This window comes from Rhizobium sp. 11_C7_N12_5 (assembly GCF_051811145.1).
In the GTDB taxonomy this organism is placed as follows: Bacteria; Pseudomonadota; Alphaproteobacteria; order Rhizobiales; family Rhizobiaceae; genus Rhizobium; species Rhizobium lusitanum.
On the sequence record NZ_JBPWPY010000003.1, the window covers coordinates 56185 to 113855 of the forward strand.

53 protein-coding genes and 4 pseudogenes (2 of these 57 only partly in view) are annotated in these 57671 nt (G+C 58.4%); 27 read left to right on the forward strand and 30 right to left on the reverse strand.

Annotation, left to right across the window (positions count from 1 at the left end; all coding sequences use genetic code 11):
* From AB8B29_RS29580 to AB8B29_RS29605, 6 genes are all read right to left on the reverse strand, one after another.
* Positions 1-501: the 5' portion of a glucose 1-dehydrogenase gene (locus tag AB8B29_RS29580; protein WP_047560495.1), read on the reverse strand. It extends 282 nt beyond the left edge of the window; 501 of the gene's 783 nt are visible here — the first part of the coding sequence; the start codon lies at positions 499-501; its stop codon lies beyond the left edge, outside the window.
* A gap of 76 nt (positions 502-577) precedes the next feature.
* Entirely contained in the window at positions 578-1315 is a 738-nt protein-coding gene (tpiA, locus tag AB8B29_RS29585; RefSeq protein WP_047640828.1) for a triose-phosphate isomerase, read from the reverse strand.
* Between the two features lie 4 nt (positions 1316-1319).
* The gene (locus AB8B29_RS29590) at positions 1320-2108 is read right to left on the reverse strand and encodes an SDR family oxidoreductase (RefSeq protein WP_047640829.1); all 789 of its coding nucleotides are present in this window, start codon (positions 2106-2108) and stop codon (positions 1320-1322) included.
* 22 nt (positions 2109-2130) lie between these two features.
* Positions 2131-3609 (reverse strand): sugar ABC transporter ATP-binding protein, encoded by a 1479-nt coding sequence (locus tag AB8B29_RS29595; protein WP_037199482.1) that lies wholly within the window; start codon positions 3607-3609, stop codon positions 2131-2133.
* Between the two features lie 28 nt (positions 3610-3637).
* Positions 3638-4567 (reverse strand): sugar ABC transporter substrate-binding protein, encoded by a 930-nt coding sequence (locus tag AB8B29_RS29600; protein ID WP_037199481.1) that lies wholly within the window; start codon positions 4565-4567, stop codon positions 3638-3640.
* Positions 4568-4686: 119 nt separating this feature from the next.
* Entirely contained in the window at positions 4687-5670 is a 984-nt protein-coding gene (locus tag AB8B29_RS29605; RefSeq protein WP_037199480.1) for an ABC transporter permease, read from the reverse strand.
* Positions 5671-5880: 210 nt separating this feature from the next.
* On the opposite strand from AB8B29_RS29605, the gene AB8B29_RS29610 reads away from it, so the two are divergent.
* The 4 genes from AB8B29_RS29610 to AB8B29_RS29625 all read left to right on the forward strand — a co-directional run bounded on the left by AB8B29_RS29610 (position 5881) and on the right by AB8B29_RS29625 (position 10161).
* On the forward strand, positions 5881-6690 hold the full coding sequence (locus tag AB8B29_RS29610; RefSeq protein ID WP_037199479.1) for a transketolase: 810 nt from the start codon (positions 5881-5883) through the stop codon (positions 6688-6690).
* Positions 6690-7646: a transketolase family protein gene (locus AB8B29_RS29615; protein ID WP_439006959.1), complete on the forward strand. Its 957-nt coding sequence runs from the start codon at positions 6690-6692 to the stop codon at positions 7644-7646. Before AB8B29_RS29610 ends, AB8B29_RS29615 begins: the two co-directional genes overlap by 1 nt.
* 65 nt (positions 7647-7711) lie before the next feature.
* On the forward strand, positions 7712-9178 hold the full coding sequence (locus tag AB8B29_RS29620; RefSeq protein ID WP_037199475.1) for an FGGY family carbohydrate kinase: 1467 nt from the start codon (positions 7712-7714) through the stop codon (positions 9176-9178).
* Between the two features lie 20 nt (positions 9179-9198).
* Positions 9199-10161 carry a sugar-binding transcriptional regulator gene (locus AB8B29_RS29625; RefSeq protein WP_037199474.1) on the forward strand — a complete coding sequence of 321 codons (963 nt, stop codon included), beginning with the start codon at positions 9199-9201 and terminating at the stop codon, positions 10159-10161.
* An 86-nt stretch (positions 10162-10247) separates the two neighbouring features.
* Here AB8B29_RS29625 and AB8B29_RS29630 read toward each other — a convergent pair whose 3' ends face one another.
* The 12 genes from AB8B29_RS29630 to AB8B29_RS29685 form a co-directional block, all read right to left on the reverse strand.
* Positions 10248-11429: an amino acid aminotransferase gene (locus AB8B29_RS29630; RefSeq protein ID WP_047640831.1), complete on the reverse strand. Its 1182-nt coding sequence runs from the start codon at positions 11427-11429 to the stop codon at positions 10248-10250.
* A gap of 61 nt (positions 11430-11490) precedes the next feature.
* The gene (locus AB8B29_RS29635) at positions 11491-12273 is read right to left on the reverse strand and encodes an ABC transporter ATP-binding protein (RefSeq protein WP_047640832.1); all 783 of its coding nucleotides are present in this window, start codon (positions 12271-12273) and stop codon (positions 11491-11493) included.
* 1 nt (position 12274) lies between these two features.
* Positions 12275-13135 (reverse strand): ABC transporter permease, encoded by an 861-nt coding sequence (locus AB8B29_RS29640; RefSeq protein ID WP_047560371.1) that lies wholly within the window; start codon positions 13133-13135, stop codon positions 12275-12277.
* Between the two features lie 24 nt (positions 13136-13159).
* Complete coding sequence (locus AB8B29_RS29645; RefSeq protein ID WP_047560374.1) at positions 13160-14176, reverse strand: ABC transporter substrate-binding protein; 1017 nt, start codon at positions 14174-14176, stop codon at positions 13160-13162.
* 132 nt (positions 14177-14308) lie between these two features.
* On the reverse strand, positions 14309-15454 hold the full coding sequence (locus AB8B29_RS29650) for an alpha-hydroxy acid oxidase (RefSeq protein ID WP_439006960.1): 1146 nt from the start codon (positions 15452-15454) through the stop codon (positions 14309-14311).
* A gap of 3 nt (positions 15455-15457) precedes the next feature.
* The gene (locus AB8B29_RS29655) at positions 15458-16747 is read right to left on the reverse strand and encodes a hypothetical protein (protein WP_113134161.1); all 1290 of its coding nucleotides are present in this window, start codon (positions 16745-16747) and stop codon (positions 15458-15460) included.
* Between the two features lie 35 nt (positions 16748-16782).
* Positions 16783-17514, reverse strand: coding sequence for a histidine utilization repressor (gene hutC / locus AB8B29_RS29660; protein WP_037199467.1), 732 nt, complete (start codon positions 17512-17514; stop codon positions 16783-16785).
* Positions 17515-17550: 36 nt separating this feature from the next.
* Positions 17551-18564 (reverse strand): alcohol dehydrogenase catalytic domain-containing protein, encoded by a 1014-nt coding sequence (locus AB8B29_RS29665; RefSeq protein WP_113134162.1) that lies wholly within the window; start codon positions 18562-18564, stop codon positions 17551-17553.
* Positions 18565-18568: 4 nt separating this feature from the next.
* Complete coding sequence (hisD, locus tag AB8B29_RS29670; protein ID WP_113134163.1) at positions 18569-19897, reverse strand: histidinol dehydrogenase; 1329 nt, start codon at positions 19895-19897, stop codon at positions 18569-18571.
* Between the two features lie 283 nt (positions 19898-20180).
* Complete coding sequence (locus AB8B29_RS29675) at positions 20181-20951, reverse strand: SDR family NAD(P)-dependent oxidoreductase (protein ID WP_047560498.1); 771 nt, start codon at positions 20949-20951, stop codon at positions 20181-20183.
* Positions 20952-21493: 542 nt separating this feature from the next.
* Entirely contained in the window at positions 21494-23488 is a 1995-nt protein-coding gene (locus AB8B29_RS29680; RefSeq protein WP_047560390.1) for a glycosyltransferase, read from the reverse strand.
* Positions 23470-24702, reverse strand: coding sequence for an HlyD family secretion protein (locus tag AB8B29_RS29685; protein ID WP_047560393.1), 1233 nt, complete (start codon positions 24700-24702; stop codon positions 23470-23472). The genes AB8B29_RS29680 and AB8B29_RS29685 overlap by 19 nt, the downstream gene beginning before the upstream one ends.
* A 1708-nt stretch (positions 24703-26410) precedes the next feature.
* On the opposite strand from AB8B29_RS29685, the gene AB8B29_RS29690 reads away from it, so the two are divergent.
* Positions 26411-26935 carry a hypothetical protein gene (locus AB8B29_RS29690; RefSeq protein ID WP_244655236.1) on the forward strand — a complete coding sequence of 175 codons (525 nt, stop codon included), beginning with the start codon at positions 26411-26413 and terminating at the stop codon, positions 26933-26935.
* Here AB8B29_RS29690 and AB8B29_RS29695 read toward each other — a convergent pair.
* The 3 genes from AB8B29_RS29695 to AB8B29_RS29705 all read right to left on the reverse strand — a co-directional run bounded on the left by AB8B29_RS29695 (position 26929) and on the right by AB8B29_RS29705 (position 29460).
* Positions 26929-27573, reverse strand: a complete 645-nt coding sequence (locus AB8B29_RS29695) for a response regulator (protein ID WP_047560396.1) — start codon at positions 27571-27573, stop codon at positions 26929-26931. The two genes, AB8B29_RS29690 and AB8B29_RS29695, sit on opposite strands and share 7 nt — an antisense overlap.
* Entirely contained in the window at positions 27570-29003 is a 1434-nt protein-coding gene (locus AB8B29_RS29700) for a sensor histidine kinase (RefSeq protein ID WP_113102505.1), read from the reverse strand. Before AB8B29_RS29700 ends, AB8B29_RS29695 begins: the two co-directional genes overlap by 4 nt.
* Positions 29004-29157: 154 nt before the next feature.
* On the reverse strand, positions 29158-29460 hold the full coding sequence (locus AB8B29_RS29705; RefSeq protein ID WP_439006961.1) for a hypothetical protein: 303 nt from the start codon (positions 29458-29460) through the stop codon (positions 29158-29160).
* Between the two features lie 189 nt (positions 29461-29649).
* Between AB8B29_RS29705 and AB8B29_RS29710 the strand changes: the two genes are divergently transcribed.
* Both AB8B29_RS29710 and AB8B29_RS29715 read left to right on the forward strand, forming a co-directional pair.
* Complete coding sequence (locus AB8B29_RS29710) at positions 29650-29949, forward strand: hypothetical protein (protein ID WP_439006962.1); 300 nt, start codon at positions 29650-29652, stop codon at positions 29947-29949.
* Between the two features lie 602 nt (positions 29950-30551).
* Positions 30552-31034 carry an NUDIX hydrolase gene (locus AB8B29_RS29715; RefSeq protein WP_113102507.1) on the forward strand — a complete coding sequence of 161 codons (483 nt, stop codon included), beginning with the start codon at positions 30552-30554 and terminating at the stop codon, positions 31032-31034.
* 47 nt (positions 31035-31081) lie between these two features.
* Here AB8B29_RS29715 and AB8B29_RS29720 read toward each other — a convergent pair whose 3' ends face one another.
* Entirely contained in the window at positions 31082-31291 is a 210-nt protein-coding gene (locus AB8B29_RS29720; RefSeq protein ID WP_245297610.1) for a hypothetical protein, read from the reverse strand.
* Positions 31292-31603: 312 nt separating this feature from the next.
* Here AB8B29_RS29720 and AB8B29_RS29725 point away from each other — a divergent pair.
* A pseudogene (locus AB8B29_RS29725) lies at positions 31604-31726 on the forward strand (3'-5' exonuclease); the annotation flags it as partial.
* Here AB8B29_RS29725 and AB8B29_RS29730 read toward each other — a convergent pair.
* Both AB8B29_RS29730 and AB8B29_RS29735 read right to left on the reverse strand, forming a co-directional pair.
* Positions 31718-31866: pseudogene (locus AB8B29_RS29730) on the reverse strand (integrase); the annotation flags it as partial. The pseudogenes AB8B29_RS29725 and AB8B29_RS29730 sit on opposite strands and share 9 nt — an antisense overlap.
* The gene (locus tag AB8B29_RS29735) at positions 31860-32795 is read right to left on the reverse strand and encodes an AraC family transcriptional regulator (protein ID WP_113102508.1); all 936 of its coding nucleotides are present in this window, start codon (positions 32793-32795) and stop codon (positions 31860-31862) included. The pseudogene AB8B29_RS29730 and the gene AB8B29_RS29735, both read right to left, overlap by 7 nt.
* Before the next feature lie 135 nt (positions 32796-32930).
* On the opposite strand from AB8B29_RS29735, the gene AB8B29_RS29740 reads away from it, so the two are divergent.
* Together AB8B29_RS29740 and AB8B29_RS29745 are read left to right on the forward strand one after the other, a co-directional pair.
* Positions 32931-33815 carry an NAD(P)H-binding protein gene (locus tag AB8B29_RS29740; protein ID WP_113102509.1) on the forward strand — a complete coding sequence of 295 codons (885 nt, stop codon included), beginning with the start codon at positions 32931-32933 and terminating at the stop codon, positions 33813-33815.
* A gap of 119 nt (positions 33816-33934) precedes the next feature.
* Positions 33935-34309, forward strand: coding sequence for a hypothetical protein (locus AB8B29_RS29745; protein ID WP_162734482.1), 375 nt, complete (start codon positions 33935-33937; stop codon positions 34307-34309).
* Between the two features lie 362 nt (positions 34310-34671).
* Here AB8B29_RS29745 and AB8B29_RS29750 read toward each other — a convergent pair whose 3' ends face one another.
* Entirely contained in the window at positions 34672-35307 is a 636-nt protein-coding gene (locus AB8B29_RS29750) for a TetR/AcrR family transcriptional regulator (protein ID WP_113102511.1), read from the reverse strand.
* Positions 35308-35395: 88 nt separating this feature from the next.
* Between AB8B29_RS29750 and AB8B29_RS29755 the strand changes: the two genes are divergently transcribed.
* The 3 genes from AB8B29_RS29755 (at position 35396) to AB8B29_RS29765 (ending at position 39776) form a co-directional block, all read left to right on the forward strand.
* The gene (locus tag AB8B29_RS29755) at positions 35396-36169 is read left to right on the forward strand and encodes an SDR family oxidoreductase (RefSeq protein WP_439006963.1); all 774 of its coding nucleotides are present in this window, start codon (positions 35396-35398) and stop codon (positions 36167-36169) included.
* 642 nt (positions 36170-36811) lie between these two features.
* Positions 36812-38806 (forward strand): LodA/GoxA family CTQ-dependent oxidase, encoded by a 1995-nt coding sequence (locus AB8B29_RS29760; RefSeq protein WP_113102512.1) that lies wholly within the window; start codon positions 36812-36814, stop codon positions 38804-38806.
* Positions 38807-38810: 4 nt separating this feature from the next.
* Complete coding sequence (locus AB8B29_RS29765) at positions 38811-39776, forward strand: NAD(P)/FAD-dependent oxidoreductase (RefSeq protein WP_113102513.1); 966 nt, start codon at positions 38811-38813, stop codon at positions 39774-39776.
* Between the two features lie 277 nt (positions 39777-40053).
* Here AB8B29_RS29765 and AB8B29_RS29770 read toward each other — a convergent pair whose 3' ends face one another.
* Both AB8B29_RS29770 and AB8B29_RS29775 read right to left on the reverse strand, forming a co-directional pair.
* Positions 40054-40242, reverse strand: coding sequence for a hypothetical protein (locus AB8B29_RS29770; RefSeq protein WP_047640742.1), 189 nt, complete (start codon positions 40240-40242; stop codon positions 40054-40056).
* A 250-nt stretch (positions 40243-40492) separates the two neighbouring features.
* Positions 40493-41113 carry a GGDEF domain-containing protein gene (locus AB8B29_RS29775; protein WP_244655214.1) on the reverse strand — a complete coding sequence of 207 codons (621 nt, stop codon included), beginning with the start codon at positions 41111-41113 and terminating at the stop codon, positions 40493-40495.
* Between the two features lie 622 nt (positions 41114-41735).
* Between AB8B29_RS29775 and AB8B29_RS29780 the strand changes: the two genes are divergently transcribed.
* The 7 genes from AB8B29_RS29780 to AB8B29_RS29810 all read left to right on the forward strand — a co-directional run bounded on the left by AB8B29_RS29780 (position 41736) and on the right by AB8B29_RS29810 (position 47997).
* Complete coding sequence (locus tag AB8B29_RS29780) at positions 41736-42254, forward strand: hypothetical protein (RefSeq protein WP_439006964.1); 519 nt, start codon at positions 41736-41738, stop codon at positions 42252-42254.
* A gap of 417 nt (positions 42255-42671) precedes the next feature.
* Entirely contained in the window at positions 42672-43286 is a 615-nt protein-coding gene (locus AB8B29_RS29785; RefSeq protein WP_037199415.1) for a glutathione S-transferase family protein, read from the forward strand.
* 59 nt (positions 43287-43345) lie between these two features.
* The gene (locus AB8B29_RS29790) at positions 43346-45412 is read left to right on the forward strand and encodes an FAD-binding oxidoreductase (RefSeq protein ID WP_113102514.1); all 2067 of its coding nucleotides are present in this window, start codon (positions 43346-43348) and stop codon (positions 45410-45412) included.
* 127 nt (positions 45413-45539) lie between these two features.
* Positions 45540-46088, forward strand: coding sequence for a carboxymuconolactone decarboxylase family protein (locus AB8B29_RS29795; protein WP_113102515.1), 549 nt, complete (start codon positions 45540-45542; stop codon positions 46086-46088).
* Between the two features lie 68 nt (positions 46089-46156).
* Positions 46157-46621 carry a nuclear transport factor 2 family protein gene (locus AB8B29_RS29800; protein ID WP_037199410.1) on the forward strand — a complete coding sequence of 155 codons (465 nt, stop codon included), beginning with the start codon at positions 46157-46159 and terminating at the stop codon, positions 46619-46621.
* 30 nt (positions 46622-46651) lie between these two features.
* Positions 46652-46969, forward strand: a complete 318-nt coding sequence (locus AB8B29_RS29805; RefSeq protein WP_234903985.1) for a hypothetical protein — start codon at positions 46652-46654, stop codon at positions 46967-46969.
* Between the two features lie 137 nt (positions 46970-47106).
* Positions 47107-47997 (forward strand): LysR family transcriptional regulator, encoded by an 891-nt coding sequence (locus tag AB8B29_RS29810; RefSeq protein WP_037199408.1) that lies wholly within the window; start codon positions 47107-47109, stop codon positions 47995-47997.
* A 15-nt stretch (positions 47998-48012) separates the two neighbouring features.
* Here the strand turns inward: AB8B29_RS29810 and AB8B29_RS29815 are convergent, their stop codons facing one another.
* Entirely contained in the window at positions 48013-48999 is a 987-nt protein-coding gene (locus AB8B29_RS29815) for an NADPH:quinone reductase (RefSeq protein WP_113102516.1), read from the reverse strand.
* Positions 49000-49112: 113 nt separating this feature from the next.
* Here AB8B29_RS29815 and AB8B29_RS29820 point away from each other — a divergent pair, with 113 nt between their 5' ends.
* The 3 genes and pseudogenes from AB8B29_RS29820 to AB8B29_RS29830 form a co-directional block, all read left to right on the forward strand.
* Positions 49113-49451, forward strand: a complete 339-nt coding sequence (locus AB8B29_RS29820) for a winged helix-turn-helix transcriptional regulator (RefSeq protein WP_113102517.1) — start codon at positions 49113-49115, stop codon at positions 49449-49451.
* A gap of 144 nt (positions 49452-49595) precedes the next feature.
* Positions 49596-50573 (forward strand): alpha/beta fold hydrolase, encoded by a 978-nt coding sequence (locus AB8B29_RS29825; protein WP_439006965.1) that lies wholly within the window; start codon positions 49596-49598, stop codon positions 50571-50573.
* A gap of 329 nt (positions 50574-50902) precedes the next feature.
* Positions 50903-51031 (forward strand): annotated as a pseudogene (locus AB8B29_RS29830) (FAD-dependent oxidoreductase); the annotation flags it as partial.
* Between the two features lie 253 nt (positions 51032-51284).
* Here AB8B29_RS29830 and AB8B29_RS29835 read toward each other — a convergent pair.
* Positions 51285-51491, reverse strand: coding sequence for a hypothetical protein (locus AB8B29_RS29835; RefSeq protein WP_037199397.1), 207 nt, complete (start codon positions 51489-51491; stop codon positions 51285-51287).
* Positions 51492-51885: 394 nt separating this feature from the next.
* Between AB8B29_RS29835 and AB8B29_RS29840 the strand changes: the two genes are divergently transcribed.
* From AB8B29_RS29840 to AB8B29_RS29855, 4 genes and pseudogenes are all read left to right on the forward strand, one after another.
* Positions 51886-52200, forward strand: coding sequence for an HD-GYP domain-containing protein (locus AB8B29_RS29840; protein ID WP_113102519.1), 315 nt, complete (start codon positions 51886-51888; stop codon positions 52198-52200).
* A 192-nt stretch (positions 52201-52392) separates the two neighbouring features.
* A complete protein-coding gene (locus tag AB8B29_RS29845) occupies positions 52393-54186 on the forward strand; it encodes a methyl-accepting chemotaxis protein (protein ID WP_037199392.1) in 1794 nt (597 codons plus the stop codon).
* 117 nt (positions 54187-54303) lie between these two features.
* Positions 54304-54390 (forward strand): annotated as a pseudogene (locus tag AB8B29_RS29850) (IS6 family transposase); the annotation flags it as partial.
* Positions 54391-54570: 180 nt separating this feature from the next.
* Positions 54571-54807 carry a hypothetical protein gene (locus AB8B29_RS29855; RefSeq protein WP_037199530.1) on the forward strand — a complete coding sequence of 79 codons (237 nt, stop codon included), beginning with the start codon at positions 54571-54573 and terminating at the stop codon, positions 54805-54807.
* Between the two features lie 132 nt (positions 54808-54939).
* On the opposite strand, the gene AB8B29_RS29860 is transcribed toward AB8B29_RS29855, so the two are convergent.
* A protein-coding gene (locus AB8B29_RS29860) for an ATP-binding protein (protein ID WP_113102520.1) crosses the window boundary here: on the reverse strand, positions 54940-57671 show its 3' portion. Its footprint extends 133 nt past the window's final position; 2732 of the gene's 2865 nt are visible here — the last part of the coding sequence; its start codon lies off the right edge, out of view — the gene reads right to left on this strand; the stop codon is at positions 54940-54942.

Below are 57671 nucleotides of genomic sequence, written 5' to 3' on the forward strand. Positions count from 1 at the left end.
TTGCGTAATCCCGACAACGCCCATCTTCGACGCCGCATAGTGGGGCGTAAAAATGAACCCGTCGCGCGCCTGACCGGACGCCGTGTTGATGATACGTCCGCCCCTCGCATGCTTGCGCATTCGTGAAATTGCCTCCTGCGCGCACAAGAACACGCCCTTGGTGTTGACGGCCATGACCTTGTCCCATTCGTCCTCGGTCATATCCTCGATCCTGGCAATGGTAATGACGCCGGCGTTCTGGATGGAGACATCGATGCCACCAAACGCTGCCTCGGCCGCGTCGTAGAGTGCCTTGACGCTTGTCTTGTCTGTCACGTCGCCGACGAAGGAAATCGCCTTGCCGCCGTCTTGCTGGATCTGTTCGGCGACAGAGTGCACCAGGTCTTCGTTAGCCGAGACGACGAGATTTGCACCCTCCTTGGCGAAACGTTTGGCGATCGCAGCACCTATACCGCGGCTGGCTCCGGTGATGACGACCGTCTTGTTTTGAAAGCGTTGCATTTTCTCTTCCTTTCGCGGCATAAGCCAAGCCGGGTGCCGATCCTAGACGACCCCACGTCTGTCGTTTATTCGGTCGTCAAGTGGCGACGGATATGATCCCGGCAAACTCCGCAGCGTTGAGCGAGGCACCTCCCACCAAGGCACCATCGACGTTTTGAACTGCAAAAATTGCCGACGCGTTCGATGCCTTCACAGATCCTCCGTAGACGATCCTGACACGACGCCCGTCCTCTCCCAGACGTTCTTCGAGCATGTGCCGAATGAAGGAATGGACCTCTTCGATCTGCTCGACGGTCGGAACAAGGCCGGTCCCGATCGCCCAGACCGGTTCGTAGGCGATGGCCGTGTTGGCACTGTTTGCGCTGTGGGGAACAGAGCCTTCGATCTGGGCGCAAACAACATCGATAGCCTTGCCCGCGTCACGATCCTCGCGTGTCTCGCCGACGCAAATAATGCTGGTCAATCCTGCCTCATGGGCCATTGCGGCCTTGGCCGCCACCGTTGCATCGGTCTCACGATAGGTCGAGCGGCGTTCGGAATGACCTAAGATCACGAAGCGTGCGCCCACCTCGGCAAGCATGAAGGCAGAAACGTCTCCGGTATGGGCACCTGACGCCTGCGCATGGCAATCCTGCGCGCCGATGGCGATTGTCGAGCCCTTGGCGCGCTCAAATGCTTTTTCAACAAGCGTGAGGGGCGGGCACACAACGATATCGCACGCCGTGTTGCCCGTTAGTCCCCTCAGCGCTTCGATCTCAGTCAGGGAGGATGCGAGACCGTTCATTTTCCAGTTGCCTGCAATCAGCTTGCGCATCGTATCACCAGCAGCAAAAGCCGCCGTCGACGAGCAAATCGACGCCCGTGACGAAGCTGGCGGCGTTCGAGAGCAGGAAGACCGCGGGGCCAACCATCTCGTCGACATTGGCCATGCGTTGCATTGGCGTCTGCTCTTCGAAGAGCTTGGTCTGATGGACCATCTCCGGGCGCGTGTTCATCGGCGTTGCGGTGTAGCCCGGCGAGATCGTGTTGACGCGGATGCCGCGGTCAACCCATTCCATCGCCAATGACTTGGACATGTGGATCACGCCCGCCTTGGAGGCGTTATAATGCACCTGGCTCAGACCGCGGTTGACGATGACGCCCGACATGGACGCGATATTGACGATCGAACCGCCACCATTCTTCAGCATGGCTCGTGCCTCTGCCTGGCACGACAGGAAGATGCCCTTCAGGTTGATATCCATCAAGGTCTGATACTGGTCTTCCTCCATCTCTTCCGCTGGTTTGGCGTTCGCAATACCGGCGGCGTTGACCGCTAGGGTCAAGGAACCGAGCTCACTCTCGGTTTGCGCAACAGCGTCAGCCAGCGAAGACTTGGTTGTAACATCCGCGGCGATCTCGATCGCGCGGCGACCGGCATCGCGTATATGCTTGGCCGTCTGCGTCAAGCCGTCGTCGGTTCTCCGGTCAAGGAGGGCAACGTCCGCGCCGCACTGCGCAAGACCGATGGCGATCCGTTGCCCAATTCCGCTGCCAGCGCCCGTGACAATGGCGATCCGGCCACGGAGGTCGAACAGTTTCGGGGCGTTAAGAGTGATGTCCGGCATCGCTCTTCCTTTCTGTGGTTCCTTAAATTGTTGCCAATTCCATGACCGAGACGTCATTTGCCTGGTCACGGTCGAGTATGCCTGTCTGATTGCCTTGGGACAGAACCAGGATCCGGTTCGAGACCCCCAAAACTTCCTCAAGGTCGGAGCTGACGACGATGACCGCAACGCCCTGGCGAGCGAGATTGACGATGATATCGTAGATGCCTGCGCGGGCGCCGACGTCGATGCCTCGCGTCGGTTCGTCAAGCACAACAACCTTGGGGTCGCGCATCAACCACTTCGCGATCACGACTTTCTGCTGGTTGCCGCCCGACAGGTCGGACGCATATTGCTCAGCACGGCCTTTGACCCCGAACTTCGCCACGGCCTTCTCCGCAAAGGCGCGTTTGACGCGCGATGTGATCCAGCGGCCGCCAAGCTTGTCGAGATTGGCGTAGATGATGTTCTCGCTGATGCGATGGCCGACGACCAGGCCCTGTTCCTTGCGATCTTCTGGCACCATGACGATCCCATGAGCGATCGCGTCAGCAGGATTACGAAGCTTCAGTTCCTCGCCGTCCAGCCGGATCGAGCCGGCGCTGATCGGATCGGCGCCGGAAATGGCACGGACAAGTTCCGTGCGCCCGGCCCCAACCAGCCCGGCAATGCCAAGGATTTCTCCGGCCCGCACGCCAAACGTCACGTCACGGAAGGAATCGTCGGGTGAGGTCAGGCCCGAAACCTGAAGAACCGGACGATCGGTCGGCTCTGGGAGGGCCGGAAACATGCGCTCGAGCGAGCGTCCGACCATACTCTCGACGATCGTGCGCACAGGTGTTGCGCTATCGGCGAACTCCTGGACCCGCTCTCCGTCGCGAAGAACGACGATGCGGTCGGTGATCTTTTTGATCTCTTCCATGCGATGGGAAATATAGATGATCCCGACGCCCTCGGATCGGAGCTTTCTTACCTGTTCAAACAGCGCTTCCGTCTCGGCCCCGCCAAGGGCCGCGGTCGGCTCGTCAAGGATAAGAAGCTTAGCATCCAGCGCCAAGGCCTTGGCGATCTCGATCAACTGCTGATTTGCGGTCGACAGACCTGCGACTTTTCGCGTCGCCGGTATGTGTAGATTGAGCCGAGCGAGCTGCTCTTGAGCGCGCCGAACCATCTGGGCGCGATCGACGACGCCGTTTTTCATGGGCCAGCGCCCGATAAAGACGTTTTCCGCGATGGAAAGGTGAGGCAGGAGTTGAAGCTCCTGATGGATGAGCACCACGCCCTTGTCGATCGCCTCTCTTGGAGTGGCTGGGGCATAGGGCTGCCCCAGCCACGTCATTGTACCTTCGGAAGGTGTGCGTGATCCGGCAATAATGCCTGAAAGCGTCGACTTTCCAGCCCCGTTCTCGCCGAGAAGGGCCAGCACTTCGCCCGCATGGACATCCAGGCTGACATTTTTCAGAACCTGGAGCGGTCCATAGCGCTTCGAAATGCCCTTCAAGGACAGAACCGGATCAGTCACAGCACACCTCCGCAAGTCTTGGATGGCATCAAGGATGGTTGGCGATGAAACCGGCCACATTGTCCTTGGTCGTCAACGTCGCATCGAGCAACTGGACAGGGGGCACTTTTTCGCCTGAGGCAAGCTTGATCGCATTGGCGACCGCATCGCGGCCCATCTTCTGCGTCTGCTGGGTCGCCGTCACGTCAAATACGCCCTTGCCGAGGGCTTCAAGGGCTGCCGTATCTCCGTCAAAACCGCCAACTACGATCTTCTGCGAAGGATTTCCGACCTTGATAGCCTGGGCCGCACCCAGCGCCAGCGCGTCGGCCTGGGCAAACACGATCGACACATCCGGGTTTGCCTGCAGCATGTTCTGCATGATCTGGAACCCCTCGTCCTGAGCCCAGATGTTGGAATACTGCTCAGCAACGATCTTCACATCCGGATAGGCCTTCAGAGCTTCAGCGCATCCCTTGCTGCGGTCTACTTCCGGCGTGGTGCCTTTCTGGCCGTGAATGATAACCATCTTGCCTTTGCCGCCGGCAGCCTTGAGGATGTAGTCGCAAACCGCCTTTGCCGACGACACTGAATCCGTGGCGAGGAAGGTATCGCCCGGTGCGCCCTCGGCATTGCGGTCGACGTTGACGACGGGAACGCCGGCGTTCTTGGCGAGTTTGACCGGAACGCTCGCAGCCGCAGCACCCGCCGGGATATAAATCAGCGCATCGATCTTCTGGGTCAGCAGATCCTGGATCTGGTTGACTTGGGTCGGGCCATCGCCCTTGGCATCGACGGTCACGACCTGGATGCCGCGCTTCTTGGCCTCGTCCTCGACGGACTGCTTGATCTGATTGAAGAAGTTCGCCTGAAGGTTTGCAACGGCCAGACCAATTTTCTTGACCTCTGCGGCATGCGCCGATGAAAGGCTTAGGCCGACGAGAGCAGCCGAAGCGAGCAGAGTGCGCGCAAGATTCATTTTAGTTCCTCCTTTGTTGATCACCCATGGGTAAGTCCTCCCCCTTGGGTCATGAGATCCGCTCCAAACCTTTCGGAGAGGAATTCTTTAAAGTCCGGCCGCGCGCGGCCGGGAAAGTCTCAGGCCGCTCGTCGCCTGCGAATGGTCTCGGCGCCGACGGCGAGCACGATGACAACTCCGATGATGACCTGCTGAAGAAAAGGCGAGACGTTGAGCAGATTGAGGCCGTTGCGAAGCACGCCGATGATCAGGACGCCGATGAGCGTGCCGCCGATCCCGCCAGATCCGCCTGAAAGCGACGTGCCGCCAATGACGACGGCGGCAATCGTATCCAACTCATAGCCGAGGCCGCTCGACGGCTGAACGGAATCGAGACGGGCGGCCAACACAATGCCGGCAAGGCCTGCAAGAACCGCACTGGCGATGTAGACCCCGATCGTCACAATCTTCACCTTGATGCCGGCAAGACGGGCAACTTCCGGATTGCCGCCAACTGCGTAAAGCATGCGTCCCTCGGATCGGAAGTGTAGAAATACCCAGGCCGCAAGGACGACCGCGAGCATGAGGAACACGGTTGCCGTCAGAACGCCGAAATGACGATCGATGGCGAGCATCGTGAACCAGTCGGGAAAGCCAACGATCTGCTGTCCGTCGGTGATCATGTTCGCCACGCCGCGTGCCGCCGACATCATGGCAAGTGTCGCGATGAAGGCGGGCACCCTAAACATGGTCACGAGAAGCCCCACGATCAGCCCGCTTGCAGCCGACGCTATGAGCGCGAAAGCAACTCCGAGAGGCAGCGGCAGTCCCGCGACGTTTGCCGTCCAACCCATGACCATGGTGGACAGGGCAAGTACCGAACCGACTGACAGATCAATACCCCCGATCAGGATGACGAAGGTCATGCCGACCGCCATGATCCCGAGGACGGTGATCTGATCGAGAATGTTGAGGCCGTTGCGAAGCGACAGAAAGGCATCGGTGCTGACGCTCAGGAAAACACACAAAGCAAGCAGTCCAACGAGCGGGCCAGTGGCGCCAGCGAGCTTGCGAAGCCATGTCCCGGACGGACGGCTCTGTTCATTGACGTCGATCGCCACCATCGTTCCTCCCTGGAAATAAGGCCGTTGGCCAATATTCCTTCACTAGAGAATAAATATTCACACGTGCCGGAAAATGCATTAACAAGCCGGTGAGGCGCTGTCAACCGGTCTGTGGAGCATCAGCTGCGTTGGACTGGGGTGTGGAGGGCTTGACTAATACGCTTTGTATGCAAAAATATAACGATATGAATAATTATGCAGGAGACAGTGATGGAGCCATCGGACCTTGAACGGATCGCCCGCCAGATACGTCTGCGCGACCTTCAGGCTGTGTACGAAGCGGGCGCCGGCCATATCGGTGGCGAGATGTCGGTCATCGACCTTTTGACCGCGCTCTACTTTCGCGTTTTGCGTATCTGGCCGGACCAGCCGAAAAATCCCGATCGCGACCGTTTCGTGCTTTCGAAGGGGCACACCGCCTGCGCGCTCTATGTCACACTGGCCAAGCGAGGATTCATCCCGGAGGATGAGATCCATACCTTCCTACAGCCGCACTCCCGGCTGAACGGTCATCCCAACTGCAACAAGGTCCCTGGTGTGGAGACCAATACCGGCCCTCTTGGGCACGGTCTTCCCGTGGCTGTCGGGATGGCGAAAGCGGCGAAATTGTCAGGAGCCGGCTATCATACCTATGTGATCACTGGCGACGGCGAAATGCAGGAAGGGTCGAATTGGGAAGCCATTATGGCAGCACACCAGTTCCGTCTGGACAATCTTACGCTGGTCATCGACCATAACCGGTTTCAGCAGGGGGCTGCGCTATCGGACACCAACGACGTTGCCCCGCTTCGGCCGAAGCTCGAAGCCTTCGGATGGCGCGTCACGGAAATCGACGGCAACAACATGCATGAGATCGTTCCGGCGCTTGAAAGCCGCGGCGACCATCCACACTGCATCGTCGCCCACACCAACAAAGGGCATGGCATCTCCTTCATGCAGGATACCGTCGATTGGCATCACAAGGTTCCGAACAAGGAGCAATACGAAATCGCATTGGCAGAACTGTCGGAGGCACTTTGATGAACGGGCCCGTAAATACACCTAGGTTGCACGACTGCCGCGATGCTTTCGCAGCCACCCTCGAGCGGCTTGCCACGCAGGACGAAACCATCGTCGCCGTTTGCAATGACTCCGTTGGTTCGTCAAAACTTAGCGGCTTCAAGTCAAAGTTTCCCGGTCGCCTTGTCAATGTTGGCATCGCCGAACAGAATATGGTCGGGGTGGCCGCAGGCCTCGCCAATGGCGGCCGATTGCCCTATGTCTGCGCTGCCGCGCCGTTTCTGACCGGCCGCTCGCTCGAACAGATCAAGGCCGATATCTCCTACTCGAACGCCAATGTGAAGCTTGTCGGCATTTCGTCGGGAATGGCCTATGGCGAACTTGGCCCAACCCATCATTCGATCGAGGATTTCGCGTGGATGCGGGTTCTGCCGAACCTCCCGGTGATTGCGCCCTGTGACCGGATCGAGACTGCCGCCGCCGTCGAGTGGGCCGCGACCTATAGTGGGCCATGCTTCCTGCGCCTGTCGCGTGTGGGCGTACCCGACCTCTTGCCTGAGGGTCACATATTCGAACTGGGCAGGGCCAACGTTTTGCGCGAGGGCTCCGACGTCACGCTCATCGCAAACGGCACATTGACCCACCGTATCGTCAAAGCGGCGGAGATTCTGAACGAGCGCGGTGTCGACGCGCGGGTGCTCAATCTTGCGACCGTTCGACCGATCGACGAAGCGGCAATCATTGCTGCGGCCAGGGAAACCGGCGCGATTGTGACGGCGGAAGAGCATTCGATCTTTGGCGGGCTGGGCTCTGCGGTTGCGGAAGTCGTGGTTGACTATGCGCCTGTGCCAATGAAGAGATTGGGCGTTCCAGGCATTTTTGCCCCGACCGGTTCCGCCGAATTCCTTCTCGACGAGTTCGGTATGTCTCCAACGGCGATCGCCAACGCCGCGCAGGCACTGATCAAGCGCAAATAATCTGATAGCAGCTTCATGAGCCGGGGCGCGTATCCGCCCCAGCCGTTCGTTTCGAGGAGATGACGATGCGAGCAATTCTGGCTATCGACCAGGGCACCACCAACTCCAAGGCGGTTCTGGTGTCTGAAGGCGGGGATGTCGTGGCCCGAGGCTCCGCAGCGGTGGGTATTTCCTATCCAAAGCCCGGCTGGGTCGAACAGGATCCGAACAGGCTCTTTGCTTCCGTTTGCGAGGCCGTCAATGCCTGCCTGGAAACGATGCCAGGCATTTCCATCGAGGCAGTGGCAATCTCCAATCAGCGCGAGTCGGTGACCGCCTGGGACGCGGACATCGGAGAAGCCCTCGGGCCAGTTTTAAGCTGGCAGTGCAGGCGCACGGCAACTGATTGCGAACGCCTCATCACCGAAGGGCACTTTGATCGCGTCCAAGCCCTGACCGGCCTTCCACTTGACCCGATGTTTCCGGGTCCGAAATTCCGTTGGTTGCTGGATCGCCTGGAGAGCGGCCGCAGGGTACGGCTGGGTACGATCGACAGTTGGCTCATCCACTGCATGACCGGCGGGCGTCGACATGTTTGCGATGCCTCCAACGCTGCGCGAAGCCAGTTGTTCGACCTGAAGACACAAACCTGGAGCGACGAACTGGGCGCGATTTTCGGCGTCGATACGTCGTTCTTGCCGGAGGTTCTGGACAGTTCTGCGGATTTCGGCACCACCCTTGGATTTGCAGGAGTGCCCGATGGAACCCCAATACGTTCTGCGATCGGCGACAGTCATGCGGCCCTGTTTGGCCATGGTGCCTTTACGCCAGGCGACGGCAAGATCACGTTTGGAACGGGCTCCTCGGTCATGACCACGCTTCCGGCATTCATAGCGCCGCGCAATGGCATCACCACGACGATCGCCTGGCGCCTTGGCGGCCGGCCGACCTATGCATTCGAAGGCAATATACTGGTGTCGGCCGCGAGCCTGCCGTGGATGGCGAACATCCTGGGTCTTGCGGATGTCGGCGCGCTTGTCGAACTCGCAGCAACCGCAGAGGCTGGTGGGCCTGGCTTCGTGCCGGCTTTCGTTGGCCTTGGCGCGCCATATTGGAATTCCGATGCGCGCGCCCTGTTTTCGCACATCAACTTCAGCACCACGCGCGCGCAGATGGCGCGTTCCGTGACCGATTCCATCGCCTTACAGGTACATGACGTGATCGCAGCGATGCGGGCACAAAGTGGTGGCGAACTTGGAGCCCTCTATGTCGACGGCGGCCCGAGCCAGAACCGTTTTTTGATGCAGTGCGTGTCCAATCTTGTCGAGCATGCCGTCATCCAATGCGAGGCCCCCGAGGCATCGGCTCTCGGCGCCGCCTATCTTGCCGGCCTCTCCATTGGTATGTGGCGTGATCTCGGCGTCATTTCCGACTTGCCTCGGAGCACGCACATCATCTCGCCGGAGGCCACCGACCGATCGGCATTGCTGAACACGTGGAATGATGCATTGTCGCGCTCGACGTTGCGGTCCACACCAGTTAAATGTGAATAAAAATTCACACTGGAACCGATATGGCCCGCTTGCACGAACTCCGTCTGATTTCAAGAGTCGCTCAGATGTATCACATTGAGAAGCGGCGGCAGGCAGAGATCGCCGATCACCTTCGTCTGTCACAGGCAACCGTTTCGCGAATGCTGAAACGTGCCGAGGCGGAAGACATCGTTCGAACGAGCGTCATCCCGCCTGCAGGAACCTATAGCGAGCTCGAAAGCGTGCTTCGAGAGAAATACGGCTTGCCTGAAGCCGTGGTCGTCGAATGTACCGAAGACCGCGATGCGGCCATCATGGCCCGGATCGGCGAAGCTGCCGCCCATTTACTCGAAGTCACGCTCGCACCAGGCGAGATCATCGGCGTGTCGAGCTGGAGCCAGACGATCTTCAAGATGGTCGAAAACATCCATCCGCAGAAAAGTGCCCAGGTCAAATACGTTGTTCAAACGCTAGGGGGAATGGGTGATCCGTCCGTCCAGACCCATGCAACGCAGTTGACGACGAGACTTGCGCGATTGACCGGTGCCGAGCCGAAGCTGCTTCCAGTTCAAGGATTAACAAGTTCGCGTGAGGCCAAGCTTTTGATGCTCGCCGATCCCTTTGTTCGCGAGACCATGGACCTTTTCGGCAGCATTACGCTTGCGATCGTCGGCATCGGTGCAGTTGAACCGTCCGAATTGCTGGCGCGATCCGGCAACATCTTTTCCTCGCGCGAACTCGCCGATCTTGCCGAGGCAGGGGCCGTCGGTGATATCTCATTGCGTTTCTTCGATGCAAATGGCCGGCCGGTGAAGACCCCCTTGGACGAGCGGGTGATCGGACTTCCGCTTGAGGATCTTAAAAAGGTTGGCCGCGTCATAGCGCTCGCCGGAGGCGCTAAGAAGGCTGCTGCCATTGCTGGCGCTTTACGGGTTGGGGTGATCGACATGCTGGTGACGGACAAGTTCACTGCCCAACGATTGATCGATCAACCCGATCCCTGAGCTCAGGCTTATGCGATGGATCTGTGCCGCGATACACAGTGACGCGCAATTTGCGCGCACCGGCCTGTCATTTGCTTCAAAATGACTCAGAGCACGGCAACCACGGCCCTGGCGAGGTCGTCGAGCCTATCCTCTCTGAGGCCTGCGACGTTGAAGCGAGAATCGCTGACCATATAAATCCCGAACTCGTCTCGCAGGCGATCGACCTGCGCTTCGGTGAGGCCGAGGCGCGAGAACATACCCCGGTGGTCGGCGATGAAGTCGAAACGCGAGGAGTTGGACTGGCGACGGAGTGCTTCGGCAAAGCCCTTGCGCAGATTGAGCATACGGAGTCGCATGGCTTCGAGTTCGGACTTCCAGTCGGCGCGCAGTTCATCGTCCTCGAGGACAATACGGACGGCGGCGGCGGCATGATCCGGCGGCATGGAATACAGCACGCGAGTGGTCGCTAGCGCCTGGCTGCCGGCGATCTTTACGCTTTCTGTGTCCTTGCCCATCAGGATGACGGCGCCGACGCGGTCGCGGTAGACCGAAAAGTTTTTCGAGCAGGAGGTGGCGACAGCCATTTCCGGCACACTGCTTGCGAGCAGGCGAACGGCGGCGGCGTCTTCCTCCAGACCGTCGCCGAAGCCTTGATAGGCAAGATCGATGAAGGGGAAAAGGTCGCGTTCGATGAGAAGATCTACGACCGGACCCCACTGCTCGATCGTCAGATTGGCGCCGGTCGGGTTGTGGCAGCAGCCGTGCAGGAGGACGATGTCGCCGGCCCTCGCCTGCTTCAATCCCGCGAGCATGGCATCGGTCTTCACCGTGCCGCTGGCTGGATCGAAATAGGGATAGGTCGCGGTTTTCAAGCCTGCAGCCTTCAGGATCGGAACATGATTCACCCAGGTCGGGTCGGAGAGCCAGACGATGGCGTCAGGTCGAGCCTTCGCGAGCAGGTCGGCGATCGTGCGGAGTGCGCCCGAGCCGCCCGCTGTCTGGCACGCGAACATGCGCGAGAGATCGGCCTTCTCGCCAAAGACCAGCTTCAACATGGCCTTGTTGAAACCTTCATCGCCCGCCATGCCGACATAGGTCTTGGTCGTCTGGCTTTTATAAAGGCGCTTCTCGGCGTGACGCACGGCCCGCATGATGACGGTCGCACCCTGTGAATCCTTGTAGACGCCGACACCGAGATCCATTTTCGTCGGCCGCTCGTCGTTCTTGTAGAGAATCGAGAGGCTGAGAATTTTGTCCGGCGGGGCGGCAGTGAGGGTTTCGAACATCGCTTTTCCTTTGAATTGAGATCAAATGCAGAGCTGATTCAGCCGCCTCGCATTGGCTGAATCAATGCTCCAACTCAGTTTGCGATCCGGCGCGGATCGCGGCAAGAACCTGCTTTTGAAGGGCAACGAATTCCGACGTGGAAATCATGTCCTGGTTTCGCGGACGGGAAAGCCCGACGTGGAAGGTCGCGTTGATGCGTCCAGGATTGATGCTCATTGCCACGATACGGTCGGATAGATAGACGGCTTCTTCGACGTCATGGGTGACAAAGAGAACCGTTAGCCGATGCTCTTCCCAGATCTGGGTCAGCAGTTCCTGCATCTGGTGACGAGTCAGAGCGTCCAGCGCGCCGAACGGCTCATCCATCAATAGCATTTTCGGGCGGTAAGAAAGGGCGCGCGCAATGGCGACGCGCTGCTTCATGCCGCCCGAGAGTTGCGAGGGGAATGCATCAGCGAATTTGGTGAGTTTTACAAGTTCGATGTGATGACGGGCGACATCCCGGCACTCGGCATTCGGCAGCCCGGCCGCCTGCAGGGCGAATTCGACATTCTGCTGTGCGGTTAGCCACGGCAGCAGCGTGTAGGATTGGAAGACAACGCCGCGATCGAGCCCGGGGCCGACGATCGGCGCACCATCCGTCAGAAGAACGCCATTATCGAAGCCCTGAAGTCCGGCGACGATCGACAGCAGCGTACTTTTGCCGCAGCCGGAAGCACCGACCAACGAGACGAACTCGTTGTCGGCGAGTTCCAGGTCGATATCGCTAAGGGCATGGACGGTGCTTTTCCTACCACCGTACCACTTGTTGAGGCCCTCGATCTTGAGTTTGGGTTCGCTCATCTCAATGCCTCGAAGCGTAACGGAAGAAGACACGCTCGAGGGCCTTCATGCTCTGGTCTGTGATCAGACCGAGTAGGCCAAGGAGCAGGATATAACCAATGATCGTCTGCGTCTGGAAATATCGCTGCGAGACAACGATGCGATAGCCGAGGCCTGATGTCGCCGCGACAAGTTCTGCCAGCACAAGCCAGGTCCAGGCCCAGCCAAGGCTGATACGCAGCGTGTCCCAGATGCCGGGGAGGGCTGACGGCAGGACAATGCGGCGCAGGATCTTTGTCTCCGACATGCCGAGCGTGCGGCCTAGTCCTACGAAGTCGGTTGGAACACGCTTGACGCTGTCCATAACCATCAGCACCTGCTGGAAGAAGGTTCCGATAAAGATGATGACGAATTTTTGGATATCGCTTGTTCCGGCCCACAGAATGGTGAGCGGAACAAAAGCGACGACAGGCATATAGCGGACGAAGTCGACGAAGGGCTCGATGGCCGCTTCCCAGGTCTTGAAACAGCCGATCATGATCCCAATCGGGATCGCCAGCGCCGATGCAATCAGAAAGCCGACGAGCATACGATAGATACTGATGCCGGCATCGGTCCACAGCGTGCCATCGATCGCCAGTTCCATCATCTTGGCCCACACTGCTCCGGGCGAGGGCAGGAAAATCGGCTTCACCCAACCGGTGATGGTAGCAACCCACCACACGGCAAACAGCAGGGCAAAAACGGCAACTGCAATCAGTAGAAACGACTGGCCGCTGATCGGATCCCCGATCCGAAAGGCACTGGGCGGTCTACCGACGCCCGCGCGCGATTGCGCGCGGGGTCTTTCCTTCGGTGTCGACGACAATTCTGAGCTAGACATTACGGTCCCGTTGGTGGCCAAAGGTCACTTGTTCGCTGCATCGACAAAGGATGTGTCGATCATGCTGTCGGCGGAAACGTCCTGGGTCACGAGGCCGGCCTTTTTGGCTGCCTTCAGAACGTCGGCGAAGGTCTTGGTCTTGAAGTCACCGGCAAAGGCTTTGGCGGCTTCGGCAGAAGAATAATACTGAACGCCGTCGAAGGCGGTTTTCAGATCATCCGGGGCGGCGCCCACGGCCTTGGAGATGATGACGCGGTCCTCTTCCGTCTTAGCCTTGTAATCGGCCAGAGCCGCATCCCAGGCCTTGATCATGGCCAGAACCTGCCCCGGCTTCTGCTTCAGCACCTCCTCGCGAACGACGAGGACGTCGGAGACAAGGCCCGGATCCTTGCCGGCTTCAAAAAGCAGCTTGATATTCTTGTCCTGGGCCAGCGCCGTTGAAATATAGGGCTCGTAGGTGACAGCGACGGGGACACGGCCCGCAATCAGTGCCGTTCCCGCATCAGCCGCCGGCATCGGTACGCGGACGACATCGTCGATCGTCATGCCGTTGCTGGCAAGCGCGTAGTTCAGGAGGATGTCGCTTGTCGTTCCTTCCTCGAAGGCAATGTTCTTACCCTTGAGGTCAGCGACGCTCTTAATGTCGCTTCCGGCAAGAATCGCGTCCGCCTTCAGGCTGAAATCAAGAAGCGAGACGATCTTCACCGGCAGGCCGGCGGCGACCATGCCCATGGCGGTGTGCGTGGCGATATTGGCAGCGTCGAGCTGACCGCTGGCAAGTGCTGCGTTGATGTCCTTGTCTTCGCTGAAGTTGACAAGCTCGACATCTTCAAGGCCAGCTTTCTTGAACAGGTCCTTGCTGGCGGCGACGTGCCACTGACCGTAACCGAGCCACGGCTCTATGCCGATCTTAAAGGTGCCCGGTTCCGGCTTGGACGGAATCTGATCCTGAGCGCTAGCCTGCCCTATGGCGAGGACACCGACGATCCCGAGCGCGATCGCTACGCGGGAAAACTGCTTGCTGATGGATTTGTGGTTCATTGGAAACCCCTCTATTTGTTGATTTTAGCGGATCATGCGGCTTTCATCTTGTGAAGTTTGACGCCACCCATCAAAGTCATGGTGGGCGAATATTGAATGGAAGTGTTTGTCTCCTTTCGCCGGCGGTAGCGGTCACTGTTTGAGTATGAGGTGCGAGCCACGCTCCTTTAGGTCGGCGATCGAGCCGACGCCCATCAAAGCCAAAGTAATCGAGATCTCGCGGCGCAACGTCTCGATCGCACGGTCGACCCCGGCCTGGCCGGCGGCTGCGAGACCATAGGTATAGGCTCGACCCAGCATGACACCATCGGCGCCCAATCCGATTGCCTTGACAATATCGCTTCCCCTTCGCACGCCCCCGTCGAGCATCAGCGTAAAATCCGGTCCGACCGCGGACCGGATGTCGGGGAGCGCGGCGATCGTGCTCATGGCGCCATCGAGTTGACGGCCACCATGGTTCGAAACCACAATGCCGTCGACGCCGACCGCTTGCGCTTTCGTTGCATCCTCGGGTGAAAGAATACCCTTGATGACCAGCTTGCCTTTCCACCGGTCGCGCAATGTCTCGATGTCCTTCCAAGCGAGCTTCTTGTCGATGCGCCTGGAAAGATTGGCCGCCTGTTCGAGCGCTCCCCTCCCGAAATCTGTGCGATGCTCCACCGCTCGAACGGAGGGCATGCCGCCACGACCGACGTCGAACAGCCAGGCGGGCTTTCGGCAGAGACTTGCGAACAGACGCGGCGTGATGTGGGTCAGGGATCGGAAACCGTTGCGCACATCACGTTCGCGGATGGCGGTGATGGCGGTATCGACGGTCACGTACAGTGCCTCGACATCGGCCTCTTCGGCAGCGCTCAGAAACTCCTCGCAGAGCGTGCGGTCATCGAGCACATAGAGCTGAAAGTGCAACGCGCCATCCGTCGCACTACGAAGGTCTGCCAGCGACGTGATCGAGAAGGTCGAAAGACAGAAGGGCATGCCGGCAGCGTGGGCGGCGATGGCTGCCTTTTGTTCTCCGTTTCTCGTGTAGAGACCAAGGAAGCCGACCGGTCCCAGCATAAAGGGAAGAGGATGTCGTCGTCCGAGATATTCGGTCGACAGATCAGGCTCGGCATAGTCGTTGAGAACATTTTGACGTAGCCGCAAAAGCGAGAAATCATCTCTGTTTCGACGATAGGTTTCCTCCGCAAAGGAGCCGCCGTCGATGTAATCGAAGAAGAGCTTCGGCAATCGCCGGCGCGCGGCCAGCCGGAGGTCGTCGATATTGACAATCGTCACAACCTACCCCTCCGGATCTATCGTTGCGAGGAAGCGGGTTATCAGGTCCTCGCTCTCCTCAGGCTCCGAGCCGACCATCATCGCCACTGAAAGACCGATCAGGGACGATGTCGGATTGTGGCTTGTAGCACCGGCCCGCAGGTTCATGACGAGTGTCGGGCAGAGGAAAAGTCCGAGTCGGACGACCTTTCGCCAATCGGAAGGAAGCATGCCCCGCTGCTTGAGGGCGGCAAGCAACGGTTTCCACATTGCTTCGGCTTTCGTTTCCAGGAGCGCGGCTCGAACCGGGCTTAGCGTCCAATCGAAATCCGCAAAGAGATGGCCGTTCTCGTAGCTGGCGGTTGCATTGAATTTCTGTTCGGCAAGAGCCGGATCATAGAGCCAGTAGGGATGCGCGAGGATATTGTGGAAGGTCGTCTTTACCTCTGCGAGAAGCGTCGGGATGTGCTCGCCGGCAAAGGCGGGGTCAAAGAACGACAGGTTCGCGCCCCCTTGCTGCTTTTCGAACCAGACGTTGGCGTTGTGGGCGTCGCCATGTGCCGTCACCCCGCCATTATCCGCCAGATCGGCAGGGTTCAGTCTTTCATGCGCCGCGTCGAACAGCTCCCCAAGCGTGTTGCGGTATTGGATGCCATTGATGACAAAGTGGGCTTTCGAGAGCGCGTCCCAGGAAAGCGTCACGCCGGGAAGTTCGAACGCCTTGTCGACGTAAAAGCTCGCCAGCCGACCACCAGGGTAGGTTCCGTCCGGGGCCGTGACCAACCGGTCGTAGAACAGCCGGTGGACCGGCTCCTTTGCAACCTGCTTAGGCGTGACGGGATGCAGCGTCTTCAGGTAGACGGACAGGACGGTCTCATTGAGCCGGCGCTCCGCATCCACGGCCTGGCGTGCCATTTCCTCATCATGAAGCTCGTCGAGCGCGCGCAGAACATCGGAAAAGCGCGGATCCGTCCTGCGCCTGTAGACGAGGATCTGTTCGCCGGGAAGGGTCGACATCATAAGTGGTTGGTCGACCGGCAAGCCGGCCTTGGCAAGGATATCGGCACGATAGTACTCACCGCTCATCTCCTCCTCATTTTCCTCCTGATGGAATTTGAAGAAGTAGGGCTTTCCGTCGGCCTCGAAGAAGCCATTCAGCGAATTGAGGCTGTATTGGTCGTGGTTGATCGCCAGATCGCGTGCTTCGATCCCAAACAGATCTCGCAACAGGTCCGCAAGCATAGCCTCGGCGCCACCGTCGCGTTTTTGGGCCTTCTCCCGGATGGCTGCGGTCCGACTGTTGGGCTGCCCCATGATTTCTCTCACTCCTGGAATGACATGAAGGCCGTTCATTTCTTCGGCGGCAAGTATCTGCTGCCAAGCGAATAGCGGCTGCCGACATAGGTGAAGGTATTGACCGTTGCGATCGTCTGCCCTGTCCATGTTTTTCGGTTTAGAACCAGGCAGCTGTCGCGCTCACGAATATGGAGGAGGCGTGCATGTCTCTCAGTCGCCGGGATGGCACTGATGAGATGCTCGACTTCGGTTAGCGGTGTACTGTGCTGAAGGTAATCGTAGGTGCCGATGGACGTAAAATCCTGATCGAGATAGTTCTTCACGAGTTCCGTATTGACGTAACGCTCCTCGAGTTGAACAGGGACGCCATTCTCGTAGTGAACGACCATCGAATGATCGACGGGGCAAAGCTTTCTGAACTCAAACGCGTCCAACAGCATTTGGTCCGGCCGCTCGATCCGTTCGAGCAAGATTACCTCTGCGCGGTGTTGGCTTCCACGCGCCTTGATCTCCGTGATGATATTGCTGATCTCGATGAGGGTCGACTGTGCCTTGGGAGGCGAGACGAATGTCCCGACGCCCTGGACCCTGCGCAGATAGCCTTCGGCTGTCAGTTCGCGAAGCGCGCGATGGACCGTCATGCGAGAAACGCCGAGCGAAGACGTTAATTCATGCTCGGACGGGAGCTTTTCATTCTGTGGCCAATTGCCGTTTCCGATGTTGTCGAGGACGAAGTCCTTGACCTTTTCGTAGAGCGGTAGCGCGGTGTTTGAAAGACCGGGCAATTTCTATCTCCGTCTCACGCCGAGGCGTTTGCTTGATCAATCGGCTATTCGAACGATCGTTTTTAATTTGGTTGAGCGACCATCGATCAGTCGGTGGTATGCATCGGGAACTTCGTCTAGCGAGCTCAGGACCTCGCTGAATTGCAGAAGTGAGGACTGCAGTTTTGGCAACAGCGCGATGGCGTCGGCGAGTTCGTCTTCAAAGGCGTGGCAGCCAACGAGGGAAATCTCGCGCTCGACCAGGAGGTTGGGATCCAGATACAGCTTTCCGTGGCTGATGCCCACGAGAGCGAATGCGCCGCCCCCGTCCAGAAGTTCGATGGCTTGCGCGATGGCCTTTGTGCTTCCCGTTGCATCCACTGCGTACCGGAGTCGCGCGTCGCCGAGAGCGGTCCTTGCTTGCGATTTGTCCAGCGCGACCACGGAGCCTCCGCAGAGGCGGGCCACCATCTCGGCACGACTACCATTCAAATCCGCAAACAACAGCTTTCCATGGTGGAGATGTGAAAGCAGCAACCCGCAGAGACCGCCTATCGTCCCACAGCCGATGAGAATAATCGCTTCGCCTTGGGGCGGATTGAGCCGTCGTACCGCATGAAGCGCGACGGCCAAAGGTTCGGCCATGGCCGCCACTGCAGGATCAAGGGAGGGGTCGTGCTTGTGAACGAGACGGGCGGGTAGTTGGGTCTGCCCCGCGAACCCTCCGTCGCATACCTCGCCGACGAAACCGAGATGTTCGCAGACATTGGTCCGGCCTGATCTGCATGCTTCACATTGGCCACAGTAAAAGCGGGAGTCAGCGGCGACCAGATCACCGATCGCCAGATCTTCGACACCCTCTCCAATTGCGGAAACGCGCCCACAGAATTCGTGGCCCGCCGTCGATGGACGTCTGCTGATCCACTGGCCGGTTCGGTAGTTGTGAATGTCCGAGCCGCAGATTCCCGCGGCGCGAACATCGATCGTCACGTAGCCCCTGGGCGGCGACAGAGGTCTGTCGACTTCCTCGACCCTGAGATCAAACGCGTCGTAAAGCCGAACCGCCTTCATCCTGTCAGCCCCGCTTTGGCAGATAGTTGTCGCGGACCGCCGAGACTGCATGCGCGTGGGATGAGAAGCCTTCATATTCCGCGAGCTTGTGGGCATGCTTCGCAAATTCGGGATAGGCCGACGCTGTGACATAGCCGATCGAACTGCGCTTCACAAAATCGGTCACCGACAGCGGGCCGAACGTGCGCGCCCACCGGCTCGTCGGCAGCACGGCGTTTGGACCGAGGCAGAAGTTGGCGATGCTGACGGGCGTATGCGGACCCATGAGGATTTCCGCGGCCTCGGTGATCTGTCCGAGATGAGCGAAGGGATCCTGCGATAGGAGTTCGAGATGCTCCGGCGCGTAGGCATTGATGAAGTCGTAGCTTTGCTCGACCGAGGAGGTGAGAATGATCCCACCGCATTTGCCTGAAAGGACGGCGCTCGAGAACTGGACGCGCTGTTCCGTCATGCGCGCCCAGTGTTCGGGCAGCGCGGCGAGGGCTTCCTCGGCCACGCGGCGGCTATAGGTCACGAGATAGGCGGAAGAGTCCGGGCCGTGCTCGGCCTCGATCAACAGGTCAAGTGCTGCAAGGCCGCCATGGACAGTGTCATCCGCAAAGATGATGGCTTCGGAAGGGCCAGCGGGCAGGCCCGTATCGATGATGCCTGACAGGCTCCGTTTGGCTGCGACCACCCAAGGGCTTCCCGGCCCGACGATCTTCAGCGCCGGCTTGATCGTTTCTGTCCCGTAGGCGACGGCTGCAACCGCCTGAGCACCGCCGACCTTGTAGACAGTTTCCACGCCGGCCAGACGCGCTGCGACCAGCGTTGCAGCGTCCACGCTACCGTCCGGCGCAGGGGGAGTGACGATCGCCAGGTTCGGAACGCCCGCAACGACGGCGGGGATAGAGGTCATCATCGTGACGGACGGAAACGAACCCTTGCCGCGCGGGACATAGAGCGCAACGGACTTGATCGGAGTGAAGCGGTCGCCGGCGAAGGCGCCCGGCTTTATCTCCTTCAGCCACATGGCTTCTGGTTTCTGTTCCTCATGGAAATGGCGGATATTCTGAATGCCGAAGGTGATGGCTTCGATTACGTCCTCGCTGACAAGCTTGAACGCCGCATCGAACTCGGCATCGGTGACCTTGATTGTTGCTTCTGTGATGTCCGCCTTGTCGAGCTCCCGGCCGAAGCGGGCGACGGCCCGGTCGCCTTCCGTGCGCACGGCCTCGAGGATCGGCGCCACTTTCTCGACGAACCCGGAAATGTCCGTTTCGGATCGGCGTAAGAGCATGGCCTTCTCATCCGGTCCAAGATTGGAATATTCATGAAAGCTGACTCTGGTCATTGCTCATACCCTTGTTGGCGCACAGAGGCGCACACAGCCGCAGTCGTTCGCGCGCTGACGGCACGACGATCCAGGTTGCCTGCAGGTCATGCTGGAACGCACCGCAAATCGGTGGCCGGTGATGCGATACCCTGCAAGCTATTCGTGCGAGGAAGCCGGATTTGGCTATCCGACAAATTCCCAGGAAGTCTGAGACTTCGTTCCCGTTTTTATTGTCTATAGATGTCTATACATTTATAGACAACATCATCATTCCTATGCTGTCAAGCTTGAATTTCCATGCTTAGATCGATGCTAAAAAACCGCCGTCGACAGGGATACATTGGCCAGTAATGTAGGCCGATGCGCCGCTCGCAAGGAAGATAACGGCGCCTCCGATGTCGGAACCATCACCGAACCGCTTTTGTGGAATCTTGTCGAGCATTTTCGCCGACCAACCCTCGTCCTGATAAAAGCCTTCAGTCATCGCCGTGCGGAAATAGCCCGGCGCGACTGCATTCACGCGGATGCCCAGCGGCGCCCATTCGGCCGAAAGCGCGCGTGTCATGCCAAGCAGTCCAGACTTCGAGGAGCCATAGGGCACGGCGGTCGGGATGCCGACATAGGAGGTAAGCGAGCAGAGATTGATGATGCTTCCGCCGCGAGGCTGGCGTGACATCCGGCGCGCCGCCCCCTGCGACCAGAAGAACGCACCCTTGAGGTTGGTGCCGATAATCTTATCCCAGAGCTGTTCGTCGACGTCGAGCGAGGGGGATACCTGTTCATAGCCGGCGTTGTTGACAAGGATATCGACTGCGCCAGTGATGCTTTCGAACTTGCTTAGCGTTTCGTCGATGGACGAGATGTCTGTCACATCCTGGGCGCTCGTGATGCAGGTCCTACCGAGGGCCTCGATCTTTTCTTTGGTTTCGCTTAGCGAATTTTGATCGCGCGCCGTAACGCAGACATCGGCACCCGCTTCGGCAAGAGCCAGCGTAATCCATTGGCCTATGCCACGGCTCGCGCCGGTCACAACTGCTACTCTACCTGCCAGATCAAACATCGTATTGGCCATGATGATCCCCTTGCTTTTGCAGGATAGAACCACCGTTCAACAATGATGTCTATACATGTATTGACAAAAAGAGACATTCCTATTTGCGTCTAAAAGACGCGCCGTGCCAAAAGTTGCTACAGGACATTGCGCTCAGAAATCCCGATCGACAGCCGCAGAGACAATCATTGGGTTTGAGATTGATTGCCCAGGATCTGCCGATCGGATCGAATGGCTGATTGTCGATGGCTTTCAGCTTCACATCGGTGCGATCAAGATGAAGACGCAGGATTTCAGATAGTGATCGCAGGTTCTGATCGCTTCAAGGCGACGGATATTTCTTTTCTCGGTGGCAACTTTCGATGGCGCTTTGTTGCCGGCGTCAAGTGACGGTCGCATGCCGGCGACGACCGTTTCGTTGCTGCAACTTATCGGTATGAGGCCGAACCGCGTCCACCATAAGCTTTGGTCCAGCTGACGAACTGCGCGCGGATCGAGAGAATTGTTCATGTACAAGCCATTTTGCGGCGGCAGCCCATCGACTCCATCGGGTCAGAATTCGACTATAATGTGCGCGTTCGCCCGAATGATCGCAGCAGAAGATTGACCGAGACGGCGACCTTGTCGATATCGCGAATGTCCTGCGAATATTGTCCGGTATAGAGCTTCACGATCATCCTGTCGCGATCGGCTGCGCTGAGTTCGAAATGCAGGTGAAGATAGTAAGCTTGCGTATCGCCGCCGCGGCTGATGCTCCGTCGCCGTTGGGTCACCCGTTTGAGTTCTGTTTTGAACGGGGCGAAGCCGTTTAGCTTCAGCAGGACGGAGCTGGATTGAAAACGGGCCTCGGGGGACACCGCGACGACTGCCTTGTCCAGTGCCAAACTGACGACCTGGCCAGGGACATCGTCCACTGTGGCGTTCTCCTCGAGTTTGAACGCATGAAACAATCGCCGGGGCTTTTCAAAGCAGATGAGAGAGGCGATCGCCAGGACGACGATGTTGATACCCGCCCATAAGGCTGCGATCGGGGAAAACTGGCCCTGAACATTGGTCGTTTCCGGCACGATATTGATTAGCAGGCCGATGGCGGTGATGGTAATCAGGCCCGCGATCCAGGCAAAGCTATATCTGTCGAAATGGTTGGTTTCGTTGCCGCTGCCCTTCGGCGTCACCCTGAACGGCTTGCCGAATGGCTGTACCAAGCTTGACACGACGGTCGGCAGCATCCGGAATGTTGCAAAGGTTCCGACCGCGCTTGAAATTATGGGCAGGTAACGCGTCGGCGTTATCCACAGCATGAGAAGGAAATAGGCCGCCAGCAGTGGCACCTGGTAAGAGACATAGTCGGCAATGTCGGTGAAATAGAGGGGCAGCAGACCGAACCAGAGATAGGCGATCGGCACGATCAATATCATGAAGCGCACGAGATATTGCACCAGCCATGAGGCCGGCAGGAACATGATCCGCTGGAATAGGGATAGTCCCGGACCGCGTAGCGGGCCGTTGTGCAGATAGAGCGTCTGAATGCCTCCTTGGCACCACCGTTCGCGCTGCACGAAATATCCAGTGAGATTCTCCGCTGCCAGCCCCATCGACAGGCGTTCGTTCAAGTAGCGCGTCTTGTAGCCTTTGTTGAGCATGGACAGCGTGGTCAGCAAATCCTCCGTGATCGATTCCGTCGGAAAGCCGCCGATCGCATCGACAGCCTTGCGGCGGGCGATCGAGCAAGAGCCGCAGCAAAAACTGACGTCCCAGGTGTCTCTGCTGGGGGCGATTTCGTCGAAAAACAAGCGCTGCTCATCCGGCCAGATATTCTCCAGGCCCAGATTCGATTGCACCGGATCGACGTTGAAAAAATGTTGTGGCGTCTGGACGATGCCGATGCTTTCATCGGAAAAGAAGGGCAGGGTTCGGCGCAGAAAATGCCGGTAGGGCACAAAATCCGCGTCGAAGACGGCGACGAACTCGCCCGAACTCACCTTCAACCCGTTGTTCATATTGCCCGCTTTCGCGTGCGAATTATCGCCCCGCGTGACGTGGATTGCTTTCTTTTTTTCGCAAAAGTGCTTGAGCCAGTCGCGGCGCTGGTCGTCGAGAACATATACTTTCAGCTTGTCGGCGGGATAATCGAGCGATAACGCCCCGACAATTGTTCTCTCGAGCACGTCGAGCGGCTCGTTGTAGGTGGGAATGAAGACATCCACCGTGGGTAGTTCTGCCTCGTCGCGTGCGAAGAAGCTCTTCGCCAGTCTGTCGGCCTCGGCGCTGCGATCGACATAGCGGCTCATCAGAACCAGAAAAAGCAAGACCTCCGTAAAGGCCAGCAACTCGACGATGAAGACAAACCAGACCCAATAGAAATTAAAGCCATCATAGGGGTAGGGAAGAACGGTTTGCGTCAGCCGCCAAAGCATATAGCGCAACGCGATCGTTCCGACGAAAGCGCAGGTGATCGCCCGTGTCCAGGTCTGGTGACGCGACCAATTGAATGGTCCCAGGAGAAAAAGGGCCAAAACAACAAAGGTCGGAGCGAGTGCTAGAAGATACTGAACCACAGGTTTTTAACCCAATTCGACAAGCCGATGCTATGTTTGGGAAACCGGACCTGGACTGTTCGTCCCACCTGGCAGAAATTCGCAAAGTCGCCGTTCATGAAGGACGGTTCCAGGCGGACCCGAATTCGGGCATTTCGCTGCGATGTTTCCGGTAAGCCGGCTGCGAAGGAATCGCTCTCGACACCTGCAGAGCTGCCCTTTACCGAGGTGACTACCCCCTTGAAGACGTCGCTCCGCCCGAACAGGCGCACCTGCGCTGCAAGTCCCGGATAAATCTCGTCATAGTCGACCTCGGGAACAAGAATATCGACAAACAGCTCCCGGCAGTCGAGGAGGCGCACGAGCTCGTTATTGAGCACAATATTGGAGCCGTTGACGATGCTCCTGCCCCAGACAACACCATCGAATGGCGCCGTCGCTGTTGCAGATTCGAGACTGCTGACGCGACTGCCTTCTTCGATCAACTGCTTTTCTACCTCGGCGGCTCGTGTCTCATTTTCCGCTATGCGTGAGTTCAAGTCGCTGATACGGACGACGACCTCGTCTTCACGTTGTCGCGAATAAGGCACATCGTTCTGCCCGTCGCCGGACACAAAGATACCCTGGCGAAGCGCATTGAGCCTCTGTTGCAATTGGTCGACAGTCAAATTGCTGATTTCCACCTCGCCGCCGGTCGCAGCCCCTGCGGCGCGTGCCGCATCAACCATCCTTTGCGTGAGGATACCTTTTGACTCCAGGTCCATCCGGCGGTTCAGGTCGACCTGTGCGGCAAGATCCTGCGCTTGCGAGACCTCGACTTTCTTTCGCAGGATTTCCACCTCGCGTTCCAGATTGGCAATCGTGGTTTGCTTGAAGACCTCCAACCGGTTGGATAGCTGCCCGCGAAGTTGGGAAAGCTCGTCGCGTTCCTTTTTCAGAGCGATTACACGGTCGCTTGCTGTGTTGCGATCCGCTTCCAGCGAAGCAAGGATAGCACGATTGACGCGCTGATTGGTGATTTCTGCGAGCGTCTGGCCCTCTTTAACAGGGGCGCCAACTTTAGCCGGCTCACCCGTAATCATGCCGTCGATAGGGGCATTGATGATAGCGAAGCGAGCATTGACCGTACCATCACGGCTGGTGAAGCCAGTGATTGCCGGCAACGAGACGATAATCGCAATCGCCAGCAAGAGCAGGCCGACAGCGATTCGTGTAATGCGATGGTTCCAGATCATATTGGTAGACAGACATATCGCGTTAACAACTATCGGCGCCTTCGAATCGAGTGCCAAGGATAATAGGTACAACTAAGCCTTTAGTAATTTAGCCTAGTGAAAATTAGCAAGAAAGCAGCTATCGCAAAAGATGGATAACGAAAAATGGGTCCACGGATGTTTTGGTCGCTCTTCTTCGTCCAAAGCAAAGCTTGCCTGCGCTCTGGGAGCGCAGGCATGTTGATCTGCCGAACTGTAAATTAGCCGCAGAGCCGGGGCTTGAACGCGATTATTCATTGAACGAAATTCATGCATCCCGAAATTTTTGGAAACTCGAACGCAAGCAATATGTGCAATCCTTTATTGGGGATGGTGGTCCGGGACACCGTAATGAGGCGGGAAACTATCGTCTTTTAGTTGGCGAGGGAGCCTCATGCCCTGCAATATATATGAAATACGGCAGCCCCACGCGATCGGTTCCCAGGATGTTGATTTCTGCCGGAGAAGGATCCAACTACGCATTTTGGATAATTATCTATTGTAAATCAATATGTTAATTATATCTCACAGGTCGATACTGAGTTCAAATCTCTTATCAAGAGCAGCCGTTTGTGGCCTTCATCGGAAATTTCGTTCCAGCGGAATGACGTGAAAGGACGAGTCCGCTCAAGTTGATTGGACTGTTTAGCCGGCATACAAGTGTAAACAGACGAAATCCGGGCCTGTTGTCCTGTTCGTGCCATCAAAGCAAGCTGAAGTATTCGGTTTTCGGCTTTCCGGTCTTCCGATCGTGACCCAATTCATGGCCGACCTTTTCGCCTTCACGGAGCTAACCTCCCCGCGACAAAGCAGAAACGCGGATAAATGCGTCCATTCCGCTGTTTGCGGGACAATTGAAACCAACCGTTTTATCTTCATTGAAAAATTTCACAGTGCCCGCTGGGATCGCAATTTCCTCTTTTTGCCTGGATTCCCGTCCTTGTCCCGGTGGTCTTTTGATCTATCAATGGTTGCCAACTAAGATAGTTTGGTGGAAATTTCAGGCGACTGGATTGCAGCCGCTTTTCACGCTTCGCGTCGAGCAGTATTCAAGCTCAATCTCAAGTAGCCTCGTTGCCTGGGCAAGTGCATCTTCTGTCTCCGCGAACAGTCGTGATTTATCGCCCATCCTGGCTTCGCTATAATGTCTGGCACGCAGCAAGACGAGTTCGGCCAAGTCGATGCATTCCGGTGTCGGCTGGACGAGCTTGAGGCAATATCGCAAATTGATAGCGACCTCGAGCATGAATTCGGCGACCGAGAAATCCAATATTGCGCCCGGCGGTGCTGACCTGGCTAGAAATACCCTCCAGTTTTGGGTCATTGTGCTACCCCTTTCCATCGGACCCATTGCACGAACATTCGCTTATTGTGCCCTGCAATCTTGCAGAGTCATCGTCGTGATCCGGACCATCGCGTGCGCATCGGCAAAGCCCCCAAATGTTCGCAATTATATCGGCCGGGGGAAATCGCTTTCAATAACGCAAGCCTGTGATTGGGCTTCGGTCCGTTTCCTGCTCCGACGTTGGTCCGATGATCTGCCTGCGAAAGGCCTCACATGCGATTGCTGAAGTCCAAACCGGGGCTTCTCCCGTCGATAAAACTTGACCCCTCGCGGCGTTGCGGCGATCTGATATGAAGGTCAGGAATTTGCCAATCGACGATAGCGGCGGCGCTTTCGTGCCGGGGAATGATGTCCGCTCGTCGCCGGATCTATTCGAAGCCTCAGGAGGCGGTGGTGTTATTGCGTCGAAAGTTAATTGCTGCCTTGCCATGCTTGCTGTTGACCTTGGTCAACACGGCGCTCCCATACACCGTCAAAGTTCACGGCGTTTCTGCGACGCTTACGCAGCAGGTGGCAGAAGCGAAAGGGGGTAACGGCAATGGTGGTGGAAATGGCAACGGCGGAGGCAACGGAAACGGCGGCGGCAATAGCGGCAATGGAGGTGGAAGCGGCAGCGGAAATGGGAACGGCAATGGTAAGGGAAACGGCAATGGCCAGTCGTCCAGTACCAAGAGCGCAACGCAAAGCCAGGTCGATGCCGATCAGTCTACCGATGACGGTAGTGGCTCGATCACCGTGCACCACAAGGATGGGATGAGCGAAAAAATACAGAGCGGACGCTATATGATGGAGGATTCAAAGGGCCGCACGATCGTCAACCGCAATGCAACGATCGCAGACGAGCAGCGGCTCAAATCCTTCCTTCATTGACGGCGTCTTTCAAGTTCATCGCGGAACGCCATTGCGGCCTCTGTTCTGTTGCTCACTTCCAGCTTGGTGAATATCTGGGTCATATGATGCTTGATGGTCTTTTCATGAAGATCGAGCTTCAGGCCGATATGTTTGTTGCTCAAACCCGCAGAAGCTAGCTCCAGCACCTCCCGTTCACGATCCGTCAACGCGTTGAAGGGATTGATCTGAGTGCCCGATCCGCTTTCCGAAATCAGACGAGCCGATAGGGTCGGTGCGACATAGCTGTCACCGGCGGCAATGCTACGAATGATATCGGCCAATGCCCGCGACCCGACGCCTTTGAGAACGTAGCCCTTGGCACCGCTCTTGAGTGCCGCCATCAGGTCATCGCTTGCTTCGGAGACCGTCAGCATGACGATCTTCTGGTCGGGAATCTGCTCGAGTATGAGGGGGATGGCGTCCAATCCTCCGCCTGGCATCGAAATGTCGAGCAGCAAGATGTCTGGACGATGTTCCACGGCAATGCGCAATGCGTCTTGTTTGCTGCTGCCTTCGCCAACAATGTTGAACTCGTCCATTTCGGTTAGGCTTCGAATGACGCCCTCCCTGAAAAGCGGGTGGTCGTCTATCACTGCCAATCTGATTGCACCTGTCATGCCTGTTCCATTTCCTCGATGCTCAGGGACATTCGAACTGTGGTTCCCTGATTCGATGATGAAAGCTGAAAAGTACCGCCGAGGCTTTCGACCCGATCTCTGAGGCCCGCAAGGCCGAGCTTTTGCGGGCCGACATCCTTCGGATCGAACCCCGGCCCTTCATCGACAACTTCGATTACGATCTGCTCATGATCCAACGATTGCATAACCTTCTGTCCGATCCCCCCCGCATGACGATAGCCATTGTTCAAAGCTTCCTGGACGAAGCGATAGACGCATATCTTTGCGGAGGTGGGAAGATCTCTCGGCGTCGTACCCGCCAAGAGCGTAACTGTAACACCGGTGCGCCGTTCGTGCTCGCGGATTGCCCGTCCAATGAGATCGGTCAGGTTGTCCGTCTCGATATGTGGTAACATCAACCCGCTACAGATATTTCTGATTTCTGCCATGGCGTCGCCAAGACTGGTCTTGATGGTGCGCAGCGACGCGTCACGTTCGGCCGACGAGGCTTTGGGGCTCGTCAGGGTCCGGCTGTCCAGACGTAAAGAGGCATAAGCGATCAATTGAGCAGGACCGTCATGCAGGTCAGCGCCAATGCGGCGGAGATAGCTCTCGTTAAGTGCGGCTGCGCGCTGGGTTGCGCGTTGAACGCGTGCCCGCAACGCCTCATTCTGTAGAAGAAGTGTCGACAATTCCCCAATGCGGCCGTTGAGCGCCCTGCGCTGATTGTCGATGGTTCGGCTACCACGCAGAACGATGATCGACAGAAGGGAGAAGAAGGTCAGCGTAAACAAAGCGACCACAAGCCAGCTCAACAGGCGGGCCTGATTGACGCTCCATTCGAGGTCGTTGGCAACCTCGTAAAACTCCGAGACGGCGACGACTTTGCCCGACCAGGGCTGGAGCACCGGATTGTAGATTTCCAGGAGTGGTTTGCCGCTATTGCGCTCAGCAACGCTTTCCACATCATCGATCCGGTTGAATTTAGCGACCATTTGGCCAGAAAAAGCTGTTCGCAGGCTGTCTGAGAGCGGAAACCCTTTGCCGGAGAGGTCCTTGTTGTTGGAATAGAGGATCGTCCCGTCATTGCGCCATAGACGGAATGAAAATAGCCGCGTGCCAAGCGCGCCCTGGCCAAGTGTTTCGTCCAGCGCCCGTGTTACCGTGTCATCGAGGGCCTGAGTGGTTTGCATGTCCGGGAGAAGGGGGGCAATGACGCTATCGACATAAAGGGCCGTCGTTGCCGCGGAATTGCGTGTCACTGCATTTTCGATGAGGCTGGCAACGAAGGAGCCGACAACGAGCATCGCGCAGGTAGCGACGAAGCCGCCGGCGAGCAGGAACTGCCTGGCCAAGGACTGCGAGTTCCAGCGTTCGACGAGACTTGCCAGAGATAGCTTGTATTTATGAATTACTCGCGGAACTGGCATGGTCAGCACGGATCTCCCAATCCAATATAGCTATCCCAGCAGGACCAGGTGTCAACTGGTGCGACGTCGGTACCGCTCGCGTTGTCGCGCAAGACATCGCCGCTTGGCCTGTGCGAAGTGGGAGACCATCGGGCGCGATCAATCAGACTATGGTCTAAATGCCCAAGGCATAGGTCCAATGGGTGTAGCAACATGGGATTTCGGCAATATTGTAATGCGCAATGATTTGCCGACACGGCCGCCGTTGCCGCCATAGGCGCTGAAAATTTGTGAAGGAGAAGTGCGCATGAGAATCCGATTCATCATTGGTACCGCGAGCCTCGGCCTGGTACTCGCCGTCGCTCCCTTGGGAGGGACTGCCATCGGCTTTGCGCAGACGGCATTCGCCAAGGGTGGAAACGGTGGCGGCAATGGCAATGGCAATGGCGGAGGCCATGGCGAAGGAAACTCCGGCCATGAAAAGTCCGGCGGCGACGATGCAGGCAGCACATCCGCGAGCACGGCAACAACGCAAGGCGCCTCGTCGTCGTTGCGGGCTCATCATCCTGACAAACACTCCGAAGCGCACAGTGTAAGCACAAAGACACACGTCTCAAAGCCCGATGAAGGCAGGCTTAGCTCGCTCCGGAGAGACTACCATGCCTATTTGAACTCCAAAGACCCCAAGATGGCGGCCCTCTCAGCCTATGTGAAGTCATATGCAGAGTTCGAAATGCAATATGGAACGACAGCTGTGCCTACCGATCCGGCCCTCAGCGACGCCGCCCTGCGTTCGGCGCTGGCGCAACTATCGAACAAACCCGTGACGGATCAGACGCTCGCTGAAGCAAAGAGCATTCTGGGCGTTGGAACAGATAGCGGAAAAATCGCAGAAGTCCGCGATGCGCTCGAAAAGAAGTCTGAAACCAGCGCTCCGTCTCAGAGCGATACGGTAACTGCCGATTGAAGGCGCTGCCCTAGCGGCATCCTGGAGTGAGCACATCGATCCAGGGGCGCCTGTGGCGACAACGTTGCGCGATCATCGTTCGCAAGATTGCGCTCACCAGTTTGGCGTCAATGTACGCCAATCCCCAGCCGGTCTGCCCACCGGCTCTATCGCCGGGTCGGGCCTTCCGCCCCAGATGCTGCTCGATCCGGCGATAGGCGAGTTGGTGATATAGTCGAGCATCACAGCACGAAAGCTGTCCGCGGAGTTCATGCGGGGAAACCCAAGGCTTTAAAGAGGCCTGTTCGGCCGAAGGTGGCTTCGCCTTACCTGAACGCGGCTTGAGAAGTGCCCCGGTTCGGCTTTCATTCAGAGATCGACTACACTCCGGTCCGCCGCGATCGGTTAAGGCGACGCCACCCTGCACTCTCCTTGCCCAAAGCCAATCAATCCTAGGTAGATCATGATCAGGCAACATCGATGTTGCTCGGAGGCTACGCCTTCGGGGCGCTGGGGATCAAGCGCAAGGAGAATACGCGTTGGATTGAGATACCAGCGTCATCAATAGGCTCTTGTCCAGACTCAGCATGACCTACATACTGGTTTTCTAATAGGATGTTCTCATGGGCAAAGTCGAAACCCATCTATCAAAGCTAGCTGAACATGCGGAGGCGCTGCTTCGCGGGGAAGTGTTCGATCAATTCGGTGCCCTTTGCTTTCGCACCGACAACCAAGGTGTTCTTGAAATCTTACTCGTGACAACCCGCGAGACGCGCCGTTGGACTATCCCAAAGGGTTGGCCGATCAAGGGACTGAAGCCGCATGAAGTGGCCGAACGTGAAGCGTGGGAAGAAGCAGGTGTGAAGGGCAGCGCGAGGAAGAAGGCCGCCGGCTACTATACATATCTAAAGACCTTGCCTGATGGTAGCAAGACGCCCGCCATGGTGGAAGTTCACCTGCTGTCTGTCGACAAGGTCTGCGAAAAATTCCCCGAACACAAAGAGCGTACTCTTGAATGGATGTCCCCGTTGGAGGCCGCGCGACGGGTCAATGAGCCAGAATTGAAGGGCCTGTTGATCACGCTAGAAGCTGGTGGCTTGGCATAGGCGATGCCGATATGGAGGCGTGCTTGTCGCATGAGTTGGAAGGCAGGCTAGGTCATTCGTTTCAACAACGCGACCAGGACGTCGGTGCGGTCGTTGGCTTCGAGCGAGAGGACCTGATGATCCACCAGGTCACCGATCGCCAGCAACACCTCGCGTTCCGACCAGCCGACGGAGATCGCCGCGCTCACCAGATCCTGAAAAGCTGCTTGCAGCGCATCCTGGCATCGTATGTGCCTGTCAGGATCGTCGTCAGTCACGAAGGGTCGTACGATATCGCGCATGCCGAAAAGGTGAACTGATTTGCCGGCTTTGGCAATCGAATATCACAAACAGCTAAAGGGCGCCTGGCCTACCACATCCTTGCAATCCGGCTCGATTCGTATCGGAGATCTTCGCCAAGCGCTGTGAAATAGCATCCAAGGATGACCCCGTCGGTATGACGCTTACGTCGTTGAAATATATCATATCTTTGGAGAAAGTGGCGATCATAGCGGCGTCGCCCATGACCCCGTTGATGTTCGGATTTCCAATTTCAAACTGTTGCAGGGAATCTCAACGGGGTCATGGTTCAGAGCCGGATCACAATCTTTGCCGAGAACAGCCCCTTCAACATGAAGGACCACCTGAAGGCGCGAGGCTATCGCTGGTCCGACGGCAGCGACGGCCGTCCCAAATCCTGGCGGATCGAGATCGGCTGCACGTTTCTCCGGAACCCAAAGGTAATGCGCCACGAATTTGAGCAGCAATGCGTCGGCCGCAGGCCAGGGGGAGTGAATTTCCGGCGGCCGTCATCCCCCAAGGCTTCGAGATAGGCAAGATCCGAGGTCAGGGTAAGGAATGATCTGCGGCCTCGTCTCTGCGGTGGCGGCTGAAGTGCCGGGGTGAGAGGCCCATCACCCGTTTAAAAGCCGCGCCGAAGGCGCTCTCGGATTCGTATCCGAGTGCAGAAGCAATGGCGGAGATACTCTCTGATGAGCGTGCCAGCCGCTCGCTGGCGAGCAGCATGCGCCAGCGCGTCAGGTAGTCCATGGGCGTAAGCCCGACTGTTTCCTTGAATCTGAGAGCGAACGTCGTTCTCGACATGCCCACTTTCCGGGCCAGTTCCTGCAATGTCCATCGGCGCGCCGGATCGGCATGGATGTGGTTGATCGCTTTGCCCATCTGCTTGTCGGCCAGTGCGAAGAGCCATCCGACACGGCCTTCGACGGCTTCACCCAGGTACAGCCGCAATGCCTGGACCAGCATGAGGTGCGCAAGATGTTCCGCCACCAGACTGCTGCCGGGCTGCGTATCCCGCAACTCCTGGCGCATGCGCTCGAGAAGCCAGCGCAGTGATGCCTGATCCCCCTCGTTCCGAATATGGACAATCGGCGGAAGCAGGCCAAGCAGAATATCCGCGTGATGGCCGATCAACGTGAAGCGGCTGCCGGCAAGAAAGAACTCACCTCCGCCATTGCACCGGGCAATGCCGCCACGCTTTGCCGGCTGAAAGACAAGAGTGGCGTCGACCGGCGGCACGCTCAGATCGCTTGCAAGCCGAAATGGCCGGCCCTTTGTCAGAAGAAAACAGTCACCCGTCTCAAGACGCACGGGGTCGGATACGCCTTCCATCGCCAACCAGCATTGGCCGGAAATCACGGCGTTGCACTTGATGCCCTCGTAGCTCGGAAACTGGACCGACCAGTCACCACCTGCCTCAAAGCCGGCAGAGACGTAACTGAGTGGTTTCAGCAGGGCGAGAATATCGGAAAGCGGGTCCATTCGGGCTTTTGAACGATCGCGACGAAAACACGGACTTTAGAGCATGGATCGTTCATCGTCTATGGGGCATCTCCAGACACCTTGCGGGGAGAGACCCCAAGCAGGAACGCGTTTTGGAAGCACCAGGAGATACAGATGATTGTCATTACCGCGCCCACGGGCAATATCGGCAGCCAGGTCCTCGCAAACATTCTCGATAGCGCAGAGCGTATTCGCGTGATTGCGCGAGATCCTTCCAAACTGTCTTCACAGGTGCTGAACCGGGTCGAGGTGGTTGAAGGTTCGCACAGCGACGCCGCCGTCGTTAAAAAGGCTTTCGCTGGCGCCGACCGTGTGTTCTGGCTCGTCCCGGCCGACCCGCGTGCGCCAAGTGCCGAGGCGGCCTATCTGGACTTCTCTCGGCCCGCGTGCGAGGCGCTCAAAACAAGTGGTGTGAAGCAGGTGGTCGGCATCTCCGCGCTTGGGCGCGGATGGCCTAAAGACGCTGGCCACGTGACGGCAACTCTAAAAATGGACGATCTGATAGCAAGCACCGGCGTGAGCTATCGAGCCCTGGCCTGCGCCAGCCTTATGGAGAACTTTCTGCGGCAGGCTGCGCTAATCAGGGATCACGGCGCCTTCTACTGGCCGACAACCGCCGATCGCAAGGAGCCGGCATGCGCCACCCGCGATGTTGCCGCCTTGGCGGCACGCCTGCTGCTTAGCCGGTCTTGGACCGGCGTCGAGAGCATTCCGATGCTCGGCCCGGAGGACATTTCTTTTGACGAAATGATGGCGATCATTTCGGATGTGATCGGAAAGCCTGTGCAGTATCAGCTTATGGCGATGGACGATCTGAAAGCGATGATGATCAAGAGGGGCGCTTCGGAAGGCATGGCGAGGGCCATGGTAAACATGATGAGGGCGAAGAACGAGGGCATGGATCATCTGGTGAAGCGCACGCCGTCTTCCTCCTCCGACACGCCGACCAGTTTTCGCCGATGGAGCGAAGAGGTCCTCAAGCCAGCGCTTCGGGCTTAGCAAAGGCGAGCGATGGCGACTGATGAAACAGTAGCAAACGCTCGCACAAGCTTGGCGATCCACTCGCTTGCCCTGCGCCGTTCTCGCCTGCATTGGCGTATCACCAGATCAACGGTAGAGTGATCGACCGTCGTCAGCTGATGCGAGATGTGGCCTCGCAGTTTCGTCGTCGCCTGAATGCGAAATGGCACTTTACCCGCGAGCATCTGAAAATTGATCTGGACGAGGCCGCCGAAACCCTTGTGCAGGTGGTCATGGTTGAAATGAGCGCCTTCGGCTTGATCCATCGAACCTGGCAACTCAATCGATGCACGGTGTATTTCTGGACCAAACTCGGTGGAGTTTGGACGATTGGTTGGGTGCAAGTTTTTTCCGAAGAGGGCAAACGCCTGGGTTGGCGGTTTGGGGTCACGCGGCGCTCGGGAAGGCGCATCTCTTTCCGTATGGCGTCAACCCGATGTGATTGTTCAGTACCGGTCAGATCAAAACGCTAGCGCGTGCAGCTCTTGTTGAGGACGTCATCCTCGCAAGGCGAAACGGACCGGTGCGCAAGAGGGGGGCCGACCTCGCGAACGAGACGCTCCAAGTGGGCCGCAGGTTCGAACCCTTTCGAAAGCCTCACAGTCATTATCCCAGCGCATCGCTCGGGACCCGGGTGGCCGGACCGCTGATGAAGTTGGCGATTGCCGGCTGCAGGCCGCGAAGGTAGTGAAGACAAAGTGAACCAACCCTTCAAGAAAGCCATTTGGGCAGGACGCGCAAAAGTTTCTCTTGTCCTATACCCGCCGGACGCGATCGAATTGCTCAATATCGAGTTCTGCGATCCTTGCGGTTAGAATGAGTGGTTGGCTTGTCTTCAATCCGAATTTCCGGTCGGGGTCTGACGCATTCCGGGCCAGGACGTGAGTGCGATGTCGATCAGGCGCTTCAGCAGAGCATTGCAGGCGCCGTCGCAGGCTTGGGCAGACATGCCTTGGATGATAGCGCCGTAGAAGCGCGCGAGCGTGTCGGTATCGGTTTCCGCCGGCAATTCGCCTTCGGTGATTGCGCGATCGAAGCGGCTCTTGAGAACTTGCATCGATGCCTCGCGCAGCGCCGCCGTCGTCCGGGCGACCGATGCATTTTCTTCCGCATGCTGGAGGACCGCCGTCGAGACCATGCATCCCCGCGGCTTGTCCGGCTGGGTATCGCCATCGGCAATATCGTAGAGGTAGAGGCTCAGGGCTTCGTAAACCGGAAGATTGGATTGCAGTATTTCCGACCGGCGACTGTTTTCACGGGCTATACTGAAGTCGAGCGCCTGACGGTACAATTCTTCCTTGGAGCCGAAAGTCGAATAGAGCGTAGGCGGATTGATCCCCATGGCCTTCGTTAGGTCGGCGGTCGAGGTTCCTTCATAGCCGCGTTCCCAGAACAGGCGTGCCGCGATGTCGAGCCCGACGTCGCGATCGAGCACGCGTGGTCTGCCTCGTTTGCGGACTGGCTCATCCATTAAAATAGTGATCCCTATTAAATTGTTGACAGACTTTCTTTCCTCCTTATTATAGCGGTCACTATTTAATTTAGCAACGGAGTGAACCATGTCCAAAAGACTCGCAGACAAGATAGCCCTAATCACCGGAAGCTTGCGCGGTATCGGCCGAGCCGCAGCCCTTGCTTTCGCGAAAGAAGGTGCCGCGCTGATCGGCGTGCATTACACCGCCAATTCGGATGCGGCCAATGCCACTGTCCGCGACATCGAAAGGCTCGGCGTCAAGGCTGTGGCCGTGAAGGCCGATCTCAGACACGGCAAGGACGCCGCTGACAGCCTCTGGGCGCAATTCAGCGAAGCCGTGCGCACCGAGACGGGTTCGCCGGCTCTCGACATTCTGGTGAACAACGCCGGCATTGCACCCGCGATACCCTTGAAGCAGACGAGCGAAGCCGCGTTCGATGAGGTGATGACGATCAACTACAAGGCGCCGTTCTTCCTGATCCAGGCAGTCGCCGACCACATTCGCGACAATGGCCGCATCATCAATGTCTCGACAGGGTTCACGCGGATCGCGGCCCCGACGCATCCGGCCTATGCAGCCTCGAAGGGGGCGCTGGAGACACTGACATTGGCGCTGGCACCAGAGTTTGCGGCTCGGGGGATTACGGTCAATGCCGTGCTGCCGGGTGTGACGGAGACGGATATGAACGCAGAGTGGCTGGCATCGCCGGACGCGCGCGCCGGCGCCGAAGCACTCTCGGTCTTCTCTCGTGTCGGCCGGGCGGAGGACGTCGCAGACGTCATCGCTTTCCTTGCGTCGAACGATGCGCGCTGGACGACCGGCCAGATGATCGATGCAACAGGTGGTGCCCGGATCTGATCTATCCGAGGCTCCGCTATGTTTCCGGCCGATCAAACCAAGCGGCATAGGGCGTATTCTTGACGAAATTGACCGCGCTCGCTGAGCGCGGTCTTGGCTTCGTCCACTCCATCAGAGCCTGCTCGCATGCCTAACGTCAATTACTCATCGCTATTCTAAGACGACCAGGCGCTGCTTCGCATCGAACCGACTGTCTGCGTCTATTTTTGCCTATTCCTAACGACGGAGGGAGAGAGCCGAGTTGGTGCGTGGAAGCTTCAGAGCGCGAAACCTGCGCTCAGACCGGATCTACCAAGATAGCAGGCAAAATATTTCGTCGGATTGTCAAACGTTGCATCCTTTGCCGCAATGCGGTCGCCGCCGCGGCTGTTGAGAACAACATCAGGTCCCGCACCTGACTGTTGTTCTCAACAGTTGAGGCAAGTTGCGCACGTCTGTCGCGCGTTCCTAGCTCGTACATTCTACTTGACGTTTTATAGAGTTACTTCAAACTCGACTAAAGGGAAGACATATTATGAGCTACGCAAGTCGCAATTGGAAAGCTACCCAGACCACCGATCTCGTCGGGTGATCTACCCCACTTCCGCCGTGCTGCGTCATGCCGGAGGCGGAGCCTCATACCCCACGCGCGCAAGGAGCCCCATGACCGGCACGATCAGCCCCTTCGATCCCAAGCGTATCACTGCGCTACGCGTCTACCCGCCGCTCGGCCTCGCACGCGTCGGCAATTGCACCGCGCAGGATGTATTCGCCGACGACTATCTCATCTCAACGGAAGTGATCGGCGGAATGCCGACACGGCTGGACGGCGCACGCGCCGAAACGGTCGACGACTTTCGCGGGCCTGATTCCTCGATCCGGAGACACGCTGCGCGGTTCCGGGTTTATGCGACGCTCGACGACGGCACGGTTACCGAAGTCACGCTGGCTGCTGGCGTCCAGATCGAATGGCGGGTCACGCTCGCCAATTTGAAGGCCGGCTGGTATCAGTTCCTGCAGGCGATGGACCTGCCTGCCGGCATTGCCAAGGACGCGCCGCGCCGCAATCCTAACGTGACCGGTGCGAGCGGCGACCGCTCGAGCCTTGACATTCGCCCGCGGTCGAAAGCCATTTCGGGCGCATCGCTTAAGGGACCGCAATTCCAGTTCGCCGATGGCACCTTCAGGAACCAGCCTGTCTATTTAGGTGAGCTGCGCACCGATGCCGAAGGGCGCCTCCTCGTCCTTGGTGGCCGCGGGGTCTCGGCTTGCTATCCACCCAACACTGCGCTCACCACCTTCGCGAACAACGACGACTGGCACGACGACATTGCGGACGGCCCAGTGCGTGCCGCAGTCCGCTTTGCCGACGGTACGACGATCGATGCGGAGCCGGGCTATGTTGCCGTAACGCCGCCCAACTTCGCGCCCGGCGTGTTCGGTGTTGTTACGATGGACGACGCGGTGCGCGAGACGTACATCGCGCAAGGCTGGCTGACGCGGCCCGCCGCAACCTCGTTCAGCAATGACATCTGGCCGATTTTCAAACGCCTCAGTGACCTTCAATGGGTCAATCAGGGCCTCTACATGATCCACGGCCATAGCGGACCGCTCGATGTTGACGCGACCGAAGTACTTAAGAAGCTGCGCGATGCCTCGCCGCAGGGCTCGGATTGGCGCTCCGCCATCTTCGCGCTGTTTCGACGCGAGCAGGACCTGCTGGCGCCAGACCCGGGATTGTTACCGCAGATTTATGGGGACGCAGAAGGCGAGGTTGTCGATCCGGCGTGCCTCGCGGTCACGCGCACGCAGTTCGAGCATCTCGAGCGCTGGGCTTCCGGCGATTTTGCGGACGACTGGACAGGTCCGACCCCACCTGCCGACTTCGCATCGCTGAGCGCCGCCGAGCAGCTTGAGCAGCTAGAGCGTGCCGCTCTTCACGATTGCCTTGGAGGGCCGTTCCATCCCGGCATCGAACTCACATGGACGATGCGGATCCCGTATGTCTGGAAGATGCCTTATCGGCTCAATGTCAACCCGTCGGACGCGCCGGCGCGACAGGACTGGGGCGACATGCTCTCGCCGGCCGCCTGTTTGGCAATTGGCGGACCATATGATGGCGTCTCGGCCGGCGCGCTGACGCGCTTCATGGGCGTGCCATGGCAATCTGACGGCGCGTCCTGTAACTCGTCGGCCGACTATAATCCGGGCTATTTTCTGTCAATGCCGACCTTCTGGGGTGCTCGAGTGCCTGACCAGGTGCTGTCGCACGAGAGCGCCGTGCGCGTCACAGCCAATGTCGCGCGCGGCCATCAAACCCAGGCGGCGAAATATTTTGCCAGCCGCTCGGATTGGCTCCGCGACGTTCGCGGTTCGGGCTATTACCAGCGCATCGCGCTTATGGTACGTGAGTGGCATGATCTCGGCATGGTGCTCCCGTTCGGCGAAACGATCGATGGCCTTCCCAATCCCGTTCGGGTTGAGCAGGGTCGTTCGGAGCATTTCGTGCGTGGTGACGTGAAGCCAGCGCTCATGGCGAAGCTCGAAGGCGATCCGCCGCAGATCAAAGAGCTGCTCAGCGCGACTCTGAGTGGCGCTCGCGCGGTGGCGCCGCCTCCCGGACGGCCGCGCCGCCGCTACCGTCAGGGCGAAATCTGAGGTGATGAAAGCCGAACGAGGGCTCATCGCAGTGATCGGTGCCGGACCTGCGGGGGCGATGGCCGCCTATCTCCTCGCGGCCAAAGGCAAACCTGTCCTTATGCTCGACGACGACCGGCCTTCGCCAGACCGCGTGGAGATGCTGCCGCCTCGTGCTTCCATGGCCTTCCGCGCCTGCGGCCTCGGATCTGTGCTCGACGATCCGATCATCGCGGTGCCGTGCCTGGGTATCATTCGCCAAGGTGCTGTTGAAGACCGGCACGACTTCATTTCGCAGCCGGGCGGGCACGGCTTTGCGGTCCACCGACCTAGCTTCGACGCTGCAATCAGAACGGCTGCCATCGCATCAGGCGCATGTCATCTGCGCGGCCGCCTTGTGGCAATCGAGGATGATTGCGACGACCTCTTTACGCTGCGGATTGCGGCGACAGATAGGCCCACGCGTGTCGGTGCGCAGACGATAATCGATGCCAGCGGCCGAGCTGCATCCGCCGCCCGCCGGCTTGGCGCCAAGGTCACAACTTTGGAGCGCCTACTCGCCGAGCGATTCATCCATGATGAAGCCCCTGATCCTTGGCTGCACTTCATGGGGGACACCGAGGGCTGGCGCTACACGATGACAGGGCCACAGGGCCGCCGCGACGCTTGGCGCATTGCCGCGCCGCTGCGCGGCCAAGTCAGAGTGGACATGGTCGATGCGTCCGCCCGGTGGCTCACGCCGACGGCAGGCCACCGATGGATTGCAATTGGCGATGCAGCTTGCGCGTTCGACCCTATCTGCTGCCAAGGCTTGGCACACGCGACGAGTAGCGCGCTCGCCGCCGCCGGCATGATCGTCCAGGGTGGCACGGTCTTGGAAAGTGCGGCCTATGCTTACGACGTCGCTTGCCGCGAAACGGCCGCGAGGACGGAGATCGAGCGCCGCGTTGTCTATGCTTATATGCGTCGCGACAGAGAAGCGACCGTATGAAGGCCGCGCTCTTTCCGTTCGAGACATAGGATTAGGTGACGAATGAGTGTCATGGGTCCAGGACGATTGTGCCGTCGGCACAAGCGCTGCTCCGGTTGGTGGACTTCTCGGCACCCGATGCCAGCATCAGTCAGGTATCGTACCAAGGCATGACGAGGTCGGCGGTACTTCCGAACGTTCGGCTGGACGTGCGTATTGCGCCTAAAAGTGTCAGGCAGATGACAGCCAAAGGCGATGGCATCGCCAATTGGGTGTGCAAAAGATTCATGGCACAACTTTATTCCTCGCGGGCGTAGAGGTGCCGCCCGTGTTCTTCGCTATGCCAATGCATCCGGCTCAGATCTTTTCCCACTGCTCGACCGTGCCCGGGAGCGAGCATTGATTCTTCGACTTCGCGCAGGCTGACATTGAAGCGGAAATAGAGCCAAATCGCACGCGCGACAATCTCGATCGGCGTAAGGCGCAACCAGAGGCGCCTTAGGAAACGGCCATCGTCGCGATGTGGAAATATGTGACGGCGGGCGTTGAAAGCGAGGTTTCCGTCATGAAGGCTGTTTAACGAGACCCCACACCGACATCTCAATCCTCGAGGCCTGATCGGCCTCGGCGGATCCAGAAGGCCAACCGAGATCCTAGCTGGCTTTGACGCCGCATCAAAGACGGGTCTCGCCGTTTGGGCCTAGGCCGCCGCTGCCGCGTCGGTGGGACCGCCAGCCTCATGCGGCCGGCAGCGCGCTGATCGGGATGTCGTCGCTCTCGTCGCCGCGCTCGAAGGCCATCTGGTCGGCGAGCTGGCGGAGTTGGTTGAAGTCGGCCGGGCCGTCGAAGGAGGTGCCGCCGAGGCGGATGGTGACGGATAGCGGCGCGCCGTCGGCGCTGAAGGTGGCGGCGGAGACGCCCGTGCGGATGCGGGTGCCGATGTCGCGGGCGTCCTCGACCTTGGCGCCAGGTAGGAAGATGTTGAGTTCGTTGGTGGCAAGCCGCGCCACGAGATCGCCACGACGAACTGAGGACTGGATGATCGAGGCAAGCGATTGCATCACGGTGTCGGCCCATTGCGGCCCGTAGCGGCGGCCTATATCGTCGAGCGTATCGACGATGACTGCTATGACGATGCCGCCGGCATCGGTGGCGGCATGCTTGCGCCGATCGATAAAGTGCTCGACAGCCGCGGCAAAGGCGGTGCCGTTCAGGGTCCTCGTCACGCTGTCGTAGCGCGCCGCCTGGGTGACGTTTTCCTGCATCTTGCGGACGACACCGTTGTTGAGCTGCAAGGCAAAAAGCAGCGGAAAGGACACAAATGCGGAAATAAGTGCTGCACCGACAAATCCGACCAAAAATGGTCGATCCGGCATTAATAGGTTTAATATAAGTAAAAGACCAACAGAACCGACTACGGCGAACAGCGCGCCCAACGTGGCCCTCCGCAGGGCTTTGAAAATGGTGGCGGAGGGATGTCGCTGTTGTAGAATCATATCGGAGTTATACCCGTTCTTAGTGCTGTGTCAGCTAAACAGGCGCCCAAAAAAATCGGCTTAAGAAATCCCGTAAAATTTGTTGCTTTGCACAGTTGTTTTCACGAATTAACTGTTTTCGAACGAATATCCGGAACCGTTGTTTGAGCTTGGTGCCCGGTTTGCGACAGAATCCCAGCGCTTCATCTCGATCCATGGTCTTGGGTGTGTTCCATCTGCAGCGTGTAAATCGGCATGGGGGCCACGATGCCGATAGGCACAACGAGCAACTGCTTTCGCTGCAGTCTCTGGAGTCATTAGTTGATGCTGACTTACATGCTGGACTGTCTAGAGGCATTGGTTTAGCAGAGGACTGCCGACTCAAAGGATTAGTTACTCGCAGGCGGTGCCGAAGGTTCTAATCCCACCAACTGCGCTGCATGTCGAGTGACGCCTCCCAGTCGCGCTCTCGTCGATGGGTGCGGACAGGACCAGCGGACTCGGGATGATCACGGCCTTGTCGCTTCTGGAGCAAGGCTTTCGCAACTTGACGTCTCCGGTCACCTTTGTGCGCGCTGGCGGATTCTTCGAAAACTTCCTTTATGGCTTGCACGTCGCCCAGGGCGGAACGCTACCGGTGTACTACAATCCGACAGACCGGAAATCGACCATGGTCGCGACGACCGACATCGGCGCGGAGGTCGCAACGCTTTTGACCGTGCCAGCCTGGTCAGGACAGCGCGTCATCGAGCTTGGTTCGATGGTCAGCGCGGATGAAGTCGCAGAGCAATTGGGTGAAGTCCTGAAACTCGACGTGAAAGCCTTTGCAATTCCGCGTGCTGGGTGGGCGGAAGCGTTCGAGCAATTCGGTATCCCGAAGGGCCGCACCGGACCTGCCGAAGAAATGTTTGAGGCCGTGAATGCAGGATGGATGGACCTCGGAGCCGAGGGGACAGAGCATGTAGCGGGTACGACGTCCGCGCGCCAAGTCTTCGAGGCTGCACAGAACGCCACCAAGGCGTAAGTCCGGGACGGATCAGGCATGAGCGGGAGACAACCCGGCGCAGGTCTTCCGTCAGGAACCCGCCGCCATTGCCGCACGGAATGGAGACGCGGCGGCGTCCATTCGTTTCGTCGTCGCGCAGATCCGTGATCTTCTGCTGACCGCGCCAGTCTTCGTGCTTCAGCATGACGATGCTCGGATGGGCAGTGGAGATAGGGTGGTTGCCGCCCATTTGGATGCGGATTCGGTGCTGCTTACCACCGACCCGACGGCTCCCGTCGACTCTGCTCGAATGACAGCCGCGCAGTCGCCGGTGATTATTGCGTCAGCCGTAATTATGAACTGCGAAACGCGACCGTTCTCATCGGCGACCGGTTGAGGCACCTTCGAGATGCGGATTGGGAGTGAACCCGTCCAACAATTTCGCAGGAGCGCATCATGAAACTTTATCACCATCCCTTGTCGGGACATTCGCACCGGGCTTGCCTCTTCGTTTCGCTGCTTGGATTGCCGCACGAACTCGTCGAGGTCGATCTAAAGGCCGGCGCGCACAAGAAGCCGGAATTCCTGAAGCTGAACCCGTTCGGCCAGGTGCCGGTGCTCGTAGACGGCGATGTTGTCATCTCGGACAGCAATGCCATTCTGGTCTATCTCGCCAAAAAGGCATCCCGCACCGATTGGCTTCCAGAGGACGCGCAGGGCTCTGCCGCCGTCCAGCGTTGGCTGTCGGTTTCCGCCGGCGAAGTCGCTTACGGTCCGGCAGCAGCACGGCTGATCACCGTCTTTGGCGCCAAGTTCAATCCTGAAGAAGTGATCGGTCGTGCCCACACGCTGCTCGGCAGGCTCGAAGGCCATCTGGCCGATCGCCAATGGCTGGTTGGTGCCGGTCCGACGATCGCGGATGTGGCGATCTACAGCTATGTGGCCAGGGCGCCTGAAGGCAATGTCGATCTTTCAGCCTATCCGGCGGTCGACGCTTATCTGCGCCGTGTCGAAGCCCTGCCGGGCTTCGTCCCCTTCGTTCAAACGCCGGTTGGCCTTGCGGCTGCTTGAAGGCGAGATCCGGGCGTGCAACGGCGCGCGCCCGGTGCTTCTTTTTTGGGAGACGGAACATGGGCGATATGTTGAAGACACTGCCGGTCTGGCACGAAGGTGAGACCTTCATTCAGGAGAAGGTTGGCGTCGCTGAGCGTATGGCCGCCGTCGGTCAGCGCGTTATCCGTGATTTCATGCCGGAACAACACCGCGACTTCTATGCTCAGCTGCCCTTTATCGTATTGGGCAGCGTCGATGGAAGCGGCGATGCGTGGGCAACTTTCCTCGAAGGGCGCCCCGGCTTTATGTCATCTCCTTCATCAACCATTCTGGAGATCGCGGCCCGAAGCGATGCCAGCGATCCTGCAAGCGAAGGCGTTTCGGACGGACAGCCGATCGGCTTGCTCGGCATGGAAATGCACACACGGCGTCGCAACCGCATGAACGGGATCGTCTCCCGCTCACCGGAGGGCGTCTGTGTCGATGTCGACCAGAGTTTTGGAAACTGCCCACGCTATATCCAGCTGCGTGACTTCGAATTCGTGCGTGAGCCAGGCCAGCCATACGCAGGCTCGGTCGAGCACCTGCCGGCACTGGATGCTGAAGCGCGGTCGATGATTGCAGCGGCAGATGCGTTTTTCGTGGCGTCCTATGTCGATCGCGAAGATCGCCGCCAGGTCGATGTGTCCCACCGGGGTGGCAAGGCTGGCTTCGTTCGCATTGCCGCGGATGGGACACTGACAATTCCGGATTTCGATGGCAATCTCTTTTTTTCTACGCTCGGCAACATCCTGCTAAATGGCAAGGCCGGGCTTCTCTTCGTCGATTATGCAAATGGCGACATGCTGCAGATGTCGGGCGACGCCGAAGTCATCCTCGACTCGCCGGAGATCGCCGCCTTCCAGGGCGCTGAGCGACTATGGACCTTCAAGGCTCGCCGGATCGTTCGCCGGCGCAACGCACTCGCGCTGCGCTGGACCTTCAGGGAAAATGGATGGTCGGCCAATTCGCTGATGACTGGCGACTGGGCGCAGGCCGCCGACCGGCTGCGTGCGGCGGAGCTTGCCACCCAGTGGCGTATCCTGACCGTAACGAAGATCGTCGACGAAAGCGCCTCGATCCGCTCGTTTCATCTGCAGCCGGGCGACGGGGCGGGGCTATTGCCGCACGTGGCTGGCCAGCATCTGCCGATCCGTCTTGGAATTCCAGGCGCCGACAAGCCGGTTATCCGAACCTATACCCTGTCTGCGGCTCCGTCCGACGGCATCTACCGCATCAGCGTCAAACGCGAGGGACTGGTGTCCCAGTATCTGCACGACGCCATCCGCGTCGGCGATACGATCGAAGCGCGGGCGCCGGCCGGCGATTTCACCATCGATGCCCGCGCGACCCGCCCGGCCGTATTGCTCGCCGGTGGCGTCGGGATAACACCCATACTCGCCATGCTGCGCCACGTCGTTTACGAGGGGTTGCGCAAGCAGCGCATCAGGCCTGTCATTCTTTTTCATGCGGCCCGGTCTAGGCGGGAGCGCCCGTTCGACCGGGAACTCGCCGAGCTTGTCAATGCGGCGCAGGGTGCCGTCAAGCTGATCCGGGTCTTGAGCGACGCAAACGGTGCTGAAGAATTCGCTGACTACGATGCGATCGGGCACATCGACATGATGCTCCTGTCCCGCCATCTGCCGTTCAACGATTATGATTTCTACGTCTGCGGGCCACCACAGTTCACCCAGGCGCTCTATGACGGGCTGCGAGGCTACAATATCGCCGATGGCCGGATTCACGCAGAGGCGTTCGGCCCGTCCTCCTTGAAACGAAACCTCGACGCCGGAGTGACCGTTCCCGCGCGCCGGCCACCATCTACCAGGCCAGTGCCCGTCGCCTTCATGGGATCGATGAAGGAAGCGCGCTGGACGCCTGAAGCCGGCACGCTGCTGGAGCTGGCGGAATCCCGCGGCCTGAACCCGGAATTCAGCTGCCGGGAGGGCACATGCGGAACATGCCGCACAAGGCTCACCAAGGGCGCGGTGACCTACGTCAAGGAACCGACGGCAGCGATTGGCGAAGGCGAAGTGCTGCTGTGCTGCGCCGTTCCGGCACAGCAGGAGACTGATGAAGAAAACCGCATCCAGCTCGAACTCTGACACGCCGCATTGATGCGCTTGACGCAAGAGTATCTTCCGCCTTTTCGACGTTCACCACAAGGCAATACCAGAGCATCCTCATTATGACGAAGGGACAGTCTTTCGCAACCAAATCAAGGAGATAGAAATGTCACGTATTCCCACACCCGCCACGATCAATGATGCACCGGAAGCGTCCCGTCCTATACTTGAAACCATCCAGAAGCAGATCGGCTCTGTACCGAATATCTTCCGTCTGGTCTCAAACAGCCCGGCCGCTTTGAACGGCCTGACGGGCCTTCAGGGCGTATTGGCGAAGGGCAAGCTTGCCCCAGCCACCCGCGAGCGGATCGCGCTCACCATGGCCGAGGCCAATGGTTGCGATTACTGCCTGTCCGCACACACCTACACCGCCACAAAATTCGCCAAGCTCGATGAAAACGAGATTGACGCGAACCGCCGTGGCACCTCGAATGACCCGAAGGCTGCTGCCGCCGTCGAATTCGCCCGCGCGGTTGTCGATGCCCGTGGCTCCGTAGCTCCGGTCGAAGTCGAAAAAGTCCGCGCTGCCGGCTACAGCGATGCGGAAATCCTGGAAATTATCGCGCACGTCGCGCTGAACACTTTCACCAATTATGTCAACGAAGCGCTCGGTACCGAGATCGATTTTCCACGTATTGACCGCCTGGCGGCATGACCCGCGTACGGGGGGTCGCCCGCCTGCGACCACCCTGCCATCTTTACCCACGAACAAGGAGTTCAATCATGTCTCGTCCACCACTTCCTCCATTCAATGAACAGACTGCCATCGAGAAGGTTCGCCTTGCCGAAGACGGCTGGAACAGCCGCGATCCCGCCAAGGTGGCGCAGGCCTACACCGTCGATACGCGCTGGCGCAATCGCGCCGAGTTCGTTACCAGCCGCGCCGAGGCTGAAGCCTTCCTGACGCGCAAGTGGAACCGGGAGCTCGACTATCGTCTGATCAAGGAGATTTGGGCCTTCCAAGGCAACCGTATCGCCGTTCGCTATGCTTACGAGTACCGTGACGACAGTGGCCAATGGTTTCGGGCCTACGGCAACGAGAACTGGGAGTTCGCAGAGGACGGGCTGATGCGCGCGCGCCATGCAAGCATCAATGAGCATCCAATTGCGGAAGCCGAGCGCAAGTTCCGCTGGCCGCTCGGTCGCCGGCCGGACGATCACCCGGGCCTCAGCGACTTCGGCTTCTAACGCCGGGTCCAGATCAAGGAGGCCGCCACCATGGCAGGGTTCAAGCTTGATGTGCGGGCACGGCTGTCGATCGAGCTCGCGCTTACCGCCGGACGCGGCGATCCCATTTTTGTCCAACAGCAGGAAAAAGACGCCAAGGCGCTCGGCATGACTGGGGCTGAAATCGATATGGCCCGCAAGGGCTCGAGCTTCGATTTTCAGCTCTCCAGAGCGATAGCCGTGGCGCTCGAACCAACCGCCAAGCACCGCGAGCGGGCCTCGAAAGCCGGTATCGACGCCCAAACCTACGCCGACATCGAAAAACTGGTGGTGTCGTATAGGGGCCGGTCTCTGTTGCGATCCGCATAGCCACCGCCAAGCTTTCGTGACATTTCCAGTCATGTCATTGGTATCAATCTCGAAATGGTCTTGCTCGATCTGTTTCGGAATTGATACATTTCCGGCCGACGGTCGCGTGAGAGCAACGAGCAATCTTTGAGGGGCGAATGGATCGATGGCAGGCAATGCGGATTTTCGCCAAAGTTGCGGAGACCGGAAGTTTTGCGGATACCGCGCGCCACATGCACATGAGTGCACCGGCGGTCACCCGCGCGGTCGCAGCGCTTGAAGATCTGATTGGCGCCCGCCTGTTCGTTCGCACCACACGCTCCGTCAAGATGACCGAGGCAGGCACACGGTATTTCGAGGATTGCCGCCGAATATTGGCGGATATCGCCGAAGCGGAGGCTGCTGCGGGTGGCTCCTATGCCACTCCAACCGGTACGCTGGCCATCACCGCCTCGGCATTGTTCGGGCAGATGTATGTGCTGCCCATCGTAACCGAGTTCCTGAATGCCTATCCGGCCATCCACGCCAGGACCCTGTTCATCGATCGCCCCGTTAACATGGTCGAAGAAGGGGTGGACGTCGCGGTTCGCATCGGCCACCTACGGGATTCTGGTTTCTCCGCGATCAAGGTCGGCGCGGTACGGCATGTGATTTGTGGTTCCCCGAGTTATTTCGAGAGCCACGGCGTTCCAACCACGCCGGCCGACCTCAAGAATCATCGCGTTGCCGCCTCCACAAGCGCCTGGGCCTCGCCTGAATGGCGTTTCGCAAACGATCAGCGGGTGACCATCGACCCGCTTCTACAATGCAACACCAACGACGCCGTCATCACGGCCGCCCGTTCAGGCTGGGGACTAACCCGAGTCCTGCACTACCAGATCGGCCCGGCTCTCATGGCGGGGGAATTGCAGATCGTGCTCAGCGACTATGAAGAGCCGCCAATGCCCATCCACATTCTCCACCCGGAAGGACGACATGCGCCCGCCAAGGTTCGGGCTTTCGTCGATATGGCAGCCAAACGCCTACGGGAAAACCGGTTATTGAACTGAGCTGGGAATGATCGATCACAGCTCGATCAAGATTTTCCCGATGGTTTTGCCGTTTTCCTGCGCTTCATGCGCGTCCACAATCTGGTCCAGCGGCAGTTTCATGGCAATCGTCGGTCTGTAAGCGCCGGACGCTGCGCAGGCGGCGATTTCATCAGCCGCCTTTTGCAAGCTCACCTCGGGCATGGTGTAGAAATAAACGAAGCGAAAGGCGAAGCCGCCGCGCAACGCCGGAATAAACGGGATCGACAGCCTCGCCCCCGCATCTTCGGTCGCGTAGGCCGAGGCAATGCCATCTCGAGCGAGGCACGCGACCGCAATGTCGATATTGGCCACGAGATCGACATCGACGATGCGCTCGACGCCCTGGCCGTCGGTTGCGGCTTTGACTTTTTCGGCGATGTTTTCCTCATGCCGGTTGATGACCAGGTCAGCACCTGCGGCGCCGGCGACCTCGGCCTGCTCGTCGCGCCCGACCGTCGCGGCCACCCAGGCGCCTGCCCATTTGGCAAGAAGAATGGCTGCGTTACCGACGGCGCCCGCACCTCCCTGGACCAACACGCGCTTGCCTCGAAGATCACCATCCGCGAACAGGCAGCGATGCGCGGTCATGGCAGCGACGCCAAGACACGCACCGGTGTCGAATGAGACAGAATCCGCAAGCCTTACCACATGAGCGGCGGGCACAACCACGTATTCGGCGGCAGATCCGAATGCCTTGCCGGTCTGCGCTTTGTACACCCACACCCGTTCACCGATGAGGGTGTTCAGCACGCCTGGCCCGACCTTGTCGATTGTTCCCGCGGCATCCTGATGGGGGACGATACGGGCAAAGGGCATTGGCGCTCCGGTAAAGCCGGTGCGGTTTTTTACATCCGACGGATTGAGACCGGATACTGCTACCTTGACCCGCACTTCGCCACACTGTGGTTCGGGATCGGGCAGAAAGCCGATTTGCAGGACGTCCCGGGCTGAACCCTGCCGGTCGTAAAATGCAGCTCTCATGGGCAGATTCCTCTCGTTCGATATGCCGTCCACCTACCGAGGCTGATCATCGTGTTGCAAGTAGGCAATATTTTTGCCTATAGGTATAAAAAGTACACTCTTGGATCTTCGCTATGGATGTCATCGATCGATGTGCGGTGGAAATCACCGTCGATGTGCTTGGTGGAAAGTGGAAGCCGATGATTATCTTCCGGCTCCTGGATGGCCCCCGCCGGTTTGGCGAACTGCGGCGCCTGGTGGGAGATCCCAGCCAACGCTCTCTGACAATCCAGCTTCGACAACTCGAAGCGCATGGGATTGTCGAGCGCACGGTCTTCGCGGAGGTCCCGCCTAGAGTGGAGTATGCGCTGTCCGAGTTCGGCAAAACGCTCAAACCCGTCATGTTGGCAATGCGGGACTGGGGGCGGTCGTTCAGGGGAAAAATTGGCTCGGATGCAGCAACTGGCCAGTAGGTCCAAGTTTTCGTGAACTGCAGTGATTGTTACATCCACCGCAATTATCACTTCCACACTGAGCGGATTATCGTTTTCGCGAGGCTGGATATGTTGGTCTCCAAGCCAGTTAGTGCTGGCGCACAAACCCGAAGGAGACCTGCCATGAAACGTCTGATCTTGACCCTACTGCTCGCAACCGCAAGCTTCGCTCCCCTGTCCATGGCCGCAGCGGCAACAGCTGAAACGCCAACAGCCATCCAGCAAGCTGCGGTTACCGTCCACTACCGCACCGTTGCGGTCGACGGTGTCAATATCTTCTACCGCGAGGCGGGTCCGAAGGACGGCCCGGTGCTCTTACTGCTGCATGGTTTCCCGACGTCTTCGCACATGTTCCGCAATTTGATCCCGCTGCTTGCGGACCGCTATCGCGTTATCGCGCCGGACTATCCGGGCTTCGGCGAGAGCGACGCTCCTGACCACACAAAATTCGCCTACACATTCGGTCACTATGCCGAGCTCGTCGATGGATTGCTCGACAAGCTCGGTGCGAAAAAATACGCCATGTATGTCATGGACTACGGCGCCCCGGTCGGCTACCGCCTTGCCCTGAAACATCCCGATCGCGTCAGCGCCCTCGTCGTTCAGAACGGAAATGCCTATGAGGAAGGTCTCACGGCATTCTGGGACCCGATCAAGAAATATTGGGCCGATGGCTCCAAGGACAGTCGCGAGGCGCTTTCTGGCCTTGTCACCCTGGAAACAACAAAGTTCCAATACACGGACGGCATGAGCGATCTGAGCCGCATCAGCCCCGACAACTGGGTCCATGATCAGGCGCTGCTCGACCGTCCCGGCAACAAGGATGTCCAACTCGATCTCTTCTATGACTACCGCACCAACGTGCCGCTCTACCCGCAGTTCCAGGCTTTCTTCCGCGAACGCAAGCCGCCGACCCTTATTGTCTGGGGCAAGAATGACAAGATCTTTCCGGCAGAAGGCGCGCATCCCTATCTTCGTGATCTTCCGGACGCTGAGATGCACCTTCTGGATACCGGGCATTTTGCGCTGGAAGATAAGCTGGATGTCATGGCGCCGATGATCCACGACTTCCTCGACCGCAAGGTCCTCGGAGATAACTGAATATCAGGCCGCGCAGTCCTGTAGCTGCGCGGCCTTCTGTCTTCAGGCAAGCGGGGCGCGGGGTTCGAGAAAAGCCTCCAGCCTGAAGACGCCGAATTCCCGTCCGAAGCCGATTGCCTGAAGCCGCCGAAGGGTGCCAGGGGTCATGCGGCGCGCCGTTGATAAACACACGGCCACCCTGCTGGTGCCATGAGCAGGTCCTCCTTCCTCCGTGATTAGTGCCAGCCTAATCACTGCAAAACGAAAACGTAATTTTCTATACCGGGCACGTGCACTACAGCTGCGAGGAGAGCCAGCAAACTAACGCTGATGGGGAAAAGGACAGTGCCATGTCAGTTGAAGTCGTGGACACACTCGTTGTCGGTGCCGGCCAGGCCGGTGTTGCCATGAGTGAACATCTGAGCAAGGCCGATGTTTCACATTTGGTGCTCGAGCGCAGCCGTATAGCCGAGCGTTGGCCATTGCTCATGCGGAGCCCCTATGTTGCGCCGATTAATCGCGCCTGCCGAAGATCGAGCTTTGCACGTCTGTACATGTGGCGCTTGATGAGTTTCAGGCGGATTATCTGACCTTCGGTTTCCCTATTCGACCAAGGGGAGATGATGGCGTTTCGGACTCGGCATGCTCGGGGGAGGAGATTCGTTTCTTTGCCATCCCTGGACCGAATCCTGATTTACCCCGTCTTGGGAATTCCTGCGCCGACCAACTCGGCTAGCCGTCATTCAGGTTCTTGGGCGGAGGACGCTTGGTGCGTCCACGGTGAATTGGAAAATACAGCAGCACAACCGATATCACCAGAACCAGCAACAGCAGAACGACGAACTGAACGATCGTGTAACCGAGCTGATCGCGCGGCACGAACCAACCGGCGACAATACCGGCACCCAACATAAGTATGCGAACGAGCCACCCGATCATGATGTGTCCTCTTCAAGTCATATGACACGTAAATATACAGCGGGTCGTTCATCTGGCCTTGCGCGAGATCAAACCCATGTGTCGGCCGCCGATCCGATCTTGCCGGACCATATCTGGGGCATGATCACGGGGACACCCTATGCCGAGACCGCGACCGCCCTGACGTCGGTTACCGCCTATTGCCTGAAGGAAGGGCGTGAGCGATGCCATCGCGTCACGGCCGATCTCATCAACAGCCTTGAGCTGCCGGCCCGCAGGGGCAGGAGATGCAGCGAAGGGAGGTGGCAGCGCGTCAAAGCGATCACTTCGACGAGCCGGAAATGTTTCTGTCGAAGCTCCGCAGCTTCGAGCGGAAGATATCGGAAAGCCCCGACAACGAGGACCATCGGCGCTAATGCGCCGGGACGAATTGGAACGCGGTACCCTTGCGCTCGGCAAATCCGACGCCGTGAGTGCGTTGATGGTCACGTTCGGTCGCAGCCTTGCGATGGGTGAGGATGCAATACGGTTGTTAGGCTTGGGTGGCCTTGTTCATGATCTTGGCAAGACGGCCTTGTCCGTCGATCTTTCGCGAAAGCCCGGCCAACTAACGGTGCAAGAACTTGCTATCATCCGAACCCACCCCAAACGAGGCTATGAGATAGCCGCGCAGATCGATGACATGCCCGAGGCAGTTCTCGATATTTGTCTGTATCATCGGACCTTTTGAAAACGTTCGTGTCGCGGATGATAATCAATGGCGCCATCGACTGAATTATTAGGCCGCCAGAGTGCGTAACGTTTCGAAGCTCTGCTCAATCCGATGAACACCGAAATTACAATTAAACATCAATTAATGGGACAGTGCGAATATTCACCTGCGGCTCGGCTCTAACCGCATTCATCCAACGGAGGATTGGACGTGAATATTCTAAGTCGTGGTGCCAACGCTCTTGCAGCACTTGCTGCTCTGTCAAAGTCGCAAGCCATGATCGAGTTCGATCTGACGGGCCGAATTCTGACCGCTAACGAAAACTTCTGTCGTGCACTTGGCTATGATCTCACAGAGATTGTCGGCAAACATCATAGCATGTTCGTAGAGCGGAGCTACGCGCAATCCCCAGACTACAAGACTTTCTGGGCCAAGCTGGCCGCCGGCAATTTTGATCAACGACAATACAAGCGCGTTGGCAAAGGAGGCAAAGAAGTCTGGATCGAGGCGTCTTATAATCCAGTCTTTCGCCGAGGCAAACCTATCAAGGTCATCAAGATCGCGACCGACATCACAGCTCAGAAGCTGAAAACGGCTGAAGATGCCGGAAAGATAGAGGCCTTGTCGCGAGCGCAGGCCATCATCGAGTTCACGCCGACCGGTGATGTGCTGACTGCCAATGACAATTTCTTGTCAGCACTCGGTTATACACTTGCAGAGATACAGGGCAGGCACCACTCAATGTTCTGTGAACCGGCCTACACGGGAACCAGCGATTATCGACAATTTTGGGCCAGGCTCAGCGCCGGCGAGTTCGTTGCCGACGAATTCATGCGGATCGGCAAAGGCGGTCGCAAGGTTTTTATTCAAGCATCCTATAATCCGATCTTCGATCTCAATGGGAAGGTTTTCAAGGTCGTTAAATTTGCAACGGATGTCACCGGCCGCGTCGAGAATGTCGAAGCACTGGCGAATTGCCTGACCAACCTGGCGGACGGTGATCTATCGCAAAGGATTGAGAAGCCATTTATCGCTTCGCTAGAGCGGTTGCGGACGGATTTCAATGAAGCCTCCGAAAAACTGAAGCGGGCCATGTCAACTGTAGCAGACAATGCACAGGCCATTTCATCCGGTTCAAATCAGGTCCAAGCTGCCGCCGACGACCTCGCCAAGCGTACTGAGCAACAGGCTGCGTCCATCGAGCAGACGGCTGCCGCACTGGAAGAGATTACCACGACAGTAAAAGATTCGAGCCATCGGGCCGAAGAGGCTGGTCGGTTGGTCACCCGGACGCGCGAGCATGCTGAGCATTCCGGCGCGGTGGTGCGTGACGCCATTGGCGCTATGGATCAAATCGAGGCTTCATCGCGCGAAATCTCAAACATCATCGGGGTCATCGATGAGATCGCCTTTCAAACAAACCTTCTCGCCCTTAATGCTGGAGTTGAGGCAGCGCGCGCAGGTGAGGCCGGCAAGGGTTTTGCAGTCGTGGCTCAGGAGGTCCGCGAGCTGGCACAACGGTCTGCGACGGCCGCTAAGGAGATAAAGGCTTTGATCACGGCATCCGGCGGCCATGTCCAGAGCGGTGTTTCGCTCGTGACCAAAGCGGGATCCGCTCTGCAAGAGATCGCTACCCAGGTACATGCGATCGACACCAATGTGGTCGCTATCGTAGAAGCCGCACGCGAACAGTCGACTGCGCTTGCGGAGATCAACCAAGCCGTAAACATGGTCGATCAAGGCACTCAGCAGAATGCAGCAATGGTCGAAGAACAGACCGCCGCAAGCCACAGCCTCGCACGCGAAGCCGCTGCGCTCTTTGAGCTTCTTGATCAATTCAAGTTCGATGATGTCATGGCTCGCACGGCGGTATCAACAAGACATGCAATCCAGTCTGCAGCGCCTCCTGCCCAAGGGCGCAAACTGCGCAATGCTCCAACTATTCTCGCGACATACGGATCCGCAGCTCTATCTGCAAAAGAAACGGAATGGGAGGAGTTTTAGGACATCGTGACGATGGCGCTAGCCTTCCCCTCGTTGGAGTGGAAGGCGGCCAATATGGCTTTGATTGCAAAAATCTCGCTGACGCTCGATGAGGGCTGGTAATTTTTAGCGAGATTTTTGAAGAGCGATTTCAAGTGGCGGCATTTTCGGGGTGAGATTATCCTTTGGTCGGTACGGTGGTACTGTCGCGATGGTGTAAGCCACAGCCGGGGCAAGATAACCAGCCAAGACAAAGATGTGAGTCCGACTTGCAACAACGCTCGGACAATTTGCGGTCCAATCAATTTGGTGCTGGATCTCCGTGATTCATCCAAGCTATTCACCAAGTAGCGGAGTGATTTGAAGACGCGCGTGGGCGCCTTGATCTCCGCAATGGGACACGTCATGACGGCGCAGACTATTGCTGCATGGGCAATACAGAACGGATTCAATTCGCTCGATTCGTGGAAGTATCGTCGCAGCGACGATGTGGGCACGATCACCATCGAGATAAAAAAGTTCTCGGTGGTGCTGATCGACGAGAGAGCCGGTTTGCGCCCACGTATTGTTTCAAAATTGTTCAAAGACTTATTTTCCCAGAGTCCAAACGGTGGGCTCGAGCGGTTTTTGTTCGATCGTTGAAAATCATATCGGCACGAGGATCCGATACCGATAGGTGCGATAATCGATTGTCTTGCAGGCATGGCGGCAGGTTCTCGCAGGGGTGCGTATTTGCAATCATGCCCTTGCGATGCCCAAATTCCCAGAAACTGATCATCTCCCGCGGTGTGCAAGTCTCTCCAGCGCCTCTGCAGCCGCCTTGAGATCCGGCGTATCTCGGCCCTCCGTGAGACGCTCGAAGATCGGTCGCAACAACTCTGTCGCTTCCGTCGAACGACCCTGGCCAGCCCATAGTCTCGCCAGATCTGTCGCCGCTCGCACCTCCCAGGATCCCGCGCCCTGGCCTCGGCTCATCTGCAGGGATTGCGTGAGGTATGTCTCCCCATCCATGTTGCTCAACTCGGGCGCAGCCAGAAGAATGCTTCCCCTTAGCCTCAAAAGCTCGGGAAGATAGGAAAAGTACCCCTTGTCCTCGATCAATTGTGCCGTGTCTTCCGCCAGCGACCAAGCGTCGGTGTAGCGGCCGATCGAGACAAAGCCCGCAATCAAGACGAACTGGAACCGGATGGTGAACAGTTCGAAGCGTGCGACGTGGAGGTTTTCGAGTTGCCTTTGCAAGGCGGCCGCGCCGACCTCTACGTCTCCTCGTCGGATCGCGATTTCGGCTCGGAACGCATGTCCCATCGGCAGGTATGGTCCGAAAGAAAGTGTTTCCGCCCTCGTTATAAACGGCAACAGATGCTCTTCCGCAAGGTCAAGATCGCCGATCCACAGGAGTGTTGCGATCGAACTGAGCGAGATCGCGAAGGACACCGGATGGCGAATCGTTTCAGCATCCTTGAACGCCTGGCGAATAACGGCACGGGCCTGATCGCGATACCCTTGAAGCCAGAGCGTCGTCGACCATCCTATGCCAGCCCAGGTGTAGTGGTCGAACCCATAATGGATCTGCTTGCTCGCAGGCGATCTTCCGGGTTCGAGAACCGGGGCCAGCGTCGTGCGTGCCTCCCCGAGGCGACCGACCAAGCAGTACGACAGACCGAGGAGGGTATGCGACAGAGCAGTCGCCGCGGGATCGCCGAGACTGCCAGCGATCTCGAAACAACGCTCTGCATACTGCAGGCATCGTCGGAACTCTCCGCTGCGGAGATGGAAGAAGTAGAGTGGCCCAAGGAGGCGGGCAGCATTGAGGTAGTCGCCCCGCGCCTGCGCGATCTCAAGGCTTCTGTTGAGAGCCGCGGCCGACATGTCGTTGTGCCCTTGCGTGAACATCAAAGACACCCCGAACGACGCCTGAAGCTGCATCTCCTCGTTGCCACCGCGTGTCGTCTCGTCGATCGACTGCAGCGCGCGCTCCGTCCAACGGTGGCACTCGGGCAGCAGACCCATCGCCCGGAACACAGGTGCGACCGCCGCGACCAGTCCGACGCCCATGGACGCATCGCCTGTCTCGCCAAAACACCATTCGAGGGCCGAACGAACATTGTTGATTGCATTGAAGTGCGGCGCGCGTTCCGTGGCGGTCGAGAGCGATGACCACTCGCTGCCGTTTTGTTCGAACCACACTCTGCAGTAGGCCGCATGACGGCTCGACAGGTCCGTACGCTCGTCATCGTCCTTGCCCCGGTCCAACACGTATGCTCGGGTCGTGTCCAGGAGGCGGTAGCGCATCATCGCTCCGAGCGGACGCGCTGCCACCATCGACTTCTCGACAAGGCTGTCGATCGCCGCGAAGACTGACGCACGGTCGAGCGTCTCGCTCGCCACCACCTCCAAGGCGGCATCCAGGGGGAAGTTACCGACGAACACGGCCAGGCGCCGCAAGACCGTTCGCTCGAGATCGGATAAGAGGCCATAGCTCCAATCCAGCGTCGCCTGCAGGGTTTGCTGACGCGGTGGCGCGCTTCGAAGTCCCTGCCACAACAGCGTGAGCTGCTGATCCAGCAGCGCCGCGGTCTGTTCCAGCCCGTAGGTCTCGACACGCCTAGCGGCAAGTTCGATGGCAAGTGCGACACCATCGAGCTTGCGGCAGATCTCGCAGACGATGGCTGCCTGCGCGCCATTCACATCCAGTTGAGCTCCGCCGGCCACCGCACGTTCGACAAACAACTGTGTCGCGGGGAAGTCTTGAAGCGCCGCCACCGAAATCTCCGGAACGTCCGGCGGACATGCCAGGGCATCCAACCGGTAGACACGCTCGCCCTCGATGCGCAGGGTTTCCCGGCTTGTCGCCAGGATATGCACCTGCGGTGCGGAATTCAGGATCGACATCACGGTCGTTGCGATTGCCTCGACAAGATGTTCGCAGGTGTCGAGGACTAGCAGGATGTGCTTGTCCTTCAAGAAGCGGACGAGTTCAGGTGTAGCGTCGTCGGCCTGGATCGACAACCCAAGCAAAGTGGCAACTGTGGTTGCCGCGAGCCGAGCATCTCCGATCGCGCCAAAGTCGACAAATAGAACATGTCCGTCGAACTGATCCGCGACGCGATGTGCGGCCGCGATCGCAAGGGTGGTCTTGCCGACACCGCCATGGCCGACGATCGTAACCAAACGGGAATCGGTGAGCTGAGCGGTCAGCTTCAAAACATCGACATCGCGGCCGACCATGCGCCCGAGAAGCGGGGGAAGGTTGGCGTGGGGGAATAGGTCAATCGAAGCGGACGCACTTCCCCGGTCGACGGATGTTCTCGATATCGGAGCGACGAAGCAATATCCCCGTCCAGGTACCGTCGTGATATATCGTGCTCCGTCTTCGCCGTCTCCGAGTGCCTTGCGAAGGCCCGTCATGTGGAAACGGAGGCTGCCTTCCTCGACAACAGCATCCGGCCAGACCTGAAGCATCAAGTCTTTTTTGCTGATGATTTCGTTGGGGGCGGAGACGAGCG

Coding starts and splice junctions, on each gene's coding strand:
- tpiA (WP_047640828.1), bottom strand. CDS start 1,315: ATGCGCAAGCTGATTGCAGGCAACTGGAAAATGAACGGTCTCGCATCC.
- AB8B29_RS29590 (WP_047640829.1), bottom strand. CDS start 2,108: ATGCCGGACATCACTCTTAACGCCCCGAAACTGTTCGACCTCCGTGGC.
- AB8B29_RS29600 (WP_037199481.1), bottom strand. CDS start 4,567: ATGAATCTTGCGCGCACTCTGCTCGCTTCGGCTGCTCTCGTCGGCCTA.
- AB8B29_RS29605 (WP_037199480.1), bottom strand. CDS start 5,670: ATGGTGGCGATCGACGTCAATGAACAGAGCCGTCCGTCCGGGACATGG.
- AB8B29_RS29610 (WP_037199479.1), top strand. CDS start 5,881: ATGGAGCCATCGGACCTTGAACGGATCGCCCGCCAGATACGTCTGCGC.
- AB8B29_RS29615 (WP_439006959.1), top strand. CDS start 6,690: ATGAACGGGCCCGTAAATACACCTAGGTTGCACGACTGCCGCGATGCT.
- AB8B29_RS29620 (WP_037199475.1), top strand. CDS start 7,712: ATGCGAGCAATTCTGGCTATCGACCAGGGCACCACCAACTCCAAGGCG.
- AB8B29_RS29625 (WP_037199474.1), top strand. CDS start 9,199: ATGGCCCGCTTGCACGAACTCCGTCTGATTTCAAGAGTCGCTCAGATG.
- AB8B29_RS29630 (WP_047640831.1), bottom strand. CDS start 11,429: ATGTTCGAAACCCTCACTGCCGCCCCGCCGGACAAAATTCTCAGCCTC.
- AB8B29_RS29635 (WP_047640832.1), bottom strand. CDS start 12,273: ATGAGCGAACCCAAACTCAAGATCGAGGGCCTCAACAAGTGGTACGGT.
- AB8B29_RS29640 (WP_047560371.1), bottom strand. CDS start 13,135: ATGTCTAGCTCAGAATTGTCGTCGACACCGAAGGAAAGACCCCGCGCG.
- AB8B29_RS29645 (WP_047560374.1), bottom strand. CDS start 14,176: ATGAACCACAAATCCATCAGCAAGCAGTTTTCCCGCGTAGCGATCGCG.
- AB8B29_RS29655 (WP_113134161.1), bottom strand. CDS start 16,747: ATGGGGCAGCCCAACAGTCGGACCGCAGCCATCCGGGAGAAGGCCCAA.
- AB8B29_RS29665 (WP_113134162.1), bottom strand. CDS start 18,564: ATGAAGGCGGTTCGGCTTTACGACGCGTTTGATCTCAGGGTCGAGGAA.
- hisD (WP_113134163.1), bottom strand. CDS start 19,897: ATGACCAGAGTCAGCTTTCATGAATATTCCAATCTTGGACCGGATGAG.
- AB8B29_RS29675 (WP_047560498.1), bottom strand. CDS start 20,951: ATGGCCAATACGATGTTTGATCTGGCAGGTAGAGTAGCAGTTGTGACC.
- AB8B29_RS29685 (WP_047560393.1), bottom strand. CDS start 24,702: ATGATCTGGAACCATCGCATTACACGAATCGCTGTCGGCCTGCTCTTG.
- AB8B29_RS29690 (WP_244655236.1), top strand. CDS start 26,411: ATGATGTCCGCTCGTCGCCGGATCTATTCGAAGCCTCAGGAGGCGGTG.
- AB8B29_RS29695 (WP_047560396.1), bottom strand. CDS start 27,573: ATGACAGGTGCAATCAGATTGGCAGTGATAGACGACCACCCGCTTTTC.
- AB8B29_RS29700 (WP_113102505.1), bottom strand. CDS start 29,003: ATGCCAGTTCCGCGAGTAATTCATAAATACAAGCTATCTCTGGCAAGT.
- AB8B29_RS29705 (WP_439006961.1), bottom strand. CDS start 29,460: ATGGCCGGAGTTTCCTTCGCCATGGCCTCCGCCATTGCCATTGCCATT.
- AB8B29_RS29715 (WP_113102507.1), top strand. CDS start 30,552: ATGGGCAAAGTCGAAACCCATCTATCAAAGCTAGCTGAACATGCGGAG.
- AB8B29_RS29735 (WP_113102508.1), bottom strand. CDS start 32,795: ATGGACCCGCTTTCCGATATTCTCGCCCTGCTGAAACCACTCAGTTAC.
- AB8B29_RS29740 (WP_113102509.1), top strand. CDS start 32,931: ATGATTGTCATTACCGCGCCCACGGGCAATATCGGCAGCCAGGTCCTC.
- AB8B29_RS29750 (WP_113102511.1), bottom strand. CDS start 35,307: ATGGATGAGCCAGTCCGCAAACGAGGCAGACCACGCGTGCTCGATCGC.
- AB8B29_RS29755 (WP_439006963.1), top strand. CDS start 35,396: ATGTCCAAAAGACTCGCAGACAAGATAGCCCTAATCACCGGAAGCTTG.
- AB8B29_RS29760 (WP_113102512.1), top strand. CDS start 36,812: ATGACCGGCACGATCAGCCCCTTCGATCCCAAGCGTATCACTGCGCTA.
- AB8B29_RS29765 (WP_113102513.1), top strand. CDS start 38,811: ATGAAAGCCGAACGAGGGCTCATCGCAGTGATCGGTGCCGGACCTGCG.
- AB8B29_RS29780 (WP_439006964.1), top strand. CDS start 41,736: ATGATCACGGCCTTGTCGCTTCTGGAGCAAGGCTTTCGCAACTTGACG.
- AB8B29_RS29785 (WP_037199415.1), top strand. CDS start 42,672: ATGAAACTTTATCACCATCCCTTGTCGGGACATTCGCACCGGGCTTGC.
- AB8B29_RS29790 (WP_113102514.1), top strand. CDS start 43,346: ATGGGCGATATGTTGAAGACACTGCCGGTCTGGCACGAAGGTGAGACC.
- AB8B29_RS29795 (WP_113102515.1), top strand. CDS start 45,540: ATGTCACGTATTCCCACACCCGCCACGATCAATGATGCACCGGAAGCG.
- AB8B29_RS29800 (WP_037199410.1), top strand. CDS start 46,157: ATGTCTCGTCCACCACTTCCTCCATTCAATGAACAGACTGCCATCGAG.
- AB8B29_RS29805 (WP_234903985.1), top strand. CDS start 46,652: ATGGCAGGGTTCAAGCTTGATGTGCGGGCACGGCTGTCGATCGAGCTC.
- AB8B29_RS29810 (WP_037199408.1), top strand. CDS start 47,107: ATGGATCGATGGCAGGCAATGCGGATTTTCGCCAAAGTTGCGGAGACC.
- AB8B29_RS29815 (WP_113102516.1), bottom strand. CDS start 48,999: ATGAGAGCTGCATTTTACGACCGGCAGGGTTCAGCCCGGGACGTCCTG.
- AB8B29_RS29820 (WP_113102517.1), top strand. CDS start 49,113: ATGGATGTCATCGATCGATGTGCGGTGGAAATCACCGTCGATGTGCTT.
- AB8B29_RS29825 (WP_439006965.1), top strand. CDS start 49,596: ATGAAACGTCTGATCTTGACCCTACTGCTCGCAACCGCAAGCTTCGCT.
- AB8B29_RS29835 (WP_037199397.1), bottom strand. CDS start 51,491: ATGATCGGGTGGCTCGTTCGCATACTTATGTTGGGTGCCGGTATTGTC.
- AB8B29_RS29840 (WP_113102519.1), top strand. CDS start 51,886: ATGCGCCGGGACGAATTGGAACGCGGTACCCTTGCGCTCGGCAAATCC.
- AB8B29_RS29855 (WP_037199530.1), top strand. CDS start 54,571: ATGACGGCGCAGACTATTGCTGCATGGGCAATACAGAACGGATTCAAT.